Source organism: Bradyrhizobium sp. AZCC 1721, from assembly GCF_036924715.1.
In the GTDB taxonomy this organism is placed as follows: Bacteria; Pseudomonadota; Alphaproteobacteria; order Rhizobiales; family Xanthobacteraceae; genus Bradyrhizobium.
On sequence record NZ_JAZHSB010000001.1, the window covers coordinates 1,045,001 to 1,101,721 of the forward strand.

The following is a 56,721-nucleotide window of genomic DNA, read 5'->3' on the forward strand; positions in this document are numbered from 1 at the left end:
CTTCCGCCCGAGTTCACAAGCCATTCAGCCGGGTTCCCATACCTCTTGGACGAGGTCCGAACACTGTCTAATTTCTCAAAGGAGCGTCCCATGCGTGAGATCTTTCGCCCCGCCGCCGTTGCCTTGAGCACTGCCTGTCTCGCGCTCGCCTTATCGGCCGTTTCCAGCGGCGAGGTGCTGGCGCAGGCCAAGCAGGCGCCGCCGAAGCAGGCTCCTGCCCAGGCCGCGCCGCCGCCTGCCCAGCAGGAGGTCCCCGCCATCAAGCAGATCGCGCTGACCGACAAGCAGATCGAGAGCGTGCTAGCGGCGCAAAAGGATGTCGACGCGATCACCGATAAGATCCCCGACAACGCCAAGCCCGACCCGAAGATCGATGCGCAACTCGACGCCGTCGCGAAAAAGCACGGCTTTGCCAGCTACGACGAATACAACACCGTCGTCGACAACATCAGCCTGGTGCTCGGCGGCTTCGATCCGGCGACGAAGAAGTTCGTCGGCGCCGAAGCCGTGCTCAAAGCACAGATCTCCCAGGTCCAGGCCGACAAGAAGATGCCGGCCAAGGACAAGAAGGCAGTGCTGGCCGATCTCAATGAGGCGCTGAAGTCGCCGCCGCCGGCAATCGAGAACAAGGGCAACATCGATCTCGTCGCGAAATACTACGACAAGCTCGCCGAGGCGCTCGGCGAGGGCGACGAGTAAGCCGCAAGCGTTTTCAAGCGAGGCATGCCCTCGGACGTGATCCGAGGGTGGACCGGTTCGCGTGAAGAAAACGCGTAAAGATTAGAGAGCCACCCGTTCAACGAAGAGGCCCCGGAGAAATCTCCGGGGCTTCCTTTTTGTCAGCGGTAGTGCGCCTCAGGTGCGGGTGCGCATTCGCATCATGAAGCTGTCGTAGCTCAGCTCAGCCACCTGATTCCATGCCAGCGACTCGTTGCGGAACGCCGACAGGCTCGTATACATCTTGTTGAAGTGCGGGTTGTTCTTGGCGAGATCTGCGTAGATGCCGTTGGCGGCATTGTAGCAAGCCTCGAGCACTTCCTGCGGGAACGGTCTGAGGATCGCGCCCGCAGCCAACAGCCGCTTCAATGCCGGCGGATTGACGTAGTCGTATTTGCCGGTGACCCAGGTGAACGTATCGTAGGACGCGGTCTCGATCGCGGCCTGGTAATGCTTCGGCAGCGCGTTGAATTTTTCGAGGTTCATGATGTTGTGGCCCTGGCCGGTGCCTTCCCACCAACCCGGATAGTAGTAGTACTTCGCGACCTTCACGAAGCCGAGTTTCTCGTCGTCGTAAGGGCCGACCCACTCGGCCGCATCGATGGTGCCCTTTTCCAGCGCCGGATAGATGTCGCCGCCCGCGATCTGCTGCGGCACGCCGCCGACCTTGGCGATGATGGTGCCGGCGAAACCGCCGACGCGGAATTTGAGGCCCCGGAAGTCATCCATCGACTTGATCTCTTTCCGGAACCAGCCGCCCATCTGCGCGCCGGTAGAGCCGGTCGGCTGGCCGATGCAGCCATACTCCTTCAAGAGGTCGTTGAGCATGTCCATGCCGCCGCCGAAGCGCAGCCAGGAAATATGCGAGCGCGTGTTGAGGCCGAACGGCAGCGACGTGCCGAAGGTGAACGCCGGGTTCTTGCCCCAATAGTAATAAAGCGCGGTGTTGCCCATCTCGACGGTGCCGTTCGAGACGGCGTCGAGCACCTGCAGACCGGGCACGATTTCGCCGGCCGCGAACGCCTGAATCTGGAATTTGTTGTCGGTGATTTCGGCAACCCGCTTGGCGAAATATTCACAGCCGCCATACAGCGTATCGAGTGCCTTCGGCCAGCTTGCCGTGTAGCGCCACTTTATCTCCGGGTTGGACTGCGCAATCGCTGGCGCGGCAACCGCACTCGCGGCAAGACCGACGCCGCCCACCTTCAAGAAATCACGACGTTTCATTTGTCTCCCCTCTGTTATCGTCGAGACCGACCAAGGGACAACGATCTCACGTCGTCTTCTCTGGTTTTCCGATGGGCGGTGCCGGACTGTTGTTTAGGAATGTGGGCCCTGAAACCTAGGCTCTTGGTGCTGCAATCAATTTTCCCGGCTTTGTGGACCTGAAGGCAGGATGACGAATTGGTGATTGATAATCAAGCGCTCTGGTTAGCCGCAAGTGCGAAGAGCTGCCTGAATATCGAGCGGCCCAGATGCAGTACTGGTTAATCGGATTGCCGCATTGCGGTAATTCCGCCGCGCAGGCGCGGAGGACAGCGCCCATCATTCGACCTGAAGTGCATGCGCAGCGCAGTGGAGTTTTCGGCTGCAACTTGTTTCCGACGCGCGCCGCGTGATCATCGTCTGGTGGAGAATGCCGCTTCCATCGCCCTGCGCGTCTTGATGGTGTCGCTGTTTTCATCGACCTCGACATCGCTCCAGCACACCACCTCGCCGTGGGCGAGGTCGTTCTTCAGCTTGACGCGATGAGCAAGCCCGATCGGTAACGCGCCGGCGGCGAGGCTTTTCGATGCCGGCATCAACTTGCCCCACACGGTGTAGCCGCCTTCGCCGTCCAGCATTTCGCCGGCGCGCAGATCGCGTTTTGCAATCGCCGCGACGTCGCCGCGAAAATCATGCGGCTGACCGGTCGGCTCGTTGCGTAGCGCGGCCGAGAGGATCGAGATATTCAGCTCAAGTCCGATCAGATGATACGGCTTGTACATCGCCGCATATCGGCCTGATGCGTCGGTCTTCAGCCCATATTGCCTGAAGCAATCGGCAGTGTAATCGTTCGGCGCTTCCAGCACGACATAGACGCCCCAGCGCAGATCCCGGAATACGGGACGGCCGTCGCGCTCCAGCGAAGACACGACTTCCGCAAGGCCGGCCTTCTCCAGCACGCCGCCCGCCTCACGTGGCCGCATCACATGCGGCAGATCGTCGACGCCGCAAGGTGGAAACAGCAACCCGTCCGACGGCACGTCCAGTCCGGTCGCATTCGCGATCGCCGCCATTTCGATCGCGGACTTGGTGCCGTCCAAAAACGAGTTGAACATCTGCGGATTCATGCCGGCCGATTGCGCTTCGCCCGCCGTCAGCCCGTAATGCTGCCAGACGCCGTCCGGCGTCACGTCGTGATAGGCGGGCAGGTATTTGGTGCCCTTGCCGGCGGCGACGACGCGAAAGCCCGTCGCGCGCGCCCAGTCCACCATTTCGGCGGTCAGCGCCGGCTGGTCGCCATAGGCCAGCGAATAGACCACGCCAGCCTTGCGCGCTTCCTGCGCCAGTAGCGGCCCGGCCAGCACGTCGGCCTCGACATTGACCATCACGACATGCTTGCCCGCCGCAATGGCCGCGCGGGCATGCCTAATGCCGACGGCCGGGTTACCGGTAGCTTCCACCACGACGTCCACTGCGCTGTCGGCGATCGCGCGCGCGCCGTCGTCGGTGAAGACCGTCCGCGCGATGCGCGCCTGATCCCAGCCGACGGTGCGGCAGGCTTCGCGGGCGCGATCGCGATCGATGTCGATGATGACGGGCACTTCGAGTCCCGGCGTATGCGGCACCTGCGACAAGAACATCGAGCCGAATTTTCCGGCGCCGATCAGCGCGACGCGAACCGGCTTGCCGGCCGCCAGTCGGGCATTGAGAAGGTGGTGGAGGTTCATGAGAGTTTCCAGTTATCGTGTCCCGGACGCGGTGCAGCACGAAGTGCTGCTCCGCAGAGCCGGGACCCATGGATACGATGGGAGTGGGCCCCGGCTCAGCAGCGCAACGTTGCATGTTGCGCTGCGTCCGGGGCACGAGAGAGCCTCACTCCGCGGCTTGCCGATGCGCACGCGCGAGCCGCAGCAACGCGTCGTCGTCCACCGTCTGGATCGGCGTGAAGTCGCGATGCGCGATGTAGTCGGGCCGCGTGGGGGTGCGGATGTAGTTCGAGACCGCATTCAGCGTCAGGTAGACGATCTTGCGCGGGTAGGGCGTGATGTTGCCGCTTGATCCGTGCACCAGGTTGCCGTGGAACATCAGCATGCCGCCGGCCTTGCCGGTGGGCGCGACGATGCCGCCTTCCTTCACCAGCCGGGTGACAGTCTCCTCATCCAGGGTCCACAGCGGATAGGACGTCGTTTCCAGATCATGCGAGGCCTTGAGGTCGCCGGCGTGCTGGCTCTTCGGCACCAGCATCAACGGGCCGTTGATCGGCATTACCTCGTCCAGGAAGATCGCGATGTTCATCGCGCGCGGCTCCGGCATGCCGTCGTCGCGCTTCCAGGTGCCGTAATCCTGATGCCACTGCCAGACATCGCCGGTGAAGGCGGCTTTGGCGTTGATCTTGAATTGATGCATGTAGACCTTCTCGCCGAAGATCTGCTCGATCGGCTCGATCATGCGTGGATGCGCGCCGAGAGCGCCGAACGCCTCGTTATAGAGATGCGCGGCAAAGGCGGTGCGCGGCGCGCCGCTCTTCTCGCGCCACACCTCCGGGCGGTTGGCGTCGTAGATGCTGACGGCCTCGCGGGCGAGATAATCCACTTCCTCCGGGCTGAACAACTCCGGCAGGAACAGCCAGCCTTCGCGGTTGAAGAATTCGATCTGCTGTGGCGTCAGTTTCATGGTGTTTCCTCCTTTGGTTCTTGTTGTTGTCATTCCGGGTTCGATGCTTCGCATGCCCCGGAACGACCGCGCGTTGTTACGCCGCTCTATCCGTCGCCCTCAGTCTCTCTTCAGTCATCCGCCCGGCCGTCTGCGCATGCGCCAGCGCTGTGGCCTCCGCCGCCCTGGCGTTGCCGGTGAGAATCTGCGCGGCGATCGCCTCATGCTCTTCCCAGGCGCGTTCGCGGTAATCGAGCTCTGCCAGCACCGTCGCCATCGAGCGGCGCATATGCGGCCATTGCGGCGCGATCATTTCCTCGATCGCCGGATTGCCCGCGAGGCGATAGACGGCGCTGTGAAAATCGACGTCGAGGGCGATCAGCCGCGAAAGCGGCGTGTCTTTGCCGATGCTCCGCCCGGCCTGCAGCGCCGCCTCGAGCTGCGCGCGCCCGGAAGCATCGGCTCTCGCCCGCCCAGCCGCGAGCTTTGCCGCCAGCGCGTCGATCGCGCCTCGCACTTCGTAGAGCTGGCGGATGCGTTCGGGATCGAGCCGGATGACTTCAAAGCCGCGGCGGCCGCTTTCGGCGACGAGCCCCTGCCGATGCAGCAGATGCAGCGCATGGGACACCGGCTGGCGCGATACGCCGAGCTTTTCTGCAAGCTCGTTCTGCCGGATGCGATGCCCGGGCGGCAACGAACGATCGGTGATCGCCTCGAGGATCCGGGCATAGACCTGGTCGATCAGGTTGGGGAGTGGATCCACGGGGATCATGCCGGTCGTCCCATTTTGGAATACGGAATTCCGAATTCAGAAATTAGCGACCGGCCCTGGCTGCGTCAAGGGGCTGTGGGGAGACTCACAATTGCCGCGCGCCCGGCAGGCTATATTTCGACGGGGCGCGTGATCGGAGGATTGATCATGGACAATGCCGCGAGTTTCACGGGCAGCATCCCGCATTATTACGATCAGGGCCTCGGACCGGTCATTTTCGTCGAATATGCCGCTGACATTGCGCAACGCGTCGCGGCTGGCCGCCCGGCGCGCGTCCTGGAGACGGCGGCCGGCACCGGCATCGTTACGCGCAAGTTACGCGATGCGTTGCCGGCCGATACCCAACTGACGGCGACCGATTTCAATCCGCCGATGCTCGATATTGCCCGCGCCAAGTTTCAGACCGGCGAGCAGGTCGCCTTCCAGCCCGCCGATGCGGTCGCGCTTCCATTCGCCGATGCAAGCTTCGATGCGATCGTTTGTCAGTTCGGCCTAATGTTCTTTCCGGACCAGGCAAAATCCTTTTCTGAGGCCAATCGTGTGCTCGCGCCCGGCGGCCGCTACGTGCTCAGCGTTTGGGACTCTCACCGCTACAATCCGTTCGGCCGGATCGCGCATGAAGTGGCGGGCCGTTTCTTCGCGACCGACCCGCCGCAGTTTTACAACGTGCCGTTCTCCTGCCACCAGATCGATCCGATCAAGGAGATGCTGATCACGGCTGGCTTCGGCGACATCGGCATTGCCGTGATCAGGCAGGTAAGAGAACTCTCTGACGTCGCGACCTTCGCGCGGGCAGCCGTCCATGGTAATCCGCTGATCGATCAGGTCCGGGCGCGCGGCGGCGTCGATCCGGACCAGATCGTCGACACGATGGCGCAGGCGTTTCGCCGCGAATTCGGCGATCCCGGCCGGATGCCGGTTCAGTCAATCGTGTTCTCCGCAGCAAAGGTGACGCCGCTCACGTGAGCAGGTTTACGTCGAACTGTTCGATCCGCTCGGCATCGGCCACCGCTTCCACCGCCGAGATCCTGTCGCCACTGATCGTCAGCCGCACCACGATGCGCAGTTGCCCTCCGAGAATGACAGCGAGCGCGATTGCACCGTCGACCAGCGCCGGCTTGGCGGCTTGTGCGCGTCCCTTGAAGACTTCGGCAACTGCAGCAGAGCCACGGATTTCCGCGAACGAGCCCAGTCGCTGCGCGGCGGAATCGGCGCGGAACACCACCTCGGGATCGAGCACCGCGAGCAGCCCTTCGAAGTCGCCCTCGCGGGAAGCCTTGATGAAGGCCTCGACGATGGTTTTCTGCCGGCCAAAGTCGGGATCCGGCGGCGGCGTGCCCTGCACCCGGCGACGGGCGCGGCTGGCCAGTTGCCGTGCCGCGGCCGGCGTGCGGCCGACGATGGGCGCGATCTCCTCGAACGGCACCGCGAACATGTCGTGCAGCACGAAAGCAAGCCGCTCCGCAGGCGCGAGCGTTTCCAGCACCACCAGCAGCGCTGCGCCGACGGAGTCGGCCATCTCTGCGTCCCGCCCATGCTCGTCATCGGCGACAGGTTCCGGCACGTGCGGACCCATTGGTTCCTCGCGCCGCGATTTGCGCGAGCGCAGCATGTCGAGGCAGACGCGGGCGACGACCGTGGTCAGCCAACCCCCGAGGTTTTCGACCGCGCTGGTATCGGAACGGCTCAGCCGCAGCCAGGTTTCCTGCACGGCATCATCGACCTCGCTGGTCGAACCCAGCATGCGGTAGGCCACCGCCCGCAGATGGGGCCGGTTGGCCTCGAATCTCTCAGCCAGAAACTTTTTCTCGTCCATCGGTCACATTCCCATGTCGCGTTCCGTCATGGTGATGACGAACGAAAGCGCGCCGATGTGACAGCAAATCGGCGCCGCCGCGTCAAAAACAGAACCAACCATATGGAGCGCAAAATGATGCAAGCCCGAATGAATCATCCCGTCATGGTCGTTCCCGACGCCATGAAGGCGCTGCAGGCGCTGGGCGACCTGACCAAGAACAGCCTGCCGGAAAAGCTGCTCGAACTGGTGCACCTGCGGGCCAGCCAGATCAACGGCTGCAGCGTCTGCGTCGACATGCACCCGAAACTCGCCAGGAAGGCCGGCGAAACCGACGACCGCCTGTTCGCGGTGGCCGCCTGGCGCGACACGCCTTATTTCACCGAAGCCGAGCGCGCGGCCCTGGCGTTGACGGAAGCGCTGACACGGATCAGCGACCGTGCCGATCCGGTGCCGGACGAGGTCTGGAGCGAGGCCGACAAGCATTTCGACGAGGCGGAGCTCTCGGCGTTGATACTGGCGATCGCCAACATCAATGTCTGGAACAGGCTCAATGTAGCCGTGCGTCAGCCTGTGGGCGTCTGGAAGGTGTAGCGGGGACGGCATCCCCAAAACTATCGTCAATTTTAACGCGCCGGAACGTGCTTAATTCACCGGCGCGCGCTAAACATCAAGCCCGGCCGGATCGGCCGGGCTTTCGCTTTTTGTTGCCTTTATCCGTTTCCCAACATGTCCCTGGTTTTAGAATATACCTCGATGCTGCGACCGACCATCCGCAAGCGAATCCTCGGCATCGCTATCGGGCTGATCTTTCTGATGGTGATCATCTCGGCGCTGTCGACGGTGATGACGCGAAAAATTGCTCATCAGCTCGATGAGCTGACGACCAAATATGTCGAAGCATATGGGCATCTGGCGCGAATGAACGTCCGCTCCCTGGAGCAGGCGGTGGTGGTTCGCCGGATGGTGTTCATCAAGATACAAACGCCGCCGGACGAGACCGCCTTTGCAGATCAGCAAACCATCTATGAGGCGAAAGGGCGGGAGATCGACCAGGAGGCGCAGGCCGCACGCGCCCTGATCATTGCAATCATTGATGATCCGACCACCGTCTCCGACGACGCCAAGCTCGGACGGATCGAAAATCGGATCGAGACCATAACGAGCGACCTTCGCCGTTATCTGGACGAAGAGCATAAGCGGATCTGGCCGCAGCTCGATTCCGGCAACATGCCCGAGGTGCGGGCTAGCCTTGTTCGGACCGATGCGCTCCGCGACGAATTCAATCGCAAGATTGAGGAAATCCGGCACGACATGCTGGAGCAGGTCCGCAGCGATGCGGCCGTGACGATGCGGGATCAGCAGCGCGCGATTGTCATCTCCGCGATCGTGACGATGCTTGCGGCCATCCTCGGACTGACGTTCGCGTTTTTTGTCAGCATCGGTATTACTCGCCCGGTGCGGCGGCTGCTGGACGGCACCCGCGCCGTCGAGGCCGGCCGGCTCGACGGATCGATCGACGTCACCACGCGCGACGAAATCGGCCAGCTCACGACCGCCTTCAACAACATGGTCGAGCAACTGCGCCACAAGGAGCACCTGCGCGAGACTTTCGGCCGCTACGTCGATCCGCGCGTGGTGGAAGGGTTGATCGACCAGCGATCGCTGACTGCCGGCGCCGGCGAGCGGCGGGTGATGACCGTGCTGTTCTGCGACATGCAGGGCTTTACCAGCCTCAGCGAGGGTATGACGCCCCAGGGCCTCGTCAAGGTGATGAACCACTACCTGTCGACGATGTCGGAGCCGATCCGCAGCCATCGTGGCATCATTGACAAGTATATCGGCGACGCGATCATGGCCTATTGGGGGCCTCCCTTTACCGAGCACAGCGAGCAGGCGCGCCTGGCCTGCCTCGCCGCCGTCGAGATGGCCGACCGCGGTACGGCGCTGCGCAGGGAGTTGCCCGAATTGCTCGGCATACGCACCGTGCCGAGCGACTGCGACGTTCGCATCGGGGTTGCCACCGGCGAAGTGCTGGTCGGCAGCATCGGCTCGGAATTCATGATGAGCTACACGGTGATGGGGGACGCGGTTAATCTCGCTTCGCGACTGGAGAACGCCAACAAGGTCTATGGTAGCCATTCGCTGGTTTCGGAGGTTGCGATCACGGCGGCCGGCGATGCGGTCGAATCCCGCGAGATCGATCGGCTGGTGGTTGCTGGTCAGACCGTTCCCCAGGCAGTGTTCGATATCCTGGGGCGCAAGGGCGAGCTCACCGACAAGCAATTGGCGTTGCGGGAGCGATATGCCGAAGGTCTCGCCGCCTATCGGGAGCGCCGCTGGGACGATGCGCGCCTGGCCTTTCATGCGGCGCTCGAGGCGGTCCCCAGCGACGGACCGGCCACGGCGCTGGCCAAGCGTGTCGAGAATTTTCAGCTCAACCCGCCGGCCGCGGATTGGGATGGTGCGTGGCGGCTCGACCAAAAGTAAGAAGTCGGCGGCGCATCTACGCCGCCAGGAAATCTACCGTGATGTTCGTCAAGAGGTCGATCATGGGCGAGAGTGCGGCATCGTGCTCGCCGGTCAAGGCGACCGCTGCGCGGCGGCGATGCCGGCCTTGACCGGCTGCGCTCGCTGCCGCGTTGGCTTGCCATGATCGAAGGCTCATGCCGCAGGCCTGGCTGCGTGTCTCCAATCTGATCGGTCACGGATCATGGCGTTGAGCGTCACCAGCATTTTGCGCATGACGGCGGTGAGCGCGACCTTGCCCAGGCGATGATTGTCATCGACCAGATGTCGGTAGAAGGCCTTCATGACCGGATTGTGCTGGATCGCGCTGCGGGCGCCGTTGAAGAGCACTTTGCGCACGCTGGAGCGGCCATGACCAATGGACGCATGCCCGTGCTGCTTGCCGCTGTCGCGCGTGTGCGGGGCAAGGCCGCAAAGGGCCGCGATTTTCTTGCCTGACAGATGTCCGAGTTCCGGCAGGTCCGCGATCAATGTTTCCGCGATGGCGGGGCCGACACCGCAGAAGGTTTGCAGCCGCCGGCTGGTCTCGGCATGCGCGGAGCTTGCGATGCGTTCGGCGATGGCCTTGTCGACCGTAGCGAGTGAACGCTCAAGGGCGGCAATGACCGCCCGCAGGCTCTTGCGCACAATGGCGCTGTCTGCCACGTCGCAGCGGCAGGTCTCGGCATGCAGCAGAGCCTGTAACTGCCGGCGCCGCGATGCGAGTTCACGTAAGACCTCATCGGCCTCTGGAACCGACTCGATGTCGCGGCGAGCGAGCTCCTCGGCGGCAAAGTCGGCCAACAATTTGGCGTCGATGCGGTCCGTCTTGGCCTTGATGCCACGCCGCCTGCGATAGGCGACGACTTCGTTCGGGTGCACCTGCTTGAAGGCGACCTTCGCGCGGCGGAGACACCGTCGCAGAAGCCGCTCATAGCCGCCCGTCGGCTCGAACGCGACCAGGCCGATCGAGCCGGCCCCGATCTGCATAAACCAAGCGTCAATCGCTCGCTCACTGTTCGCGATCCGCTTGACCCGACTGTCACCCGCGATCGCAATGTCGATCCACTCCTTGGCAACGTCCACCCCGATCACCATCTTGTCCATGTGGCTGTTCTCCGACAGAATATGCATCTGGTCGGCACGCCGGATTGCAATGCGGGCTCAGGCCCTCTCTACCGTGCGCGTGTCAGACCGTAACGCCGGCGGTCCTAAGATTCCCACGGTCTTGCAGGACCTGACCAGTACTCGAGGGGCCGCCGGCGCCCCATCCAACAGGATGGCGACGCCATCATGCAATCCAGTACGACGTTGCAAAATTCCTGCGGTGCGTGTTCGAACATCCAGTGGCGCGTGCCGGGGATCACCGCCGTCCGCGCGCCCGGAATATGTTCGGCCAGCACGCGCCAGATTACCGCCAGCGCGCCCCTGGTGTCGCCGCCGCCGATCAGCAGCATCGGTGTCCTGATCGCCTCCGCTTCGCTCTTCAGGAATGGTTTGCGGTTTTCGCCGACTTGACCGAGCAGCGTATGGATATTGTCGCGCAATTGCTGCCGCGCCACCGCCGGCCATCGCGCCCATGCGCCTTCGCCGTCGATGCCATCGACGAACAGCGCCAGCGCGCCGTCGATGTCACCGTTTCGCACCATCTCGGCCGCGACCGGAATGCGCGGGCCCAGCGGCACGGGGCCAGGAGGTGGACTGCTCGGCTGCAGCGACGGCTCGAGATCGCCGCCCGGTTCGGCAAGGACGGCTTTGCGCAATAAATCAGCCCGCGCCTGCGCCACCCGGAATCCGATATGGCCGCCGCGCGAATGGCCGATCAGATCGACCGGCCCGGCATTCAGTTTTTCGATGAAGCCGATGACGTCGGCGACGTGCTGCGCCATCAGATAGTCGTTGCCGATGCCGTCCCAATGCTCCGGAAAGAATCGCCGCAGGCTCAGCGAAATCACGCGGTGGCGTTTGGACAGCGGCCCCAGCACTGCGTTCCAGGTGCGGAAATCGCCGAGCGTACCGTGCACGAGAACCAGCGGCGGGCTGTTGGTAGCGCCTTGGCCTACATCGAGATAGGCCATGTCGTAGCCGTTGATGTTCAAGGTCTGCATCGCGATCAATCCTCCCCGAGATACGACAGCACGATTTCGCAATATTTCTGCGGCGCCTGTTCGAACATCGGATGCGTGGCCCCGGGATAATCTCGACGCGCGATCCCCTGACGTTGGCGGCCAAGGCATTGAGCACCTTTGGCAGCGTACCCTTGGTGTTGGCGCCGCCGATGAACAGCGTCGGCGTCGTGATCGCTTCTGCATCCGCCTTGGAGAAGGGCGGCCGGTGGTCGCGCATCTGCCCGATCAGCGTCGTCGCGTTGTCGCGCAGCAATTGCTTCGGCGTCGCCGGCAGGCGCTTCCAGGCGCCGCGACCTTCCAGCGCATCCATGAAAATCTGCAGGCCGCCGTCGATGTCGCCCTTGGCGATCACGCTGGCGGAAGCCGCGATCATTCCGGCCAGCGGCGAGGGACCGGGCATGTAAGCCGGATCGAGCGTGGCATCGAGTTCGCCGCCGGGCTCGGCCAGGATCAGCTTGCGCAGCAGATCAGGCCGGCGCTGCGCGACTCGGAAGCAGATGTGCCCGCCGCGGGAATGGCCCATCAGGTCGACTGGCCTTGTGTCCAGCTTTTCGATGAAGCCGATCACGTCCTCGACATGCTGGGCGATCGAATAGGTATCGCCGACGCCGTCCCAATGCTCCGGGAAGAAATGCCGCAGCGACGGCGCGATCACCCGATGCTTGCGCGTAAGCAGTCCCAGCACCGACGACCAGATCCGAAAATCGCACAGCGAGCCATGCACGCACACCAGCGGCGGGCCATTGCCGGCGCCGTAGCCGACGTCGAGATAGGCCATGTCATAGCCGTTGACGTGAAAGGTTTGCATACGAAGCTCGCGGAATTGGAAGCAGGCGAGGGCCCATTGAACGGCGTCGGTGGGAGCCCCAGATCAGCGGAAGTTGTTCATGCCGTCAAGTTCCCCCGGGATTCGGGTGGATAGCAATAATCTCCAAGCCTAGATTTGAACCTGAGAGGAAAGCTGGGTGGCACTGAACAGGAGAATATGGAGCCAGTCATGACCGGGCACCATTTTACGATATTCGACACCGCGATCGGCCGCTGCGGCATCGTCTGGGGCGAGCGCGGCATTACCTCGGTGCAATTGCCGATGGGCGACGAGAAGAAGACCCGCACCCGCCTGCAGCAGCGCCATGGCGACCTGATCGAGACGCCGCCGCCGGCAAAGGTGCAGGCCGCGATCGACGGCATCGTCGAACTGCTCGAAGGCAAGCCGAACGATCTCGCCGACGTCGTGCTCGATCTCGATGGCGTCCCCGAATTCAACCGCGGTGTCTATGACATCGCGCGTACGATACCGCCGGGCAAGACCATGACCTATGGCGATATCGCCAAGAAGCTGGGCGGCGTGGAGCTGTCGCGCGACGTCGGTCAGGCGCTCGGGCGCAACCCCTGTCCGATCGTGGTGCCGTGTCATCGCGTGCTGGCGGCGGGCAACAAGCCCGGCGGCTTCTCCGCCAATGGCGGGGTGGTGACGAAGCTGAAGATGCTGGCGATCGAAGGCGCGGCGGTGAACCACACGCCGAGCCTGTTCGATTAGATCTTCGGTTCTGACTGAATCAGAACCGAAGCTCCAGGCTCTTGTTTTGACGCGTTTTCTTCGCGCGAACCGGTACCCACCCCGGATCACGTCCGGGGCGGGCTTCGCTCGAAAACGCTATGCGTTCACCGGCCCTTGAAATTGGGCGGCCGCTTCTCGTTGAAGGCCAGCACGCCCTCGCGGCGATCTTCCGTCGGCACCATGCGGTTATAGGCCTCGATCTCGAGCGCGAGGCCGTCCCGCAGGGATAGTTGCAGGCCGCGATGGATCGAGAGCTTTGCCTGCCGGACGGACATCGGTGCGTTGCGGGCTATCCGCGAGGCGGTCGCCAGCGCCGCCGGCAATAGTTCGGACAGCGGAAAGACTTCGTTCACAAAACCCCAGTCACGTGCTTCCGCTGAAGTAAACGGCTTGCCGGTCAGGATCAGCTCCTTGGCGCGGCGCTCGCCGACGGCGCGCGGCAAGGTTTGCGTGCCGCCGCCACCCGGCATGATGCCGAGTGTCACCTCGGTCAGCGCGAAGCGCGCGCTCTCGGCGGCGTAGAGGAAATCGCAACAGCCTGCGATCTCGCAGCCGCCGCCATAGGCCGCGCCGTTGACGGCGCCGATGATCGGGACGGGGCAGTCGATCAGCGCCCGCACCATGCGCTCGAAAATGACGTGCTGGCGCGTCCACGCCTCATCCGTCATGCCATGCCGCTCCTTCAAATCGCCGCCGGCGCAGAACGCCTTGTCACCGGCGCCGGTCAGCACGATGCAGCGCAGGCTCATGGAATCGAGCGCGACGTCTTCGAAATAGCGCACGAGATCGCGGCCCATCTGGGTATTGAGCGCGTTCGAAGCGTTCGGCCGATTGAGCCGGACGATGGTCACGTGCTCGTCGACAGTTTCGACCCAAAGCGTCTCGAAATCGGACGGGTTCGAGCTCATATCGCCTCGCAGATAAATCCGTTGCCCGCGCGCCGGATCTTCCCAACCGAAGGCGACGGGAAATGCGCGGTGCAGCACAGCGTATCGGTGTCGCAGTAGCGTTCCAGGAAACCGCGCCGCGTCGCCGCCGCCTGCGCCGGATCGACGTCAAACTTCACGGATAGTTCCGGATAGCGCGTCTGCAGCGGCGAGTGCATCAGGTCGCCCGAAAATACGGCGTCATCCTTGGCCCGACCGAAGGTGAAGGCGACATGGCCGGGCGTATGGCCCGGCGTCGGCAGGATGCGGGTGTGATCGCCGATGGCGTAGTCGCTGCGGACGATTTCGGCCTGTTTGGCCTCGACGACCGGTAGCACGCTGTCGCCAAATGGCGGCACCGGCGTCTTCGCGTGCGTCTCGGTCCAGTAGTCGAATTCGGTCTTGTCGAACACGTAACGCGCTTTCGGGAAGGTCGGCACCCAGCGGCCATTATCGAGCCGCGTGTTCCAGCCGACATGATCGGCATGCAGATGCGTGCACATGACGTAGTCGATGTCTTCGATGGAAATCCCGGCGGCGGCCAATGCGCGCGCATAGGTGTCGTCCGTCTTCATGTTCCATTTCGGCCGCTGCGGCCGCGGCTTGTCGTTGCCGATGCAGCTATCGATCAGGATGGTGTGGTGCGGCGTCTTCACGACGTAAGACTGGAAGCAGAGGATCAGCACGTCGTCATGGTCGAGCGCGCCGGACTTTTGCATCCACGGTCGGTTCTCGGCCAAGACCTCCGGGGTCAGCCCCGGCAGCATCTCCAAAGCCGGCAGGAAGGTGGTTTCCTGCTCGATGATGCGGTGGATGGTGAGGTCGCCGACGGCAAATTTCAGGCTCATGGTTTTCCTGCTGAATTGTCGCGCGTTGTTGTCCCGGACGTAAGGAATAATGAAGTTGGCAGGTCGCCGAAAAAACCGATCGCCCGAAAACGCGGCGTGACTGATTGCTCGATCCATTCGACCGAAACGATCTGCCGGCCGCCAGCAGTCAGCCAACCGTCGCCAATCGCGTCTGGGCTGCCGCCGGCGAGATTGCGCTGGCCGGTGGAGAATTCCTGTAGCTGGGCGGATGCGCCAGATGCGGCGAGCGCGAAAACGGCAGCGAAGCCGAGGTGCCGCAATTTTTTGCCAACCTCGCGCATGCTACCGTCTCCGTTGTTTGGGTTACGCCGGCGGCGGCGCCGAGATTTTCACCGACGGCCGCTCCATCATCTTCTGATGGAAGGCATCGAGCTTTGGATAGGCCTTGCGCCAGCCGCAATCGGCAAAGCGGAAGTCGGCATAGCCGAGCACGCAAACCAGGCCGATCTGCGCAATGTTGAACGGACCGGACAGCACGTCGGGCTTGTTCTCGAACCGCGCCATGCCGGCCCACGCGCGATTCCAATGGTCGTCATGCCAGGCGTCCCAGCGCAGCCCTTCCGGCCGCACCATTTTTTCGTACCGGCACAGCAGCATGGAATCGAGCATGCCCTGCAGCAGGGAATGGTCGCTCTTCACCTTCCATCGCTCAGGCCCGGATGCGGGGATCAACTTTCCGCCGCCGGCGAGCTCGTCGAGATATTCGACGATGACGTAGGAATCGAGAATGACGTCGCCATTGTCGAGGATCAGCACCGGCAGCTTTTTCAGCGGCGTGATCTTCGAATATTCTTCATTGGGTTGACCCGGAGCAACCGTCGCCGGAGTGAATTCGATTCGGTCGATCAGACCGGTTTCGATCGCGACGATGCGGACTTTTCGGGCGAACGGCGAGGCGGGAGAGAAGGTGAGTTTCATGCTGTCCTCGAGGGCTTCTTCTTGTTTTGTCCGGCGATGACGACCACTCGATGTCATCATCCGCGAAGGCGGATGATCCAGTACCCCGCGGCGGTTCGGTTTTCTCACCCACGCCGCGGCGTACTGGATACCCCGCATTCGCGGGGTATGACATCTAGGCCGCGACGATTTCCTGGCGCTGCTCGCCGAGCCCTTCGATGCCGAGCGTAACGACGTCGCCGACGTTGAGGAAGGTCGGCGGCTTCATGCCGAGGCCGACGCCGGGCGGGGTGCCGGTGGTGACGATATCGCCCGGCAACAGCGTCATGAACTGCGAGACATACGAAATGCACTTCGCCATCGAGAAGATCATGGTCGAGGTCGATCCGGTCTGGCAGCGCTTGCCGTTGACGTCGAGCCACATCGACAGGTTCTGCACGTCGGGGATTTCGTCCTTGGTGACTAGCCACGGGCCGAGCGGGCCGAACGTGTCGTGCGATTTGCCTTTGGTCCACTGACCGAGCCGCTCGATCTGAAAGTTGCGCTCGGAGACGTCGTTGCAGACGCAGTAGCCGGCGATGTGGTTGAGCGCGTCGGCCTCCGAGACATACTTGGCGCGGGTGCCGATGATGGCGGCGATCTCGACTTCCCAGTCGAGCTTGGTGGAGCCGCGCGGCTTCTCGACCGCGTCGTTCGGGCCCGACAGCGAGGTGTTGGCCTTGATGAAGAAGATCGGCTCGGTCGGGATCGGCGATCCCGTCTCCTTGGCGTGGTCGCTGTAGTTCAGGCCAATCGCGACGAATTTCGAGATGCCGGTGACCGGCGCGCCCAGGCGCTGCTTGCCGTCGACGGCGGGAAGCTCGGAGGTATCCAGCGCCGCCAGCTTGGCCAGCGAGGCCGGCGCATAGGCATCCCCGTCGAGATCCCTGACGTGGGCGGAAAGATCGCGCAACTGGCCGGATTTATCGATCAGGCCGGGCTTTTCCGCACCCTTGGCGCCGTAACGAACAAGCTTCATTTTATCGCTCCCTGCGGGTTATCAGACCCTATTGGTGGTATACCTCGGCACGCTTCATGGAACAGCGGGGCAGGAAATTCAACTGCCGACCGACCCCAGCGCTACATACCAGACCCTCATCCTGAGGAGGCCGCAGCGCGGCCATCTCGAAGGATGTGGCCCGAGTGGGGCCTACATGGTTCGAGACGGCGCTTTGCGCGTCCTCACCATGAGGGGGCAGGCAGTCCGGAGTCACCCCACCGCCACGAACCGGAAAGCGTCGCCATCGCGCTTGATGTGACCGGCACTGAAGTGCCCGCCAATCACCAGCGTCGGCGTGTCGGCGAAGCGCGAAAACAGTTCGCGTCGGGTTTCGGCCGACTGCCGGGGATCGGAATCGGCGGTCGAGGACCAGTTGAGATGCGCCATCTGGCACGGATGATGGGCGACGTCCCCCGTCAGCAGGGCTTCCTCGCCGTCCGACTTGATGTGGACGCTCATGTGGCCGGGACTGTGGCCGGGGGTCGGGATCAGCGTGATTTCATCCGTCAATCTGGCATCGCTGGCGACGAGCTCGGATTTGCCGGCGTCGGCGATCGGCTTCACGGAATCGTCGAACACGGCGAGCTTGTCCGGCGCATCGCTGTGGTCGCGCCAGTGCTCGTATTCGCCTCTGCCGAACACATATCGGGCATTGGCGAAGGTCGGCACCCATTTGCCGTCGATGAGTTTCGTGTTCCAGCCGACATGGTCGACATGCAGGTGCGTGCACAGCACGGTATCGATACTGTCGGGCGGGAAGCCCGCCGCTGTCAGCATGTCGAGGAACGGGTGCTTTCGGTTGTTCCAGGTCGGCACATTGCGGCCCTGTTTGTCGTTGCCAAGACCGGTATCGACGATGATCCGGCGCGACGGAGTCTCGACCAGGAACGAATGGATCGACATTTTCAGCCGGCCTTCCTCGGTCGCAAATTGCGGGATCAGCCAAGGCAGTTTCCGGATTTCCTCGTTGGTCGCGAGCGGAAGAATGAAACGGGTGCTGCCGACAGTCTCCATTTCGACAACTCTCGTGATCCTGACCCTGCCCACGTTCCACTGCATCCGGCGCATCCTCTCGTTTCTGATTGTTCGGGCGAGGATGCGGGTTTCCATCAGCCGGTGCAATGGATCATCCGACAGCGTTCGGCGTTATCGCATAGCCCGTATGAGGAACATGCGATGCCAGAACTCATGATTTCGCCCGAGAAAATCGGCTTTCTGATCGAGAAAGCCCGGCAGTTCGACGTCAAGGAAGGGGCATCCGATCCGGACTCAGGGTCGAACGCGGGCGATGACGACATGATCGACGTGCTGCAGGACAACGGAAAAGATCCGGTCGTCAGCGAGATCACCGGCTTCATCAACTCGCTTTCCGAGGACGAGAGGGTCGCTCTCGTTGCCCTGATGCGACTGGGGCGCGGCGACGCCACCATCGAGGAATGGGAGGATCTGCGTACGGAGGCGGCAGGCCAGCGGGACCTCGACACCGCGCGCTATCTTCTTGGCGAGCCGATGCTTGGAGATTTGCTGGCGCAGGGGCTCGACGAGTTCGGCCTTACCTGGAACGAGGAGCGAACGACGGCGGATTCCTCCGGTGTCAGCCAGCGGGAAGAAGACGAGCGCAATCCACGATAACCGTGCCCAGCTTGTCGCCTTTCTCCACCGCAAGGTGCGCCAGCGCGGTGTCCGAGAGTGCAAACTGCGCGGCGACGTTGTGGATGCGCCGGCCTGCCGACAGCCATTTCGTGATGTCGGCCTGCGCCGCCGCCAGTAGCGGCGGCGGCAGCGCAAACAGCACGAGCGCGCGGACCGCGATGCATTTCTCCATCAATTCGCGCATTGGTACGACCGGCGTGCGGTTGCCGTTGGTGGCGTAGACCGCAATCGTCGAATTGGTGCCCATCAGTTTCAGCGTGGTCGCGATATTGCCGCCGAAATCGACATCGACAACACGGTCGACGCCGCGCTGCCCGGTGAAGGCCATCGCCTTCGCAACAACGTCATCCGTCCTGTAGTTGACGACGAGATCGGCGCCGGCGAGACGTGCCTGCTCGGCCTTGGCCGCCGAACTGACGGTCGCGATCACCTTGGCGCCACCCCATTTGGCGAGCTGCACGGCGTAGTGCCCGACCGCGCCGGCGCCGCCGGTGACGAGCACCGTCTGCCCCACGATCGGCCCGTCGCAATAGAGACAGCACCATGCCGTCATGCCGGGAATGCCCAGCGTGGCGCCTTCGGCAAACGACAGACTGTCCGGCAGCGGCGTCACCAGATGTTCGGCGAGCGCAATATATTCAGCCGCGGTGCCGAACGCGCGGCCATTGCGCTGGCCGTTGAACAGCCAGACCCGCTGGCCGATCTTGAGCCGCGTGACGCCGTCGCCGACCTGATCGATGATGCCGGCGCCGTCGCTGTTGGGAATGACGCGCGGATATTCCATCGGCCGGTAGCCGCCGCCGCGGCGGCCGACATCGGCGGGATTGACGCCGGACGCCTCCAGCCGCACCCGGACTTCGCCCGGGCCGGCCACCGGCGTCGGCGTCTCGCCATAGGCCAGCACTTCCTGTGCTGGCCCGGTTCGCTCGTACCAGACTGCCTTCACAGCGTGCCGGGGAAAGCGCCGCCGTCCAGCAGGATGTTCTGGCCGGTGATAAAGCCGGCCTTGGCGCCGCACAGGAAGGCGCAGGCGTAGCCGAACTCGTCCGGATCGCCGAACCGCCCCGCTGGATTTTGCTTGGCGCGCTCGGCAAACACTTGGTCCGGCGGGATGCCGCGCTTCTCGGCTTCTGCTTTCCCCACACCGCGCAGGCGGTCGGTGTCGAACGGTCCCGGCAGCAGCGCATTGATGGTGACGTTGCTGATCACGGTCTTGCGCGACAGTCCCGCGATGAAGCCGGTGAGTCCGGCGCGCGCGCCGTTGGAAAGCCCCAATATGTCGATCGGCGCCTTCACCGCGGCCGAGGTGATATTGACGATGCGGCCAAATTTCCGCGCCATCATGCCGTCCACCGTCGCCTTGATCAGTTCGATCGGCGTCAGCATGTTGGCGTCGATCGCCTTGATCCAGTCGTCGCGGGTCCAGTTGCGGAAATCGCCGGGCGGCGGGCCGCCGGCATTGTTGATCAGGATGTCTGGTTCGGGACAGGCCTTCAGCACGGCTTCGCGGCCGGCGGGCGTCGTGATGTCGCCGACAATATCGGTTACCGTGACGCCGGGACTGGCCTTGCGGATATCGTCGGCCGCCTTTTTCAGCGCCTCCGCGCCGCGCGCGGTCAACGTGACATGCACGCCCTCATTGGCCAGCGCCATAGCGCAGGCGCGGCCCAAGCCCTTGCTCGATGCGCAGACGATGGCACGGCGGCCTTTGATCCCAAGATCCACTTTTTCTCTCCCGTTGCGTCAGGTGATGTTCTTGTAGTCCGATGCGGCCACTCTAGCCAAGTCGCGCGCCGCTGATAAGCCGCCGAGCCTGCTGATATTGCATATTGCGATCCCGGAAACGGGTCTCTCCACGTCATTGCGAGCGTAGCGAAGCAATCCATGCCACGGCATAACGGATAGATGGATTGCTTCGTCGCTTCGCTCCTCGCAATGACAGAGGAGCGCTACAACGAAAATCAACCCGCCCGCATCTCCGCTCTTATCATGTCGGCGGCCTTTTCCCCGATCATGATCGTCGGCGCATTGGTGTTGCCGCCGATCAGGGTCGGCATGATCGACGCATCGACCACGCGCATTCCTTCGACGCCGTACACTTTCAGCTTCGGATCGACCACGGCCATGGGATCGTTGACGCCCATCTTGGCCGTGCCGACCGGGTGATAGACGGTGTCGACCGGGGCGCGCAACACGTCGCGGATATCGTCATCGCTATGCACGCCTTCCGTGAACATCTCCTTCTTCTGCAACGCGCGCAGCGCCGGCGTCTCCATCAGCCGGCGCGTGGTCTTGAAGCCGGCGACCATGGCTTCCAGGTCGTCCGCGTCACCGAAGAAATTCGGGTCGATCAGCGGCGGCGCAAATGGATCGGCACCGAACAGCGAAATTCTACCGCGGCTCTTCGGCCGCAGCAGGCAGACGTGGCAGGAGAAGCCGGTGCCGCGATGGCGCTTGCGGCCGTGATCGTCGGCCATCGCCATGCCGAAATGAAGCTGAATATCGGGGATGTCGAGATCGGGTCGGGTTTTCAGGAAGCCGCCGCATTCGGCGAAATTCGATGTCATCGGCCCGGTGCGTTGGCGGCGATACTGTCGGATGGCCCGCAGCAGCCGCGGCAGCGCTTTAAGTGAAATGCCGTTGAAGTGGGGATTGTCGGACATGTAGCCGAACACGAAATCCGGGTGATCCTGCAGGTTTTGTCCGACGCCAGGCAGGTGATGCACGGTGGCGACACCGTGCCTTGCAAGCTCGATACTGTCGCCAATACCCGACAGCATCAGGAGATGCGGGGTCTGGAACGCGCCGGCGGAGAGGATCACCTCGCGCCGGGCGCGGATCTGCTTCAGCTCCTTGCCCTGCCGATATTCGACGCCGACCGCGCGCTTGCCTTCGAACATGAGGCGTGTGGCGTGGGCTTGAGTCTCGACGCGCAGATTGGCACGGTTGCTCATATGCGGGTGGATATAGGCGCGCGCGGCGCTGCAGCGCTCGCCGTTCCGCTGCGTCAGTTGATAGATGCCGAGGCCTTCGTGTTCGTCGGCGTTGAAATCCTCGCGCAGGCGAAACTGCGCTTCCTGCGCCGCCTGTAGAAAAATCTGCTGCACCGGATTGCCGGTGCGCGACTTGTTGACCGCGAGGGGACCGCCCTTGCCGTGGTATTCGCCGTCAAAATCGGCATTGTCTTCGGCGCGCTTGAAGTAGGGCAGCACGTCGGCGAACGACCAGCCGGTATTGCCGAGCGAGGCCCATTGATCATAGTCGGCGCGGTGGCCACGGATATAGACCATCGCGTTGATCGCCGAGGAGCCGCCGAGCCCCTTGCCGCGCGGCTGATAGCCGATGCGACCGTTGAGGCCCTTCTGCGGCACGGTGCTGAAGGCCCAGTTGTTGACGGGGCCTGCGACCATCAGCACGAGCGCGAACGGCGTCGTGACCACCCAATTGTCATTCCGGCCGCCGGCATCGAGTAGCGCCACCGACGTCTTCGAATCCTCCGATAGCCGGCCCGCCACCGTGCAGCCACCGGAGCCGCCACCCACCACCACGAAATCGAAGATATCGGTCACGCCCATGCCCCCTCCCGGACTTTTGTTCTGGCGACCTGATGGGCCGCGGCTTTGGGCGCAAAACTCCGCTTTTGCGGCGTTTATGGCAAGAGCGGTTCCAAACGCCGGTTTTGGCGCTCCAACTCCTCGTTTTTGCTGTCATAAAATCTGCAAAAGCCCCTTCTTGCCCCTTTCCAAAGCGAGGTGACGTTGATACATACCCCTCGCACCCGATGGCCTTGCCCGGGTCGCCTTCTCAGGAAGCCTCCGGACGGGATCGATCGGCGCAACCACGCGTTGGCCGGCTTCACGTCGGGTCCGGTTTTTTTCGAAGGCAGTGCAACGGTTTAACGCGGGGTGGAGCAGCCCGGTAGCTCGTCAGGCTCATAACCTGAAGGTCGCAAGTTCAAATCTTGCCCCCGCAACCAACGATACCGACACTCCCGTAGCTGACGCTGCGGGAGTTTTTCGTTTTGGTGGACTTGCCATCGTCCTGGCGGGCCATCCAGCCCAAGATCGCGTCCAAGCCGCCGTACAGAGCGTCGCGTGCATCGTACGAGATCGGCCGAAATTCTCGGTGACAAGCAGTGAGCCGGCGCTCGTGGGTATCTGGCCTAAGCGTCCGGGACCATTTCCCGCGGTCGGACGTTAGTGTCTTGAGAGAACGGCCACTGGCAAAGCCTTTTCGCGGGGCGATGCACCAGCAACTGGAGACGATCATGCCAGAGCGGAGGAGAGTGCAGAAAGCCAAGCGGGACAAGCGCGCGGGCAAGTCGCCAACCACCCAGGCGGGCGAGTTTGTGCACGAGGAGATTCGCAAAATCCGCCGCGGCCAACATGGAGCGAGATCGCCACAGCAGGCGATTGCAATCGGCCTATCCAAGGCACGGCGCGCGGGCGTCCCGCTTCGTCCGCCGGCAAAAGGCAAGGCCAAGGCAAGGACCCGCAAAAGCGCCGAATACGCCTATGAGGCAGGCCAAGGCAAGCGAAAGACCCGACGCCGGCCGCGCGTTTCACGTGCTGTATCGCAGACCCTCAAGCGCGAACCACGCGGCACGGCGTCACGCGCGGCACTGTCGAAACAGGCACGAAGCGCCGCCTCGCGTCGCTCCGCCTCGGCCCGCTCAGCGGCGGCTCGGAAGGCCGTAAAGACCAAAGGCCCGGCGCAGCGCTCTGCGGCAGCCAAAAAGGCAGCCCGGACCAGAACGCGTCGTCGGCGATAGCCTTGCGCAGAAGATCAATTTTACAGCTACCACAATGGCGATAAGAACACAGTCACGGAAAAGCAAAGTCGTCAGGACCCGCCCCCCGAGGCAGTCTCGGAGCGCACAAAGGAATTACGAGCGCTACGTAGATTTGGCTCGCGCTGAAGCGCTGAAGGGAGATCTGATCGCAGCGGAAAATTATCTTCAGCACGCCGAGCACTATTTGCGGTCGATGCACGAAGAGGCGCACGGCGGGCGGCTCTCGCCGCAGCCGGCAATTGTGCCCAAGCAGCGGCTGGGACACAGCGGATGATGGAGCAATCCTTCTACGATCGCGAAACCTGAGGACGGACGTGTTCTGCTCTCGGCGGGACCGCGCCACTGGCCTTTGCGCCCGGAACTAATGCGGACCGCCCGGAGTTCTTCATTTTGAGCGGCCGCTTTACACGAACGAACTCGCAAGCCCTTTGCCCCACAAGGGCAGCTCATCATGAGGAGGCTGGCCGTGATTCGAGACATTGTCGTCAACTTGGCGACCGGTAACTCTCGCGATCCAACAGCAGCGTACGCGATATCCGTTGCCAGGATGTTCGACGCCCAGATTGCAGGGATCGCAATGTGTCACTCCCCAGCGATTGTGGCTGGTGGCATGGAGGCTGTTCCGGCCGACCTAATCGAGTCCCTGCGCGAAGAGAGCGCCAGGGCGGCAAACGGGGCCATCGAAAGATTCAAACAGGCAGCGGCGCAGGCTCATCTTCCTGCCGAGGCGCAGATGGTCGAGACCAGCATTGAAGGAATCCCAAGGACGTTTGGCCGTATTGCTCGGACGTTCGATCTTGCAATCGTTGCGCGGGCCGAGCCCGAAGTGACGACCTCCACGGGTCTTGCCGCTGAAGCAGCGATGTTTGAATCCGGTCGGCCTATCGTCGTCGTACCCGGTATCCAAACGGACGGCATCAAGCTCGGCTGCATTCTCGTCTGCTGGGACGGAAGCCGCACTGCCGCGCGGGCGCTCGCGGACTCAATGCCGTTATTGGAGCGCGCGAAGTCGATCGAGGTGATCAACGTAGGCAATAGGGGTCGGGAAGCCGAAGAATCCCTGGCGGCCGTTGGCAGACACTTGGCGCGCCACGACTTGAATGCCAGCACCAAAGCGCTCACCGCCGATGGGGCTGATGTCACAAACGTGATCCTGTCGCACGCGGCAGATCTATCAGCCGACCTTATCGTAATGGGCGGCTTCGGCCATTCGCGGCTGCGCGAGTTCTTCCTCGGGGGCGTGACGCGTGGCATTCTCGACACGATGACCGTTCCGGTACTGATGTCGCATTAAAGACCGATGTTAGAGCTCGTCGAACGGCACTGATGCCCTTGATCATGTTGGCAAGGCTCTGTTGGGGGGCGCGTACGTCATCACCCGCAAAAGCAAGATGAGATGGCCGAACGACATTCGCGTTACCAGGCTTTTTGGCGAGTGTAGACACCGATGGCCGAGACAAGCATTGCCAACAAGCGACTCGATCAGCGCCGGGTCGCGCCTGAGGGTCTCTTCCGGCGACCGCGGCTATACTTGGTTGGCGAGGCACCCGGCGCCGAAGAAGCTGAGCAGGGAAGGCCCTTTGTCGGACCGGCTGGCTGCGCGTTGCGCAAACTGCTCGAGCAGGCTGGGATCGATCTCAGACAACTGCGTTTGGCCAACGCGATTCCATTTCGGCCGATAGAATGCACGGAAAAATCCACGCTGCGCAATCGCGCTCCGACTATCGAGGAAATCAATCAATACGGCGCCGCGGTACTGACGGACATCCGGCGCTCGAAGCCGCGCGTAGTCGTTGCGCTTGGCAGCACGGCGGCTCACCTATTCAGGGCGTCGCGTTCGATCCGAGCGTCGCGGAAGGCAAAGCTCCAATTTGATGGCCGTCCCCTGCAAATCACTTTTCACCCGGCCTACGTCCGCCGCTTCGGCGGGTCGAGCGGCGACGCTTGGCGTAAGATGGTCGCTGATCTGCGCCGGGCCTGGAAAGTATCGGCAATGTGCTCAAATGGCGCTCGAAGCAGGAAGCATTCTCCCGAGGGTTAAAGGCTGTTCAGCGGGGTTGCGTCATGCTTGCCGCGGGTCCTCAGCGCTCGTAGCTTGTCGGGTCTGGGCTGTCCGACGGATGCGCGAATGCCTTGCGCAAGACCGCCGACATCGGAGTCTTGAAATTGAGGCTGTTGGGCGGCACCGGCGATTCGAACCACTTCCTGTAGATCGATTCGATCTCCGGGCTTCTGTATAGATCCGCGGTCGCCCGGTCGGCCACGGTCTTGAACGGTGCGTCGTCCTTGCGCAGCATGATCCCGTAAGGCTCGGCCCTGGACAGGGCTTCCTCGCTGATCATGTAGGCGGACGGATCCTTTGATCGCGCGATCGCGACGGCGAGTTGCACGTCATCGAGGACGTAAGCGGCCGCGCGTCCCGTCTCCAGCATGAGAAAGGCCTCCGCCTGATCTTTGGCGGCCAGCACTGCAATGCCGAGATTTCGCGTATTATTGACCTGATTAAGCTGCACCATGTTGGTCGAGCCCGATATCGCAACAACGGGCTTGCCTTTCAGATGGTCGATTGTCGCGATGTTGTCGGACTTTCTCGCGGCAAAACGGGTCGCCGACAGGAAATGCGAATTTGTGAACGTCACCTGGCGCTGCCGCTCCGCATTGTTGGTGGTGGAAGAGCAGACAAGGTCGACTGTCCCATTCATCATGAGCGGAATGCGATTGGATGACGTGACGGCAAGCGTTTCGACGGCAACAGTCGAGACTTTGAGTTCGCGTTTGACCGCGTCGACGATCCTCATGCAGATGTCGACCGCATATCCAATCGCCTTTTGATCGCTGTCCAGATAGCTGAATGGCACCGAAGCTTCCTGAATGCCGAGGATGATCCTGTTCGTTTCCTTGATCTTCTGGAGCGTTCCGGTCAGTTCGCTTGCATTTGCAGGCACGGCCATCAGGGCAGCCGCAATCATCGCCGCAGACAGGCGCATCGTCTTCACTCCATGGACATCGGCAGTTCTTGTCAGGACCCGGTCTTAGCCGACATTGTTCTCTTGAGGTATCAAAGGTTGCTTCTAGCAGCTATCAACCAATTTTATCGGCGAGCCGCATTGGGCGGCTCTACGAGCAGCCGCGCAGTGCCTGGACGTTCGAAACGGAAATGGTGAACCACAGCGCTTGACGGCAAGCCTAAGTGAAGTTCCCGCGCCGGAACTTGGCGTGCGATCATTCAGCGCGCGAAACACGCGCCGAAAAAAGGAGCGCTGCTCCGTACAAGTCCGAGGTCATCTTAAGCTGAATGTTAATCCCTCGCGCTATCCGTCGCACAGGGCGGGGTGCGCGGGTGGCAAGTATTTTCGAGGTTCAGGGTTTTGGCGCATTGTCCGAATGGAACGGACAGTTCTCAAGCGCCTCGGCCAGGCAGGCATTTCAAAGGATCGCCTCGCTCGGATCGAATTCGATCGAGCTCATCGGCGCGGATATGGACACAGACCGGAACGTCCAACTCGGTCTTTGCCGAACCAGCCAAGACCGAAAGCGACGCCAGCCTCTTGTCAGGCTTTCAGGCCGCGCACGATGCCGGCCTGTCGGTGCTGTTCAAGGCCGCGCTCTCGACGTTGAACGGAACCAGGGTATCCAGCCTGGCACCGGCGGATGTCGCCGGCTTTTTCGCGTCCTACAAGGCCGAGATCGTGCATCTAGCTGCCGTCGCGCAGGCCGGTGGCGTGGAGATGTTCGCGATCGGCAACGAGATGAGCAGCCTGTCCGGCGAGCCGTATCGCGGCTACTGGATCGATCTCATTGCGGCAATCCGCGAGGTCTATCATGGCGAACTGACCTATGCGGCGGCGACCGATGAGGCCTCGCATGTCAGCTTCTGGGATCAGCTCGACACCATCGGCGTCAACACCTATCCGCCATTGACGGCCAGCAATGCGCCAACCGTACAGGATCTGGTCGACGCGTGGACTGCCGTTCCGGTCAATCCCTATTACGCGGCAGCATTCGACTACAAATCACCGGTCGATTTTCTCCACTCGCTCGCGACCAAATACGACAAGCCGCTGCTGATGACCGAGCTCGGCTATCGCAGCATCAATGGCACCGCGATCTCTCCGGGATCGTGGACGAGCAATGGTACGGTTGATTTGCTGGAGCAGGCGGACGCCTTCAGTGCCTTCTTCCAGGTCTGGACCGCCCATGGCGGCAGTTGGTTCAAGGGCGTCGAGCTCTGGCAATGGGATCTCAATAATCAATTTTCGGGCACGGGCTATTCCGTCATGGGAAAGCCGGCCGAGGCGATCGTCTCGCAGTATTTTCATGGCGACGGGGCGGTGCCCGATCTTGCGATGAGGGGATCGGCCATCGCCGACCTGATCGACCTCGGCCGGGGGGATGACACGATCAATGCCGGGCTTGGCGATGACATCATTCATGGCGGTGCCGGTGCGGATGTCATTGTCGGCGGGCCCGCAAGCAGCGGCAAACTGGCGGTAACAACGATTACCCTCGTGGGCTATGGCTCCGCGGTTGGCGGCGTTGGCGCGCAGGCCCAAATCAAGTTGAACGGCGAGCCGGTATCCGGATTAATGGAGTTCAACCCGGCCGCGGATCCATCTGAATACCAGACCTTCACGATAAGCTTCGTCGATTTCGGCCCGATCGCCTCCATCGACATCAACCTGGCGAACGCCACACCGGGGCGGGCACTGCATATCAAGGATTTCCTGATCAACGGCGTCGCGCTGACGCCGGCCGACGCCGCCAATGCAAGCTCGCCCGGCACGTTCGATCTCTACGTTCACAATATCCATGTCGACATGACCGACCACCAGGATTGGCTTTCCGGCGCGGCGACGGACAACGACATGATCGATGGCGGCGCGGGCAACGATCTCATCACAGCGGGCGTCGGCGACGACATCATCGATGGCGGAGAGGGCGTCGATACGGCGAATTTTTCCGGCAACGAGCGCGACTACGACATCTCGATTGTCGATGGTCAACTGGTGGTGAACGACCGAGTCGCGGGCCGCGACGGCACCGATCATCTCACACGTCTCGAATTCCTGCAGTTCGCCGATGGCGTCGTCGACGCCAACGGGCTGTTCGCCAGTCCGGCGCAGAGCTCCGGCAGCACGCCGAAAATGCCGGCGACCGATGGCAACTCCGTCTCACCGCCACTGCTCGGTGGCGATGATAGGATTGAAAGTGTCAGCCCTGATGTGGAGGGACGTCTCCTTGGGTTCTTGAGGCCGTTTGTCGGTGGCACCCGCGAGCGGCTTACCTTCGACAATCATGACGGCTTACCTATCGGGAACACCGATGAGGCTGGAGTCACATTGACCCGGACGGTTGTCAGCGCCGTCCTGAACAGCGCAAGCCGCGATCCGTTCATTTTCAGCGAGATGGTCAGGCATGATGTGGCAAGGGATTTCAAGGCAGGGGAGTCAATCGGGGACTGCGTGGTGCAGATCGATCCCGGTCATGATGTATCCATCGCGTTCAGCGGCGGTACGCACCTGATATGGGACCATCTGCTCTTCACCTGATCGGGCAGATGCCGGGTTTCGTCGGCTGAGGCCGATCTCGCCAACCAGGCGACGCGAAACGAGCCGGCTGCAAGGCTTTCGACAAATCCTAAAGTTTGTTCGAAACAGCAGGGCGGGTTTGTGCGTTGCGTTCTCGCAAGCCCTCACGGTGGCATCTGGCTGCAGCTTCCTGCGACATCCAATTGCAACCATCCGAATTGTTCCCGGTCCCGCATTGTTGCGCTGTCATTGCATTCGAAATAGCATCGATTGCGAGTCATGAGCGGGGCAGGGCAGAAGAAATGACATATGAGGTCCTTCTTTGCAGCTTTCTGCCGTCGATCATTCGGTAGCGAATACGGAACCCGCGCACTGGAAAAAGCGTCTTCGCTGTCCTCGCTGCTCGTCGCCGCTGCGGAACGTGTGGTCACAGCCAACGTGCTCAAACCGTGCCTGCGATTATAGCAGAGCCGGGTTTCCGATGATCGGCGCGCAGCCGGTGCTGATCGATTTCGCAGCCAGCATTTTTGAACGCAGGATGTACGAGGCCGAGAATGGCTCGGCGCTGCGGCGGGACGTCAGTCGCAGTTCCCTTGGATCGCGGCTGCATCGCCTTACCTTCGGAGGCAATCCGGTTGCAGTCGCCAACAGCGCAACGTTCATCGAGCTGTTGAAGCGGGGGTCGAGGCGGCCGGTTGTACTCGTTGTCGGAGGCGGGACGATCGGTTTGGGCGCAGACGCACTCTACCGGGACGATTCCATCGAGCTTGTCGGCACCGATGTCTACGCTTCGCCGCACACCGTGCTGGTGGCTGACGCCCACAGTCTACCCTTCGAAGACGGCGTGTTCGACGGCGTCTGGGTGCAGGCGGTGCTGGAACATGTGCTGGAGCCCGCAACGGTCGTTGCCGAGCTGCATCGGGTGCTGCGGCTGGAAGGCCTGGTCTATGCGGAGACGCCGTTCATGCAGCAGGTGCACGAGCGGGCCTATGACTTCTCGCGTTTCACGCAGAGCGGTCATCGCTGGCTGTTCAGGCGATTTTCCGAGATCAACGCCGGACCGGTCGGCGGCGCCGGTGTGGCGCTTGAATGGTCAATTCGCTATTTCGCACGCGCTCTCGGCGCGGGCAACAAGCTGTCACGCCTGATCGTGCTGCCGTTCTTCTGGATCAGATATCTCGATGCGTTCGGTCGCGGACGGGCCGCAGCAGACGCCGCCAGCGGCTTCTTCTTTCTGGGGCGCAGAGCCGAGCAGGCGATGGATCCGCATGACATGCCGGATTACTACAACCGGCAGAAGTGAGACGGATGGCGCGCGCTCTAAGAGACGCCCTTAATCTTCTTGCATGGCGTGGACGAGGTTGACGACATCCGTGCGACGTCCGTTACGGACCGGATGGAAAGCTTTTCCTTGCTGGTGATGAAGCGGAGCACGCCGCGAGGATAGGCGTCGCAGAACTGAGCCAGCGTGGCTGCCGTCGCTGAAACGCTGTCCTGCTTGGGGACCACGGCGATGCCGCCATCGCGCAGGATATACGCGTCCTTAACGTTGGGCATGGCCGATGCCGCGACGCAGATCTTGAACAGGTCGTTATAGGTCTGCGGCGTCAGGGACAGGTCCCCGCCGGGCGTTCCCAGGAGATACTCGCGGCTCTTGCGGCAGTTCTCGTTGTCCGCCCGCGCTGCACCGTTCGCGAGCGTCAGCAGTATCGCAGTCGCGACCAGCAGCTTCATGCCGTTATTCCGATGGCGCGGTCTGCAGATGCCGGCTTGCCGGTGTAGGGCAGGCCATAGGTTATCGCCGCGCATCGTTCCCATGAAAGGGCGCGGGCATGGGAGGATGCGCCTGCCGCGAGAATGGCGCGCAGATTCCGATCGGCGGCCAGCTCTGCAATCGCCTGCGATATGCTCTCGGCCGACGGCGGCACGAGAATTCCAGTCTCGTCGGCGAGCACGGCGTCAGGCACGCCGCCGACGTCGGTCGCGACGCTTGGCAGGCCGGCGGCCCCGGCCTCGAGATAGACCAACCCAAATCCCTCCACCCGGCCGGTCGTATCGGGGAGACCCGTCAGGCAAAAGAAATCCGAGGCCGCGTAGAGATCGCGGATGTCTTCGTTCGATTGCGGGCCGAGGAAACGAATGTCGCAGGCCGCCGCCTCGGCGTTGCGCCGCAGAGCATCGACATAATCGGCTTCGCCGTCCGGGCCGATCACGAGCCACGTGATGCGATTGCGCAGATCGTCCGGAAGCTGCAATAGCGCGGCAAGCGTCAGATGATGTCCCTTGCGGCGCGTGATGCGCGCGACCGTGATCATCACCAGCCGGTCTTCCGGCAGGCGATGGGCCAGGCGAATCTCCCGGCGCGTCCGTCGTCCGCCGAACCAGAACTCCGATACGCCGAGACTGATCGCGCTGATCTGGCGCGGGTCGACAGCAAACCGCTCGCGGAACAGCGTCTCGGTAAAACCGCTGTTGGCGATGATCTCCGTCCGCGGTCCGAACACGCCGGCGCCGCGGATCGCCATGCGCTTTAGCGGCGTCTGCGTTTCGTTGATCTCGGTGCCGTGCACCGTCATCAGTACCCGCGCCTGCGTGCGCCATCTCGAAAGCGCAACCGGAATGAAGAACGGCCAATCGGCGGCATGGACCACGTCATATCGGTCGCCGCGGACGCCGCGGCGTGCCAGCATGATCTTGCGCGGCATGTCGCGCATGGAGTGGAGGCCGCCGCTGTAGCGCACGACCTCGAAAGGAAGAATGCGATCGTCGTCGGCCGTCTGCTGTGCGTAGTCCGGCGCCACCACGGTGACCTTGGCGCCGAGCCGGCTCGCCGCCGCCGCAATTTCGCGCGCGTAAGTCCCAATTCCTCCCATCGCGGGGGCGAACTCGCTGGTCAACAGAAGGATGTTCAACCCGGCGCCCTCAGTAAGTCGGCGCCGCGGCGGCAAGTCCGCGGGCATCCTGAATTTCCTGATGATAGCGGAAGACTCGCGCAAGCTGGGTGCCCGGCGTGAACGCCCGGATCGAGTCGGCGATTTGTACCGGATTCATCGTGCCCGCGTCGATGGCATTCCGGACGTCGACGAACCGCTGTGCGAGCGCATCGGCCATGTCGTCGCGGCTGCCGCTTCGCGCCACCAGATAGCCGCTGACACCAGAGTGGATCACGGGCTCGAGCTGGGGCAGGTGCATGGCGACGACGGGCCGGCCGACCGCAAGGGTTTCGAGCACGCAGCGCGGCATGCCTTCGAATTCGGATGTCAGGATGCCGGCATGCGCGCTCGCCAGCGTCTCCGCCATGCCGGCGGCGTCTTTGAAGCCGTGGCGGACGGTGATGTCTTCGATCGCGGCGAACTCTTCGAACCGGTGCGGGTCGCTGGTGCCGATATAGTGAAACCGTACGTCGCCGTTCAATCGCCGCAGGCGGTCGATCGTGCGAAACATCAGCGGTGGATCCTTGAATTCATCGAGCCGGCCGGCGAACACGATCTGAAATGGCGACGAGTTCAGCGGCCAGAGTTGCGGCTTGAAGATATCCGTGTTGACCCATGTCCAGAGCGTATCAATCTTGTCCTTGCGGCGCGGATAGGTCCGCTGCAACCGCTCGGTGATGAACGGATTGACGCAGAGAAATTTCTCGCTCATGGCGACGGCAAACCGCTCGCCGGTATTGTGGACGAAGGCGTATTTCCGCAGCAGCGAATCCATCTGCAGTTTCGGCGCGCCCTCGCCGTGAAGCATCTGCACGAACGGCAGCCGCAGGATCGCCGGCAACCAGGAGAATTCCACCCGCCGCAGATCGACCGAGCACCGCCTGGCGCGGATCAGCCTTGCGATCGGACCGAAGTGGCGGAGCAGTGCCATGAAGAATTGCCCGGTCAGCGAGGTGCGGATGCTGCGGGCCGCTTCGCGCGCCTGCTGGTCCGAATAGTGCAGGATCGGCAGGAAGTCGAAGCCGCGGCCTCGGAATGTCATCCGGTGAAGCTTGCCGAGCTCCAGCTCGCCCGTCGAGTCGACACCGATGAAGAGGATGTCGGTGTCGGTCGGATGGAATGTAATGAAGTCGCGAATGTATGTTTCGAGGCCGCCCACCTTTTGGCCGCGCGGGTCGAACGGGTGGATCAGGCAGATCTGGTAACGTGGCTTGATCCGGTTGGCGTTTCGCGCCCGTAGCGCCAGGGTCAATGTTGAAGTCATGCCGCTTTCCTCATGCGTGCCTGGACAATTTGCGGAATGGTTCGCGCAACGAGGCGCGGAACGACTGTCATGCATTTGATATAGCGGGGGCCGAGCCGGCGCGGCTCGCGCAGCATGCGCCATGCCCATTCCAGCCCGGTTTTGCGCGCGATGGACGGCGCGCGGTCTTGCGTGCCGGCGATGAAATCGAGTGCGGCTCCGATGCACAACACTCCGGTTCCATTCAGCTCGTCGAGGCATCGCGCCGCGAACAGCTCCTGCCGTGGCGCACCCAGCGCGACGAAGCAAATTCTGGCGCCCGAGGCTCGGATGCGTTCGATCGCAGCATCGGCTTCGCTGGAATAGGGATCAAAACCCGGTCCCGGCGCAAAGCATCCCGCGATTTGCAATCCCTTGAATCGTTCCGACAAACGCCGTGCCGTTGTCTTGAGCGTGAGATCGTTCGCCCCCAGCAGAAAGACCGGGAGTCCTTTCTTGCGGGCTTCCGCGCAAACAGGCTCGACGAGATCGGCGCCGGTCGTGCGTTCGATTGGCACGCCCATGAGGCGGCTCAGCACGACAATGGGGAACCCGTCGGCGGTGACAAATCGGGCACGACGATAGGCCGCGCGAAAATTGGCGTGGTGTTGAAGCTGGACGACGTGGTCGAGATTGAGCGTGCAGACGCTGAAGTTGTCGCCATGTTGCGCGGCCGACACGATCGAAGACACGGCTTCCGGAAGCGAGGGAACATTGATCGTTATCCCATCGACAGTGAGGCCCGGCTGCAACTGCGCTGGTGGTTCCAACATATCGACTCCTGCTGATGATGTAATCGAGAGACGCACTGGGAACGATCGACAGACGCGTTCGGCAGACGCGTTGCTTCGCGAGGGGAACTGCGTGCCGAAAATTTTCTTGACGGACATTCGTCACGAAATCGGACTAATGCGACGCAACGATGGCGATGCCGCGTTGCGAAGGACGAGACGTCGCGACGAATCATTCACATGATGGAGATCAGCTATGCAGCAGTGGTCGAGGCGAGATGCGCTCGCTCTCATCGCAGGAGCAAGCGTTGCTTCGTGCGGGAAGGAAGTATTCGCCGCGCAGCCTGCGCAAAGCCTCGGCGTCATCGCGGCTCGTAACGGAATCGTGTTCGGCGCGGCTGCTGGTCCGGTGATCGACAAGGATCTTGCGTATCGCGAGCTGTATCAGACGCAGACGCGCATCGTCACAACGGACGTTGCAATGAAAATGGGAACCATCGCGCCGCAACCGGGGCCGAAGCGATTCGAGAGTGCAGATCGTCTGCTGCAATTTTGTGCGAGTCACAACATTCCGATGCGCGGTCACTGCCTGATCTGGAACGAATGGGTTCCGCAATGGATCAAGAACATGAGCGGTGCCGAGCGTGAGAGGTTCTTCGATTCGTATATCGACGAAGTGGCTGCCCGCTATGTAGGCAAATTGCATTCATGGGATGTCGTCAACGAGCCGTTCTGGCCTGGGCACAAGGCGCCCGGCGGCTACCGGCTCGGTCCGTGGTACGACACATTCGGTACCGGCTATGTGCGCCGTGCCTTCGAACGCGTGGCGAGGATCGACCGAAAGACAAAGCTGGTTCTCAACGAGGCGCAGAGCGAACGCGACGACGACGTCGGCCTCGCGGTTCGCCGCGGCCTGCTGCAGCTTGTCGACGAATTGAAGCATGCCGGCGTGCCGCTGCATGCCGTTGGATTGCAGAGTCACCTGCAGCCTCGCTACCCGCACGATCCCGGACGGTTTACCGAATTCCTTCACGCGCTCGCCGAACGTGGTGTCGATATCTATCTGACCGAGTTCGACGTGCGCGACGATACGTTTCCGGACGACATAGCAACTCGCGATGCCATGATCGCCGAGACGGCGGAGAAGTTCCTGACCAACGCGCTTCGGGTGCCGGCCGTCAAAATGGTGATCGCGTGGGAACTTGCCGATAACTACTCGTTCTATACCGACGCGGCGAAGAAGAAGGATCCACTCGCGCAACGGCTGCCTCGGCCGCTTCCGTTCGATTCGTCGATGCAGAAGAAGCCGCTTTGGTTCGCGATGGCGCGCGCGTTCGAGAATGCCAGAAAGTCGTAGGCGCCGATCGTGTCGAATGCCTCACGCCCCTGAATGCTGGGGGCGCGGCCGAAGCATCCGCACCAGCGACGGTGCATAGAACAGGGCAAGCGCTGCGAAATAGGTGGCAGCGCCCGCCGCAATGTGGGCCGCCAGAATCGGGGTCGTTCGGGCCTCCGGAAACATTCGCAGCACGGCCGCCATGGCGATGGTAGCCAATGCGATGCGCACGAGATGGCCGACCGGAAGGCGCAGGCCAAATCGTGTAAACCCGATTGAAAAACTCACGGTGGCGGCGGCCAGTGCCGCCAGCACGGTGGCGCCGGCGACGCCGGGCAGTCCCCATCGCGGCAGGAACAAGGCGCTCAACACCACGGTCATCGACGCGTCGATTGCGGCAATGGCCATCATCCAGCGCGTGCGGTTTTGCAGGAGAAAGACCTGGTCGCCGAAATGGGCGCGCAGGTTGCGGATTGCGCCGGCGAGCGTGGAAAGCGGGAGGATGGCGAGCGTCACCGCTTGGAACGGCGCTGCGATCAGGAGATGCACGATCTCGTTTCTCAGTATGATGATGCCGGCGAGGCTTGGCGCGAGGATTGCGACGAGGAGGGCGCTGTTGTTGGCGAGCTGGCGCATCCCGGCCTGGTCGCCGTGTTGCTCCATGCTTTTCACCGCCAGCGGGAATGCTGCTGCCGTCACTAGCATGGCCGCGACCGCCGCGGCCCGCTGGCCGAGGCCATAGCCGACGGCGAACAGACCGGCGGCGGCCACTCCGGACATTTCGTTGACGATGAAGCGCGATGCATTGAGGCCGACCCAGCCGAGCGCGCCGCCGATGATCAGCGGAATGCCGTAGCGCAGGGCGTGGACCACGATCTCCCGGTCGATCGGCCACAAGCGGTGACCCCAGCCGATCCAGGGCAGGACGATGAGCGCGGCCGTCAGTTGCGCGGCCGCGTAACCCGCAAGTGGCCAATCCGGGGATTGGCCAAGCAGTTTGATCAACACCAGGCCCACGACAAATCCGACGGATGGCCCGAACACCTGCTGGATCGTGTAGACGCGGATCTGCTGCCGCGCGCGGGCGCGTTCACCGATGTAAAGGTTGAGCGACCTGGTTATCACATAGGCGATGGCGGCGAGCAGAAGGCCCGTTCCGGCGCCGGGCGCGATGATCAGATGCAGAATTCCGACGACGGCCGCGCTTTGCAACGCGAGGGATGCCAGCAAGACCGCATTTTCGGTGCGATAGAAGCGCGGCGCGTCGTTGACGTCCTGGTATCGTCCGAGGAAACGCAACGCAAATTGCGACCACCAGGCGAGAAAGCCGATTTGCAGCAATTCGTGCGTGGCCGTAATCAGCGTGATGACGCCGAGCGTGTGCTCGTCGACGACATGCGTCCATACGATCATCGCCAGAAGCTGGAACAGCGGTCCGACGAATTGCGCGGGCAGATAGAGCAAAGTGTGCTTCAGGAGCATCGCTCAAGCCCCCAGCCAGCGGCAGATTCGGGGCGAGGCGAATTGCCGTACGGCGAGCAGCGCCGCGGTAGAGATGAGGGCCGTCAAGACACAGGAGACGGCAAAGCTGGCGACGCCGCCGAGTTGGCGCAGCACGGTATGATCGCGCAGCGCCATCACGATGAAGATGTGCCAGAGATAGATGAAGTAGCTGCCCGAGCCGATCCACCCGAATAGCGGGGATTTCGGCTGGATGGCGAACAGCGCAACGCAGAACAGGGCCGCATAGAGGAAGAAGGCGGTCGAATCGTAAGTGGCGGCGTCGCCGAGGTTGAGAATGCGCGCGGCGGCATAGAACAAATAGGCAGCCAGCGCGGCGCCAAGGAGCGCGCGGCGCATATCCTGTTCGAGCAGGTCTCTGAACATCGCGGTCAGCGCGCCAAGCGCGGCAAACGAGAACCAGAACGGAATGTCGCGCATGCGGATTTCGTCGAGCAGCGCCTCCGACGCTCCGAGCCTCGACATGGCGGGATCCAAATAGCTGCCGGCAAGCAAACCGCTGCCGATCGAGAGCAGCAGCAGCGTGGTGATCCGTTGCCTTGAAGCGGGTTGTCCGTCCCCGCCGGCCGCAAAAATGAGCCACAGACCGAGCGTGCAGCAGACATAGACGAAGACGTAATAGTAGACGAACACATATCCCAGCCCGAACCGGGCGAGCGTCGTGCCGATGCGATGATCCATCGCCGGATTATGCAGGGCCATGTAGATGTAGGCGGCGGCGAACGCGATCGCGTAAGGGACCAGGGCTGCCCTTAACCGCCTTGCCAGGGGGACGCGGCCGGAAAGCGCCGTGAGATATCCGGAAGCGAACAGGAACACCGGCACGCAGGGCCGTAGCGCTGCATCAAGTGATTTTGCCCAGATGGCGTCGAGCGGCTGCGGCAGCGAATGGATTCCGATCACCATCAAAATGGCGATGCCGCGCATCGTGTCGACGACGCTATCGCGGCTTTGGGCCGTTGCGCGCGAGACGCTCAGAGATGGCGGGCTTGCTGATACGCGTTCGACGACCGCCATCATGTGCTCTCCTGCCGCGAGATCGCTGGAGACGGCACATGTTTGAGGGCGCGGCGGTCGTAAACTTCGGTCAGATATCGCCGCAGCGGCGTTTCGAACGTGCGCAGCGAGACGACGCTCGCAAATGCAAGAACGATGATCGCCACCGGCGCCAGAATCAGTCGTTCATGCTCCGATAAGGAAAGCAGGCGTGATCCAAGGGTGATGACGACGGTCGCAACCGGGATGTGCAGCATGTAACAGGAATAGGTCAGCGCCGACCAGCGATCGAAGCCGAGCCGCGACAGCAGCGTCTCACGTCCGGCGCAGTCGGCCTGAATCGCAAGCATCGCGATGGCGTAGATCGCAAGCAGCGCGGTCGTCGTCGGCAGCAGGGAACCGAGCACGATAAAAGCCGCTAGCGACGCTGCCAGCGCGCCGGGCATCGCGGGCCAATGCGCGATCCGGTCGCGAAACAGATAGCAGGCCATGCCGAGGTTGAAGGCAGGCAGCGCCCTGAAGGCGCCACCTTGGTTGATCCAGTCGGCCCACGGTGCCGTTCCGGCAGCCGATGCCCAAAGGGAATTGGCGAGCGCGGCCAGGACCACGAGCGCAATAACCGCCTCCTTGCGGCGTTGCGCGACCAGCGCGACCAGCGGAAAAAGCAGATAGCAAAACATCTCCGCCGAGAGCGACCAACTCGGGAAGTTGAACGTCAAGCGCTCGCCAATGAACGCGTGAAGCAGCAGGAACTGCGCGGGCAGATCGGAAAGCGGATATCGGGCCGGGTTGTCCGTCCGGGCAGCGCCGAAATGGAGTGCGCCGGCAAGCGCAACATAGAAGGCGAGCGTGGCGAGATGCAGCGGATAGATGCGGGCGAGGCGACGCCACAGGAAGCGGCCGATCGATGCGGCATCGTCGACGCGGCCAAAGTATTGACGCGCAATGACAAAGCCGGAGATCACAAAGAACAGGTCCACGAACAGATTGAAATGCCAGGTGTGCGCGACCATGAAACGGCCGATTGGCAAGTCCTTGAAGTAGTCGGAATAGTGAAGGATCACCACGGCGCCGGCCGCGATGATCCGCAATCCATCCTGGTGCCTTGTGGCGCTGGTGTCATGCAAGGCGGCGATACTCCGCAGTAGCGCTTCCCTGGAGGTGAGCAAGGCGGGCAATCAGGCTGATGACGTTTTCGCGGTCGCCGCGGGCCAGATCGTTCCAGCGCGCCAGATTCCGTAGTGCCTGCGCCACGTATCGGGCGCGCCAGTCCTCGTTCGAGAGCGCAGCCGCGATCCGCGCGGCCGCCGAAGCAGGATCTGCGGTATCGATGTAGATGCCGGACTCGCCGAGCACCTCGCGAAAGATGGAAGCATCGGGGGCGATGATCGGCAGGCCGGCGTATTGCGCCTCCAGCAGCGGCAATCCCAGGCCTTCGTCATGGGAGGTGCAGATGAACAGATCGGCGGCTTCAAGCAATTGATTGACGCGGTCGGCCGACTGATATCCGTGCAGCGTAACGCCCGGCTGCTTCTCGAGGGCTTGCCAGTCGTCGCCCCATCCCGGCCTTCCGACGATATCCAGCGTAGCGTCGGGAAATCCCTGCATGCGCAACGCGTCGAGGATTTTCGCCGCCGCTCCAAAATTCTTGCGCGGCTCGACCGTGCCCAGCGCGATCAGCCGAAGCGGTTGGGGCCGCGCGCTCCGTTCGCCGCGCTGTCCGGGGTCGAGGCCAAACACATTGCGCACCGCGGGACGATAGAGCGTCACTTCGGCATCGGACCGGCAATGCGCGGCAAGTTTGCGCCTGGTATCGCCGGAGTTGGCCAGAAAGCGCGGATAGTGGCGCAGCGCGAGCCTGAAGGGGCCGGCCATGTAAAGCCGCGCCCGCATGTTGAGCTCCGCGCGCCGCGTGATCAGGAAATCGTCGTGTATATAGGGTAGCACCCGCGATGCGAACGGCCGCAGCAGCGGGCTGGGCGGAAAGCCGGGACAGAGCAGGATCGAGGACGAAGCGGCGAGCCGCATCGGCAGGCCCAGGGTCTGCGTCGTCAGCATCTGGCGAAGACCCTTCGCCGTCACCGGCACGACATCGAGCGGCGCAAGCGCTGCGGCGGAGAACAGCTCCAGCGTAATGCGTTCGAGACCGGTGACGTGGCGTCCGAGGTGGGTGTTGTCGACGTAGATGGCCATACGAAAGGGAATCCTGAAGTTATGCCGGAACGGACCGGTAGGTGACAGGCGCGCGGACTTGCAGGGACGCGGCGATGCGCCGCTGCTCGCGCGGCAGCAGGATCGAAATGAGGATCACGAACTGCGCGAGCTGAATGTTCTTCGACGAGAAGCTTACTGAACTCGCGGCGATGACGATGATCAGCAGCACGATCGCCCATACCGCGGCGCTCGAACGGCGCAGCAATTCGATGAAGAAGCAGATCAGTCCGATCGTCAGAACGACGGTATGGATGAGGCCGAACTGGACGATGGCGGCAATCCAGAAGTTCTCGATGCCGTAGTTGAGGCCGAGCTGCGACTGCAATGCATTCACCCGGACCGGATTGGGGCCGAGGATCAGCTCGTGCCAATCGAAATGCGAGAGTAGGCTGAACGTGGCGAAGCGCGCGAGCGCGCTGCCCTTGTCGGAAGAGAAGCGCAGCAGCATCTTGTCGAAAATGCCGAGGTCGAGCGCGGCGAAGACGATGGCGCCGGCGGCAAACAGCACGCAGATGGCGAGAATGGCCGCGGGAAGCTGCGTTCGCTTTCCCTGTATCAGGCGGATCGCTTCAAAGCCTCCGACCAGCCCGATCATCGCCAGCACCGTGACCAGCGACGTCCGGCCGCCAAAGGCCATCAGTGACGCCAGGCAGAATGCGATCAGCGTCAGCCGTACCAGGAGCGGCGGGCAGATCGCCGGACGGAGCACCAGCGCGAGCACGTAGGCGCCGACGATGCCGGATGCCGTGAGCGGGTGACCCAGCAGCGCCGCTGAGCGCCATTCTCCCACCACTACGACGTCGCCGAGCGTCAGCGGGATCAGCCGATGCCCGGAGAAATATTCGTAATATCCGAGTACGACGTTCAGCAGGATCGTGAGGTGAATGGCCCAGGCCAGCGGGCGCCTTTGCGCGGGCGACAACTGCCACATCACCATCACGATCAGGATCGGCAGCAGAAACGTGTCGATGATGACCGTGAACGGGCGTTCGAGCACGATCACCTGGACCAGCAGAAACAGCCAGCAGAGCAGATAGGCCAGCAGCAGCTTCGACTCGGAAAACATCCGGTTGATCTCGCCGACCGGCCCGCGGCTGCGCATCAGTAGCAGGGAGAGTGCCAGCAACGTGAAATAGGTTGCCGGATGCAGCTTTTCGTAAAAATTTCCGCCCGCCGTCAGATAGTGGATTTTCCAGTTGGTCAGCACAGAGGACGAGAGCGTGAATGTCGCCATGACGGCCAGCAGCATCAAGCCGGTCGCGATCCGTTCGATGAACGCGTCGGCATTCGCGACGCGCCCACCGCCAGAGGAAGCTGCCCGCACTGCCGGTGAAGCAAGGTGACGAGGACGCACCCGTGCGACACCGGCCGATCCATTTAGCGGTCCGCGCGCTCTCACCTGGCCGCTCCGGCATGCAGGCCCGCGGTGCCGTATGGCTTCAGGTAAGCCGAGCTGCGGTAATAGTCATAGAATTGCAGGCGGCTGAGATCGACGCGGGTCAGTACCGTTCCCATGATCCGGTCACTGACGGGGGACAGCAGGTCCATGGCATGGGACAGCACTTCGCGGGGGGTCTGGTCCCACGCGAGCGCCAGGATGATGCGATCGGCCAGTTCGGCGAGCGCGCGGCCATCGACCAGGGGCACCAGCGGCGGCGAGTCGATCACGATCAATTCGTAGCGGTGGCGGAAATAATCGAGCACGTCGACGATCCGGTCGGAGAACATCAGTTCGGTGATGAACTCGACGTGCTTGATCCTGGTCGACGGCAACACAGAGAGCCCGGTGCTTTGATCCACGAGGACGGCGCGTTCCGGGGCGACGTGTCCGATCGCGACTTCCAGCAGTCCGGCCTCGGCGCGCGGACACAGGGAACGGGTCACTTGTGGATTGCGGAGGTCCCCATCGATGAGCAGCGTTCGGATGCCAAGGGTCGCCAGCGACTGCGCCAGGTTGATGGCAAGCGTGGTTTTGCCCTCGCTGTCGAGTGCCGAGGTGACCTGCACGACCTTCACCGGCTGCGACCGCATCGTCCGTTGCAGCGACAGGCGGACCGCGCGGATGGCCTCCGCGAAGAACGTGCCAGGCTCGTCGATCGCGTAACGCGTCAAAGGCGGCTGCAACGCCGGCGGCAGCAGTTTGGTGGTCTTCGGATCGTAGCTGTCCAGTTCGCTGCGTCCGCGCCGCGCGAGACGGGCCAGCTCTCGCGTGCCGATCAACGGCACCGCGGCAAGGGCCGGGACACCCGCAATGGATTCGGCCTGTTCGAGTGTCTTGACGCGGCCGTCAAGATAGTCGGTGAGGAAGGCCAGCACGCTGCCCGCCCCGAGCCCGAGCATCAGGGCAAGCCCCAGGATCAGCATCGTCTTGGGTGACGACGGCCTGATCGGGATGCTGGCCTTGGTCACGATCCGGGAATCCGGCATCTCCAGGCTCTCTTGCGCGGTGGTTTCCTTGGAGCGCGCCAGATAGGATTCGTAGAGCGTGCGGCTGGCCTCGGCCTCGCGCTGCAGTTCGCGTAAGCGTACCTGCGCCTGGCCGGAGGAAGTGGACACGCCCTGGAGCTGGTCCAGGTTCTGCTGCAGGGACACCTCGCGCGAACGCGCGACGTCATAGTCGTGCTTCGTGCTCTCCAGTATTCGCCGGATTTCGTCGTTGATCAGCTTCTGGGTGTCGCGCCGCTGCGCCCGCACATTGGCGACGAGGGGATGACGCGTGCCGTATTTGCTGGATAGATCCGCCTCGTTCTTGGCGATGTCGGCATATTGCGTGCGCAGCTTGGTGATCATTTCCGAGGAAATGGCTGCGTTGATGCCGCCGGGATCGCCGCCTGATTTCGCGATGTCCTGGACCTGCTCGTACTTTGCCCGCGCCTCCGCCGTCTGCACGCGCGCGGCGATCAGCTTGTTATTGAGGTCGGTGAGCTGCTGGTCGTTGAGGGTTACGCCCTGCGAGACCATCAGGTTGTTGGCCGAACGATAATCCTCGACCGCTTTCTCGGACGCAACGACTCGCGACTTCAACTCGTCGATCTGGCCGTTGAGCCAATTCGCGGCAATACGCGTGGCGTCGTGTTTGGCGCGGACCTGCTCGTCGAAATAGGCGTCCGCAACCGCGTTGGCGATGGTTGCGGCCTTCTGCGGCGATTCCGAACTGACGGCGATATCGACGAGGAAGGTGGTGCCCTGCCTTGTTACCTTCATCCGTCTCTGAAGGATCTCGACCGATCGCGCCTTGGCGGCGTCTTCGGCGCTTGCACCGTCGCTTGGCCCGCTGCTGCTGAACATGCTGAGCAGCGGCTTGATCGGATCGAGGAGGCCGGGTTTGGGTTTGAATTCCGCATCCTCCGTCAGCTTAAGCTTGCCGACGACGCGCACCAGGATCGCAACCGACTGAATCAGCAGCGTCTGGCTTTCGATGGTTGCATCGTCCGTGCCGAAATTCGACAGCACGGACTGGTTGGTTTCGACGACATTGGCGCGGCGCGGATCGACCAGCACGGTCGACGTCGCCGTATATAAAGTAGTCGCGAGCATCAGATAGGTCAGCGCCAACCCGAGCAGGACGGCTACCGGCAATACCACCAGCTTGTAGCGACGGCGCAGGATGCGGCCCATTTCGCGCAGATCGACGGTCGGATACTGCCAGCTTTCCGCAGGTCGGGCGGCAGGCTCGTCGGGGATCACATAGGGCAGGTCAGAATTGCGCTGTAACATTCATTCCTACCAGGTGTTTGTCGAAGCTGAAGACGGGAACGTCGCTGTCGCGCTTGGTGTAGCGGTAGTAGGCGGAAACGGCGCCGAAGCGGTTGATGAGATATTTGACCCGCGTGTCTGATGTCAGCACGTTGTCCTTGCGGACCTGGCCGAAGAACCGGTCGTTCTCGTAACCGCCCGCGAGCGATACGATCACGTTGCGCCGCAGCTCGTAGTCGACGCCGAGTTGAACCGCATTCGCAAGCACGCCGGTGGCGCTGGTGTCGGTGGTCTGCGTGACGAGCTGTTCGGCATTGAAATGCACATCGAGCAGACGGGTGGGCCGCCACGTCAGCCGCGCGCGGTAGGAGGGGCCTTCGATGTTGCCGATCGACGGATCGTCGAAACGCTGCTGGACATAGCCGGCGCCGAACTCGCCGGTCACCAGATTGCTCAAGCCGACCGTGACGCCGGTCAGCGCGCGATAGCCTTGCGAGTCCAGCGTGTGGCCTGGCGTCCCCCTGATGTCGCGCTGATTGCCTTCCACGCCGCCGAACCAGCCGAGGGTGGAAGAAATCGCATAGTCGATCCGGCTGTGCAGCGCGTAGATCTGTCCGTCGCGGGCGTCCTGGTTGATGACGGTGCCGTCCTGCGCGCGCGTTGATCCGTAGTCGTAGGAATCGGTACGGAAGCCGACCGAGGTCGTGAGCCGGTTGAATTCCTTGCGCAGCGTGACGTCGCCGGACATCAGATTGTATGGCGTCGGCGATATGGCGTTGGCGGGGGAAGTGAGCGTGCCGACGCCTTCGTTCAGATGTGCGATCTGAAAGCTGCCCAGCAGCATCGTGTCTTTCGTAATGTCCAGCCAGCCATTGCCCTTCAGGCTGGCATTGGTCTGGTTCAGGCTCGAAAACTGGCTATAGGTCGTCGACTGCGCATCCAGCTTCAGATCGACGCCATGCCGCCCCCATAGCGAGCGCGCGCGCAGCGTCGGCTCGATCACCGCCGCGATGTCGGAACGCGGCGCGGTGTTCGACGCAAAGACGTTGCTGTCGTAAAAAGTGCCGGCGGTCAGCGACGGGTTGAACATCCAGGAGCCGGAGCGAATGCCGACGGGTTCATAGCCAGGCTGTTGTCGCTTTTTCACCGGCATGTCCTCGGGCGGTATCTCTTCGCGATTGTCCGGATCGGTCCTGTCCGGCAGCGATGACGGTTCAAAGATTTTCTGCGCGTTCCAGGGTGAAGCGAACTCTCCGCTGGTCCACGGAATGGCTTGTGCATTTGCGGACGATCCGAGACCGAGCAGGATGGCAGCCGCCGGAGCGGGCAACAGGTTGAAGCTGAAGCGGCCGGGCACGCTTATGGAATGCGATCGCTCTCCGCGTCGCTCAGACGTATTCTGCGATGCAGACTCGAATCCCATCACCCATCCCTTGCGGGAACGCGAAGGCGGCGAACACTTATCGGGCGAGGCCCATCGCTCAAATAATGATCGTCGACTGCGCATAAGAACGGCAGGCCTCATACTCGGTACGCGGGCGCAAGGTTTTTGAGTTGTGAGATTGAAGTGATGCGCTCGCTTGCAACGCGCCTTGCCGGAAAAAGTTTTCCTCGCGTCGCAAAATATTTCGCATGTGCAAAATGCGAACTGTGACAACAGCGCAACATGCGCACCATCATCCGCTCAGGTGCGCATGCACTCCATCCGAATTCCGAGACGCTAGAAGTAGCGTTCCGGAACCCTAATGTTATCGCCGGGATAGACCGGGACGGGAGCATCGAGAGGGTGGGTCTCTTCCGCGCCGGCACCTGCACGGCGGAGATAGACCTTGCTTTCGTTGGCGCGGTACGTGAATCCGCCGGCGCTTGCGATCGCGTCCATGACCGTCAACCCATTGCGGTATGGATACTCGCCGCTCTTCTTCACTTCGCCGAGGATGTAGTACGGGCGATACTGCGCGATCTCGACGTTGACGCGCGGATCGCGCACGATTCCCTTTGCAAGCGCGGATGCTATCGCCTTTTCAAGCTGCCGCGTCGTGGCGCCTGCAGCCTTGATGTGACCGGCGAGCGGAATCGAAACTTGACCGCCATTGTCGATTTCATACTCGCCGGTGATGTCAGGTTCGCCGTAGACCTTCAGCCTGATTCGATCGTTCGGACCGAGTACGTAACGCTCCGCAGACGATGCGGGTGGCGGCGTTTGTGCTGAAGCACGAATCGAAAATCCGGCAGTGATGCCGGCGATTACAAGGACGAAGAGAAGAGAGGGAAGCGTCGGGCCGGCGCTGGACGACCGTTGCTGCATGGCTGCATCTCCATGAATGCACGTAACAGCCGCGGATGATAGGGAAGCAAAAACGGCGAAAGAATGTGATGACGAAGTTCCATGTGCCCAATATGCGCGCATGCGTTAACGAAACGTTGCATGCGAGTCACAGGAAGAGAATCGCCGATCCTTCGATCGCAATGCATGTCAATGTTCCTGTCCGCCACGCAGCAGTATCGATGTTGATTCGGTTATGCCTGATATCCGGATGCGGCACCGGCGTATGGCCGTGCACGATGAATTGTTCGTGATCCCGCGTAGAGTTCAGGAACTCATCGCGAATCCAAATCAGATCGTTGGGATCCTGATGCTCGATCGGGACATCCGGACGAATGCCGGCGTGCACGAAAAGGAAATCGCCGCAACTGAATTGATTGCGCAAGCACTGCATGAACAGTTGGTGTGCACGCGGAAACGCGTCGAGAAAGCGGCGATGCAGCTCGCTCGCCGTCGCGGTTTCGTCATGTAGTTCAACGCCATACGATGCAAGCGTCTGCATGCCGCCTAGTTGCAGCCAATACTGCAGGATGGCCGGATCCTGAAGGAACCCTTCCATCACGGCCTCGTGGTTGCCGCGTAGACACACAGCGTGATTGGCAACGAGTCGGACCGTGAGCAGATCGATCACGGTCTTGGAGTGCGGTCCGCGGTCAACGTAATCGCCGAGATAGATCTCGACCGTATGCGCGATCGGTCTACGCCTTATGTCATCGTCGATGCGTGCAATGATCTCGCTCAGCAGGTCGGCACGCCCATGAATGTCGCCGACCGCATAGATGCGTGTACCGGCAGGCGCTGAAGCGTTAACGGAGCGCGAAGGTGCCGCGGGCGATCGGTGCATAATGTGAGATGTCGATCATGGAACCGTGCGGCGGTCAATCCATGACGCAAGATCCTTGAGATGCAGCCACCGGCATAATGGCTGATAAGCTAGTAAAAGAGCAGGCAGATCAGGATCACGATCGCAATCCACGCCGCCGCGTTTGCGATGATGATGCGGTTCCTCAGCCTGCGATCGGGCGACAATGTGCTGTGCGGCACCGGCACCAGCGCACGGCTGTGCAGACGTTGGGCCATCATGGGCGCCTCCCTGGAAGCGTTCCGCTAGGTGGACGGCTCGCGAATCGCTGCCATCTCTGTTTTCTTTTCCAACCTTGCGATCACCGCAGCAGCCGTGCGCCTTAATCACCACCAGTCGTCACGCTGCAGAGGATCGCTTGGCCTTCGACTAACAAAACAACGACGAGACAGGCATTTGTTGCCCGTGCAGCGACGCTACATTCATCGAGAAACGAACAATGGATTTTGTTCCGCGCTTTTCGATTATGCATGGCAGCCTCGAGTCACGCGCAGCTCATTAACCTGGCAAATCGACACTAAGCATCTCCGAACAAATCGGAATATCGCGTCGCACAAATCTCGTTAACGATTCAGTTCCGCGGTGGTGCGGCACCGCTTTCGCATTTGCGCCAAACTTCGCTCAAAATTCTGGAAAGTCTTAGCGACCGCGAAGTGCGGACGTTCGCTGCTGCGAAATCGTCGCGCTCGCGGTCGAGTAACTCCACGCGCTTAATTCATAGTCCGGTTCCCGCAGAGAGAGGAGAGTCATGGCCTCCATCGTGACAGCCAACTTCGATCGGAGCAACGTTGCGCCGATTCGAAGAGAGCGAACTGAGATATCAGTCCGTCCTGTCGAGTTTGCCGGCGGCGGTACGCATGGCGCGTATCGAGCCCGCCGGCGGTCGCGCCGAAGGGCACGAAACGAGCCATCCTCGTCGATTGCAAAGCGTGTGTTCGATATTGCTGCGGCAAGCGGCGCATTGTTGTTCTTCGCGCCGCTCCTGATCGTCATCGCAGTTGCGATCAAGCTGACGTCGCCGGGCCCGGTGCTGTTCTTCCAGTATCGATACGGCTATCGCAACCGCCGCTTCAAGATCTACAAGTTCCGTACCATGCGCGCGGATGCGGGCGATGTGCGCGGCGTAAGGCAGACGGTTCAGGGCGACGCGCGCGTGACGTCGGTGGGGCGAATTCTGCGCAAGACCAGCCTCGACGAAATTCCGCAACTGATCAACGTGATCAAAGGCGATATGTCGCTGGTCGGGCCGCGACCGCATGTGCCGGGAATGCTGGCGGCAGATCTGCCCTACGAACACCTCGTGCCTTACTATTTTCAGCGGCATACGGCGCGGCCGGGCATTACCGGGCTCGCGCAGGTCAGCGGATGCAGGGGAAGCACGGCCGAGTTCGGTCCTGCGGTTTCGCGGATCGACTACGATCTCGTTTATATCGAGAGGTGGTCGCTGCGCATGGACATCATGATCATCATCCGCACCATCCGCAAAGAATTCCTGTCCGGAAGCGGATTCTGACCGACCTCACCGTCGCAACATCGAAGGACCATGCAATGCCGATGATCGAGCCGCGCGGCCGTATCGTACCCGTTCTCCTGTCCGGTGGCGCCGGCTCGCGGCTGTGGCCGCTTTCGCGCGAAACCTATCCCAAGCAACTGCTCTCGCTACTCGGCGAGAACACCCTGCTGCAGCAAACGGCGCTACGGGTCGACGACCGCTCGCTGTTTACCGACCCGATGGTGATTGCAAATGCCGAGCATCGTTTTGCGATCGGCGAGCAGTTGCGCGCGGTCGGCGTCGACCGTCCGACCATCGTGCTCGAGCCGTTCGGAAGAAACACTGCTCCCGCGGTTGCGGTTGCAGCCCTGCTCGCCAGCGAAGCCGATCCCGACGCCGTGATACTGGCGATGCCGGTCGACCACTGGGTGCGGGATCACGCCGCGTTTCGGACCGCCATATCGACGGGCATCACGGCCGCGCGCTACGGCCGATTCGTCCTGTTCGGCGTGCGGCCTTCGTCGGCAGCAACCGGATTCGGCTATATCCGGATGGGCGATGAGCTGGAAGCCGCTTCTCCGATTCGTAATGTCGCCAGCTTCGTCGAGAAGCCGGATCTGGTGACGGTCGAGCGCCTGCTGGCCTGCGACGAGCATGTCTGGAACAGCGGGATATTTCTGCTGCCCGCGCGTCAGTTCATCGACGAATTGGCGCACCGGGCGCCCGAGGTCCTGGCCGCCTGTCGCAAGGCGCTGACGGGCGCAACCCGCGACCTTGATTTTCTCCGGCTCGATGAGCGCGCTTTCGAGGCCTGTCCGAGCATCTCGATGGACTACGCGATCATGGAGAAGACCGACAATGCGGTGGTGGTTCCCGCCACGTTCGACTGGAGCGATGTCGGAAGCTGGTCGGCGCTGTGGTCGATGGCGGAGAAGGATACGTCTGGCAATGTCGTGATTGGCGATGCGGTGGTGGAAGATGCTTCGGGTTGCTACGTGCGCGGCGACGGGCAACTGGTCGCGGCGCTCGGTGTCGAGGATCTCGTCATCGCCACGTCGCCGGACGTGGTGCTGGTGACCAGCCGGAAACGCGACCAAGACGTCGGAAAACTGGTCGAGCGGCTGAAGGCAAACGGCCATCGCTCGGCGACCCAGACCCACAGCGTCCATCGCCCCTGGGGATACTATCAATCGATCCATGCCGGCGAGCGGTTTCAGGTCAAGCGCATCACCGTCAATCCCGGCGCCAAGCTGTCGCTGCAGAAACATTATCATCGCGCCGAACATTGGGTCGTGGTGAACGGCACCGCGATCGTTACGCGCGACGACGAGGAAATCCTGCTGCGCGAGAACGAGTCGATCTTCGTCCCCTTGGGATGCATGCACCGTCTGGAGAATCCCGGAAAGGTTCCGCTCAACCTGATCGAGGTCCAGTCGGGCGCCTATCTCGGGGAGGACGACATCGTCCGCGTGCAGGATATCTATGACCGCGTTTGAGGTGTGGTGGGGTGGGAGGCAGCATCCGCATCGAGGGCGAGGCACGCCGCAACCAGGCGTGCGCGCGCTACGTCAAGGGAGGCAGCAATGAACACAAAACAACACGTCAAGGAGCTGGTGAAGGATGCGTTTCCCTCGATATGGCTGCAATGGCACTTCATGAAGCGCCCCAAATCGGCGGAGCGGGAACTGTCCTATCTCGACAAGGTCATTCCCGACGACGCGGTGACGGTCGACGTCGGCGCAAACTGCGGCCTCTACACGCGGCGGCTGGCGCGGCTTTCCCGCCAGGTCCACGCCTTCGAGCCTTCGCAGCAGATGGCGAGGTTGCTGCGCCGAACCTCGGCGCGCAATGTGAGCGTTCACGAGATCGCGCTGTCGGATCATGACGGCGATGCCGAGCTGTTCATCCCGCAAGGCGAAGATGGTTTGGTGTACGGCCTTGCCTCGCTGGAGGCGCGAGCCGACTCATCGGCGAAGGTCGTTTCCGCTCATGTGCCGATCGCGCGGCTCGACGCTGTGATCGACCAGGACGTGGCGTTCGTGAAGATCGACGTCGAAGGCCACGAGTTGAATGTGCTGAACGGCGCCGTCGAGCTTCTGGAGCGCTGCCAGCCGGTATTCCTGGTCGAGGCGGAGGACCGGCATCGCACCGAGGCGACCCGCTTGGTGTTCGAATTCTTTCGGAACAAATCCTATCGGGGGTTCTTCCTGAAGGACAACGACGTGATTGGAGTGGAACAGTTCGATTCCCGAAGGCTTCAGGATGCAGATGCGCTGCGGCCAGACGGCGGCCGCAAGAACGGACAGTTCTACGTCAACAACTTCTTCTTCTTTCCCCGGCATCTCGACGGCGAATCGATATTGAGCAGCTAGCTCGTCGTTTCACCGCCTCTCCGCCGGCGCGGCCTTGGGCCGCGCGGCTTTTCAGACAGGAACCGTAATGCATATAGCGATGATTGGCGCCGGCTATGTCGGGCTGGTGTCAGGGGCGTGCTTTTCCGATTTCGGCCATCAGGTCGTCTGTATCGACAGCAATGCGGAGAAGGTTGCGAGCCTCAAAGACGGGGAGATGCCGATCCACGAACCCGGACTGGCCGAACTGGTGGCGCGAAACGTTGGCCAAGGCCGGCTTTCATTTTCGAGCGATCTGAAATCGGCCGTCAGCGGTGCCGAAGTGGTGTTCATCGCGGTAGGCACGCCGTCACGCCGCGGCGATGGCCATGCCGATCTTTCCTATGTCTATGCGGCGGCGCGCGAGATCGCGGCCGTGCTTCCCGACCAGGCGGTGGTGGTCACCAAGTCGACGGTCCCGGTCGGGACCGGCGACGAGGTCGAGCGCATCATCCGCGAGGAAAATCCCGACGCCAAAGTTGCTGTCGTTTCCAATCCCGAATTCCTGCGCGAAGGGGCGGCGATCCGCGACTTCAAGCATCCCGACCGGATCGTGATCGGAACGGACGACGCGCGCGCCCGCAGCGTGATGGCCGAGGTGTACCGGCCGCTTCACCTCAACGCGTCCCCAATCCTCTATACCGATCGCCGCACCGCCGAATTGACGAAATACGCCGCCAACTCCTTTCTCGCCACCAAGATCGCCTTCATCAACGAGATCGCCGATCTCGCCGAAAAGGTCGGCGCCAATGTGCAGGAAGTCGCGCGCGGGATCGGGCTCGACAACCGGATCGGCCAGAAATTCCTGCATGCGGGGCCGGGCTTCGGCGGCTCCTGTTTTCCAAAGGACGCGATGGCGCTGATCAAGACCGGTCAGGACAACGAGGCGCCGGTGCGCATCGTCGAAACGGTGGTCGCCGTCAACGACCAGCGCAAGCGGGCGATGGCACGCAAGGTCGCGAATGCGTTCGGCGGCAACATCCGGGGCAAATCCATTGCGGTGCTCGGCGTAACGTTCAAGCCGGATACCGACGACATGCGCGACGCGCCATCCATTCCGCTGATCACCGCGCTGCAGGACATGGGGGCCGAGGTGCGCGTTTTCGATCCTGTCGGCATGGAGCAGGCGAAGAAGGTGTTTGAGAACGTCACCTTTTGCGACAACGCCTATCGTTGCGCGAAAGGATGCCACGCGCTCGTCATCGTCACGGAGTGGGAGCAGTTCCGGGCGCTGGATCTCAAGGAATTGTCCACCATCATGGCCTGTCCCGTCATTGTCGATCTGCGCAACATCTACGCTCCGGAGGAGGTGAGGCGGAACGGCTTTCTGTACTGCGGCGTGGGGCGGCCGAAATCGGTGGCGTACTGACAAGCATGGGCCGTCATGACATCGGCTAGTGGAGGATGCACGCATGATGCCGGATCAGGCAATTCTGGTAACGGGAGCCGCGGGCTTCATCGGATTTCACGTGGCGCAACGGTTGCTGCAGTCGGGCCATCGCGTGGTCGGGCTCGACAACCTCAATTCATACTACGATCCGCAACTGAAGGCGGCCCGGCTCGCGATCCTGCGCAACGATCCGCGTTTTCAGTTTGAAGAGCTGGACGTGGCGGATCGCGTCGCGATACCGGCGCTGTTCGCGCGCCATCGGTTTCCCGTCGTCATTCATCTGGCCGCGCAAGCAGGTGTGCGCTACTCGCTGCAGGATCCGCACGCTTATGTCGACGCCAATCTGGTCGGCTTCACCAATGTCCTGGAGGGATGCCGGCACCATGGCTGCCGCCATTTGTTGTTCGCATCTTCGTCGTCTGTGTACGGGGCAAACAGGAAGTTGCCCTTCTCGGTGCATGACAATGTCGATCATCCGATCAGCCTTTATGCCGCGAGCAAGAAGGCCAATGAATTGATGGCTCATTCGTACAGCCATCTTTACGGAATCCCGTGCACCGGATTGCGCTTCTTCACGGTGTACGGCCCGTGGTATCGGCCCGATATGGCGCTGTTCGTGTTTGCGGACGCGATTGTCCGCGGCGATCCGGTCAAGCTGTTCAATGGCGGCCGGATGCTTCGCGACTTCACCTATATTGACGACGTGACAGAGGCTCTGGTCCGCCTGATCGATCGCGCGCCGCAGGTCGGGCAGCCCGGGCCCGGGCTGGACGGAATTCAGGACCCGGGATCGAGCATCGCCCCTTGGCGCATCTACAATGTCGGCAACAACAAGCCGCAGGAATTGATGCTCGTACTCGACATCCTCGAGCGTGAGCTGGGACGCAAGGCCAACAAGGAACTGCTGCCGATGCAGCCGGGCGACGTGCCGACCACCTATGCCGATGTTGATGACCTCGTGCGCGACGTGGGCTTTCGCCCGGCAACCCCGATCGAGGACGGCATCCAGAGGTTCGCAGCCTGGTATCGCAGCTATTACGAAGCAAACCAGGCGGTGGCCGCATCCTAGAACCGGTACGCCTGCCTAGAACCGAACCGGCACGCTTGCGCGAAAATCCCGCGGCGTGGTGCCATGTTTGTTTTTGAACGCGCGTGCAGCGTGAGCGGCATCGGCAAACCCGCACTGATGCGCCAATCTCGCGATCGAAATGTTGGCCAGCGAAGCCTGCCGCAGCAGGTTGCGCAGCATTTCGACCCGCAGATGAAGGACATGCCGTTCGAACGTGGTCTCGCGGTCGGCGAAGATGCGATGGAAGGTCCGCTCCGAGATGCCGAACTCGGCGGCGAGCGCCGGCACTGGCCGGACGGCGACGATATTGGCCCTCAGATAGGTGTCGATCAGGCGGAACAGGTTGGGACGGGTGAGTTGATGGCCAGCGCCTGCGGCAAGACGCAGCAGAGCCGACAGGAAGGCAACGATATCTGGCTCATCTTGTCGTCCTGGCGGATCGGGCAAGGAAATCGCGTTGCGAACCATCGCTGCGATCGAACGCGCAACAGTCCCGGATAGCGGTACAGGCTTGGCGCACAATCGCTCCGCGCCGGGAATGCACCGCAACAGCGGCGCGGCGGGGACCGTTGCGATCAGCAGTTCCGCGCGCTGTTCGGGGCCGAACAGCCGATCCTCGAACGGACGCCGCGCGTCATAGAGCACGCCATACCCCGGATCGATCGTGCCCTCGTTGCCGGCTTGCACCATCGCGCTGCGCCCGCGCCGCTGGAAGTCGAACATGAATTCGTCCGAGCCGGCCCGGCTCACCAGCCTGGCATCGCGGGTGTAGCATTGCGGGCTGCTGTCGAAGCGCACGAGCTTGGCATCGCCGATCTCGACGAACTCGAAGTGGCCGCTGACGACGGTGGAGCCGAGCGGCTTGGTCTCGATATTGGCAAAAGACCGGCAGATCGCCTCGGTCCAGAAGGCCTGACGCTCCGTCGGACGGATCGGGTCGGTGGAGACGCTGATCGGCATCGCGTGACGACATCCGGTTGATGAACCCCCAGCGTCGCGCAGGATTGGTGGCTCTGGCAAGGGCCGAACCAGCGCCGGACGTGGCAGGTTCATTCAAGACACGCCGTCTCGGACCGCTGTAACCTGCGACCGGTCCATGGGAATTCGGTCCGATATGATACCTACAAAGCCATCTGTCGGCACAGATGCCGATCACCCGCTCGACCCGCTCAGCGAGGCCGAAGTCGCACTGGCGTCCGAAATCTTGAAGAAAGAAAAGCGACTCGGCCCGCACGCGCGATTTACCCATGTTCAGCTCGAAGAGCCGGCCAAGTCCGACGTCCTCGGCTGGGAGCCGGGCGTTGTGCTGCCACGGCGGGCCGCCGCCACCCTGTTCGACAGCAAGACCGGCGCGACGCACGTCGCCACGGTGGACCTCGCATCGAAGTCGGTAACCGCTTGGCGGGAGTATTCGACCAAGGCCCATCCTTACGGCCAGCCGCCGATCACCATCGAGGAAGTGTTCAAGGTCGGCGACATCGTCAAGGCCGACGCGGACTGGCGGCGCGCGATGAAGCGGCGCGGCCTCGATGACAAGGACATCGAGCTGGTTCAGGTCGATCCGTTCTCGGCCGGCTATTTCGACCGCGAGGTGGAGAAGGGCCGCAGGCTGGTCAGCGCCGTGTCCTATTGGCGCAGGGATCTCAAGGACAACGGCTATGCGCATCCGATCGAGGGCGTGGTCGCGCTGGTCGACCTGATCGAGAACAGGATCGTCCATCTGGTCGACGAGCCCGACATCATCCCGATCCCGAAAACGTCGCGCAACTACGACCGGGCGTCGATCCCGCAAACGCGCAAGGACGTCAAGCCGCTCGACATCGTGCAGAAGGACGGCCCGAGCTTTACAGTCGAGGGCTGGAAGGTCGGTTGGCAGAACTGGTCGTTCCGCGTCGGCTGGACCGCGCGCGAGGGCCTGGTGTTGCACCAGATATCGTTCCGCGATGGTGCGCGCGAACGGCCGATCATTTATCGAGCCAGCGTCACCGACATGATCGTGCCCTATGCCGATCCGACCGCGAACCATTTCTGGAAATGCGCCTTCGATGCCGGCGAGTATGGGCTGGGCAAGCTCGCCAACGCGCTCGAGCTCGGCTGCGATTGCCTCGGCCATATCAATTATTTCGACGTGCCGGTCGCCGACGACTACGGCAAGCCCGGCATCATGAAGAACGCGATCTGCCTGCATGAGGAGGATTACGGGATCCTCTGGAAGCATTACGAGTTCCGCAACGAGACGTTCGAGGTGCGGCGGTCGCGCCGCCTCGTCATCTCTTTCTTCACCACAGTCGGAAACTACGACTACGGCTTCTTCTGGTATTTTTATCAGGACGGCACGATCCAGCTCGAAGTCAAACTGACCGGCATCATCCAGACCGCAGCGATTGCCGCAGGCAAGGACTACCCGTGGGGCGGCATGGTCGCCGAGTATCTCGGCGGCCCGACCCATCAGCACTTCTTCAATGCCCGCCTGCACATGATGCTCGATGGCGAAGGCAACACCGTCACCGAGCACGAGTTCCGCCCGCGGCCGTGGGGTACGGACAACCCATACGGCAACGTGTTCGATGTCACGGCCCGAACGCTCTCGCGCGAGCGCGACGCGGCCCGAGAAGCCGATGGGCGGACCGGGCGGTACTGGAAGATCAGCAACCCCAACAAAACGAATAGCGTCGGCGGTCCGACATCGTACAAGCTGATAGCGCACAGTGCGCCCGCGATGCTGGCGCAAGAGGGCTGTTACATGACCTCGCGCGGCGGATTTGCAACCAAGCACGTCTGGGTGACGCGCTATGCGCCCGACGAGCGATACGCGAGCGGCGAATTTCCGAACCAGCATGCCGGCGGCGACGGTCTGCCGAAATATATCGCCCAGAACCGCACCATCGAAAACCAGGATATCGTGGTCTGGCACAGTTTTGGGGCGACGCATGTCTGCAGGCCCGAGGATTTTCCGGTGATGCCGGTCGAATATGTCGGCTTCACGCTAAAGCCGAACGGCTTCTTTGCCGAGAATCCGGCGATGGACCTGCCGCCCGACCGGAACGCTGCGAGCCGGGACAACCGCGACAAGGGTTCATGCTGCGGCTGACGTGCGCAGGTTTGCTGTTTCTTTTCATCAAGCAAGGAGACCTGACCATGAATCGCAGGTACATGATCAGGCGAATTCGCGTCTGACGGCTCGGCATATTCCAGGGGCCTGAATTGGACATTCGTACCGGCCGGCCGGTGACGCTTGCGTCGAACGGCATGGTGACGTCGCCGCATTCGCTGGCTTCTGCTGCCGGCATCGACGCGCTCCGCGCCGGCGGCTCCGCCATCGATGCCGCGATTGCGACGAGCGCCGTGCTCGCCGTCGTCTATCCGCACATGACCGGTCTCGGCGGGGACGCGTTCTGGCTCATTCACGATGGTGCCAGCGGCGAGATCCGCTACCTCA

The 56,721-nt window shown here is 62.4% G+C and carries 52 protein-coding genes, 1 tRNA gene and 1 pseudogene (1 of these 54 running past the window's edge); 20 read left to right on the plus strand and 34 right to left on the minus strand.

Annotated elements, in window-relative coordinates; genetic code table 11:
* Window positions 1–90 precede the first annotated feature (90 nt).
* The gene (locus tag V1273_RS05055; protein ID WP_334408909.1) at window positions 91–699 is read left to right on the plus strand and encodes a hypothetical protein; all 609 of its coding nucleotides are present in this window, start codon (window positions 91–93) and stop codon (window positions 697–699) included.
* 156 nt (window positions 700–855) lie between these two features.
* On the opposite strand, the gene V1273_RS05060 is transcribed toward V1273_RS05055, so the two are convergent.
* The 4 genes from V1273_RS05060 to V1273_RS05075 all read right to left on the minus strand — a co-directional run bounded on the left by V1273_RS05060 (window position 856) and on the right by V1273_RS05075 (window position 5,347).
* Window positions 856–1,944 (minus strand): TRAP transporter substrate-binding protein, encoded by a 1,089-nt coding sequence (locus V1273_RS05060; protein ID WP_057841585.1) that lies wholly within the window; start codon window positions 1,942–1,944, stop codon window positions 856–858.
* Between the two features lie 392 nt (window positions 1,945–2,336).
* Window positions 2,337–3,650: an NAD(P)H-dependent oxidoreductase gene (locus V1273_RS05065; protein WP_334408910.1), complete on the minus strand. Its 1,314-nt coding sequence runs from the start codon at window positions 3,648–3,650 to the stop codon at window positions 2,337–2,339.
* 145 nt (window positions 3,651–3,795) lie between these two features.
* Window positions 3,796–4,596 carry a phytanoyl-CoA dioxygenase family protein gene (locus tag V1273_RS05070; RefSeq protein ID WP_334366546.1) on the minus strand — a complete coding sequence of 267 codons (801 nt, stop codon included), beginning with the start codon at window positions 4,594–4,596 and terminating at the stop codon, window positions 3,796–3,798.
* 76 nt (window positions 4,597–4,672) lie between these two features.
* Window positions 4,673–5,347 (minus strand): GntR family transcriptional regulator, encoded by a 675-nt coding sequence (locus V1273_RS05075; RefSeq protein ID WP_334366547.1) that lies wholly within the window; start codon window positions 5,345–5,347, stop codon window positions 4,673–4,675.
* 147 nt (window positions 5,348–5,494) lie between these two features.
* Between V1273_RS05075 and V1273_RS05080 the strand changes: the two genes are divergently transcribed.
* The gene (locus V1273_RS05080; RefSeq protein ID WP_334408911.1) at window positions 5,495–6,313 is read left to right on the plus strand and encodes a class I SAM-dependent methyltransferase; all 819 of its coding nucleotides are present in this window, start codon (window positions 5,495–5,497) and stop codon (window positions 6,311–6,313) included.
* Here V1273_RS05080 and V1273_RS05085 read toward each other — a convergent pair.
* On the minus strand, window positions 6,306–7,163 hold the full coding sequence (locus V1273_RS05085) for a sigma-70 family RNA polymerase sigma factor (protein WP_334408912.1): 858 nt from the start codon (window positions 7,161–7,163) through the stop codon (window positions 6,306–6,308). The genes V1273_RS05080 and V1273_RS05085 overlap by 8 nt on opposite strands.
* 117 nt (window positions 7,164–7,280) lie before the next feature.
* Here V1273_RS05085 and V1273_RS05090 point away from each other — a divergent pair, with 117 nt between their 5' ends.
* Both V1273_RS05090 and V1273_RS05095 read left to right on the plus strand, forming a co-directional pair.
* Entirely contained in the window at window positions 7,281–7,736 is a 456-nt protein-coding gene (locus V1273_RS05090; protein WP_334366549.1) for a carboxymuconolactone decarboxylase family protein, read from the plus strand.
* 162 nt (window positions 7,737–7,898) lie between these two features.
* On the plus strand, window positions 7,899–9,632 hold the full coding sequence (locus V1273_RS05095) for an adenylate/guanylate cyclase domain-containing protein (protein WP_334408914.1): 1,734 nt from the start codon (window positions 7,899–7,901) through the stop codon (window positions 9,630–9,632).
* Window positions 9,633–9,648: 16 nt separating this feature from the next.
* Here the strand turns inward: V1273_RS05095 and V1273_RS05100 are convergent, their stop codons facing one another.
* The 4 genes and pseudogenes from V1273_RS05100 to V1273_RS05115 form a co-directional block, all read right to left on the minus strand.
* Window positions 9,649–9,810: a hypothetical protein gene (locus V1273_RS05100; protein WP_334408915.1), complete on the minus strand. Its 162-nt coding sequence runs from the start codon at window positions 9,808–9,810 to the stop codon at window positions 9,649–9,651.
* Window positions 9,807–10,784: an IS110 family transposase gene (locus V1273_RS05105; protein ID WP_334408422.1), complete on the minus strand. Its 978-nt coding sequence runs from the start codon at window positions 10,782–10,784 to the stop codon at window positions 9,807–9,809. Before V1273_RS05105 ends, V1273_RS05100 begins: the two co-directional genes overlap by 4 nt.
* A 77-nt stretch (window positions 10,785–10,861) precedes the next feature.
* Window positions 10,862–11,758 (minus strand): alpha/beta fold hydrolase, encoded by an 897-nt coding sequence (locus V1273_RS05110; protein WP_334408916.1) that lies wholly within the window; start codon window positions 11,756–11,758, stop codon window positions 10,862–10,864.
* Between the two features lie 5 nt (window positions 11,759–11,763).
* Window positions 11,764–12,587 (minus strand): annotated as a pseudogene (locus V1273_RS05115) (alpha/beta fold hydrolase).
* 189 nt (window positions 12,588–12,776) lie between these two features.
* On the opposite strand from V1273_RS05115, the gene V1273_RS05120 reads away from it, so the two are divergent.
* Window positions 12,777–13,319 carry a methylated-DNA--[protein]-cysteine S-methyltransferase gene (locus V1273_RS05120; protein WP_334366553.1) on the plus strand — a complete coding sequence of 181 codons (543 nt, stop codon included), beginning with the start codon at window positions 12,777–12,779 and terminating at the stop codon, window positions 13,317–13,319.
* Window positions 13,320–13,444: 125 nt separating this feature from the next.
* On the opposite strand, the gene V1273_RS05125 is transcribed toward V1273_RS05120, so the two are convergent.
* The 6 genes from V1273_RS05125 to V1273_RS05150 form a co-directional block, all read right to left on the minus strand.
* Window positions 13,445–14,248, minus strand: a complete 804-nt coding sequence (locus tag V1273_RS05125; RefSeq protein WP_334366554.1) for an enoyl-CoA hydratase/isomerase family protein — start codon at window positions 14,246–14,248, stop codon at window positions 13,445–13,447.
* A complete protein-coding gene (locus V1273_RS05130) occupies window positions 14,245–15,114 on the minus strand; it encodes an MBL fold metallo-hydrolase (protein WP_334408917.1) in 870 nt (289 codons plus the stop codon). Before V1273_RS05130 ends, V1273_RS05125 begins: the two co-directional genes overlap by 4 nt.
* A complete protein-coding gene (locus V1273_RS05135; protein WP_334366556.1) occupies window positions 15,111–15,416 on the minus strand; it encodes a hypothetical protein in 306 nt (101 codons plus the stop codon). Before V1273_RS05135 ends, V1273_RS05130 begins: the two co-directional genes overlap by 4 nt.
* A 22-nt stretch (window positions 15,417–15,438) precedes the next feature.
* The gene (locus V1273_RS05140; protein WP_334408918.1) at window positions 15,439–16,053 is read right to left on the minus strand and encodes a glutathione S-transferase family protein; all 615 of its coding nucleotides are present in this window, start codon (window positions 16,051–16,053) and stop codon (window positions 15,439–15,441) included.
* Window positions 16,054–16,207: 154 nt separating this feature from the next.
* Window positions 16,208–17,050: a fumarylacetoacetate hydrolase family protein gene (locus tag V1273_RS05145; protein ID WP_334408919.1), complete on the minus strand. Its 843-nt coding sequence runs from the start codon at window positions 17,048–17,050 to the stop codon at window positions 16,208–16,210.
* A 231-nt stretch (window positions 17,051–17,281) separates the two neighbouring features.
* The gene (locus tag V1273_RS05150) at window positions 17,282–18,130 is read right to left on the minus strand and encodes an MBL fold metallo-hydrolase (protein ID WP_334408920.1); all 849 of its coding nucleotides are present in this window, start codon (window positions 18,128–18,130) and stop codon (window positions 17,282–17,284) included.
* A 117-nt stretch (window positions 18,131–18,247) separates the two neighbouring features.
* Here V1273_RS05150 and V1273_RS05155 point away from each other — a divergent pair, with 117 nt between their 5' ends.
* Window positions 18,248–18,703 (plus strand): DUF3775 domain-containing protein, encoded by a 456-nt coding sequence (locus tag V1273_RS05155; RefSeq protein WP_334383751.1) that lies wholly within the window; start codon window positions 18,248–18,250, stop codon window positions 18,701–18,703.
* Here V1273_RS05155 and V1273_RS05160 read toward each other — a convergent pair.
* The 3 genes from V1273_RS05160 to V1273_RS05170 form a co-directional block, all read right to left on the minus strand.
* The gene (locus V1273_RS05160; protein ID WP_334408921.1) at window positions 18,666–19,670 is read right to left on the minus strand and encodes an NADPH:quinone reductase; all 1,005 of its coding nucleotides are present in this window, start codon (window positions 19,668–19,670) and stop codon (window positions 18,666–18,668) included. The genes V1273_RS05155 and V1273_RS05160 overlap by 38 nt on opposite strands.
* A complete protein-coding gene (locus tag V1273_RS05165; protein ID WP_334408922.1) occupies window positions 19,667–20,449 on the minus strand; it encodes an SDR family oxidoreductase in 783 nt (260 codons plus the stop codon). Before V1273_RS05165 ends, V1273_RS05160 begins: the two co-directional genes overlap by 4 nt.
* 236 nt (window positions 20,450–20,685) lie before the next feature.
* Window positions 20,686–22,293 carry a GMC family oxidoreductase gene (locus V1273_RS05170; protein ID WP_334412173.1) on the minus strand — a complete coding sequence of 536 codons (1,608 nt, stop codon included), beginning with the start codon at window positions 22,291–22,293 and terminating at the stop codon, window positions 20,686–20,688.
* A gap of 330 nt (window positions 22,294–22,623) precedes the next feature.
* Here V1273_RS05170 and V1273_RS05175 point away from each other — a divergent pair.
* From V1273_RS05175 to V1273_RS05190, 4 genes are all read left to right on the plus strand, one after another.
* A tRNA-Met gene (locus V1273_RS05175) sits at window positions 22,624–22,700 on the plus strand.
* A gap of 829 nt (window positions 22,701–23,529) precedes the next feature.
* Entirely contained in the window at window positions 23,530–23,790 is a 261-nt protein-coding gene (locus tag V1273_RS05180; protein WP_442894064.1) for a DUF4167 domain-containing protein, read from the plus strand.
* Window positions 23,791–23,982: 192 nt separating this feature from the next.
* The gene (locus V1273_RS05185; protein ID WP_334366563.1) at window positions 23,983–24,810 is read left to right on the plus strand and encodes a universal stress protein; all 828 of its coding nucleotides are present in this window, start codon (window positions 23,983–23,985) and stop codon (window positions 24,808–24,810) included.
* Between the two features lie 153 nt (window positions 24,811–24,963).
* Window positions 24,964–25,557, plus strand: coding sequence for a uracil-DNA glycosylase (locus V1273_RS05190; RefSeq protein ID WP_334408923.1), 594 nt, complete (start codon window positions 24,964–24,966; stop codon window positions 25,555–25,557).
* A 40-nt stretch (window positions 25,558–25,597) separates the two neighbouring features.
* On the opposite strand, the gene V1273_RS05195 is transcribed toward V1273_RS05190, so the two are convergent.
* Entirely contained in the window at window positions 25,598–26,503 is a 906-nt protein-coding gene (locus tag V1273_RS05195) for an amino acid ABC transporter substrate-binding protein (RefSeq protein WP_334408924.1), read from the minus strand.
* 345 nt (window positions 26,504–26,848) lie between these two features.
* Here V1273_RS05195 and V1273_RS05200 point away from each other — a divergent pair, with 345 nt between their 5' ends.
* The gene (locus tag V1273_RS05200) at window positions 26,849–29,065 is read left to right on the plus strand and encodes a glycoside hydrolase family 113 (protein WP_442894065.1); all 2,217 of its coding nucleotides are present in this window, start codon (window positions 26,849–26,851) and stop codon (window positions 29,063–29,065) included.
* Between the two features lie 460 nt (window positions 29,066–29,525).
* Window positions 29,526–30,347, plus strand: coding sequence for a class I SAM-dependent methyltransferase (locus tag V1273_RS05205; protein ID WP_334366567.1), 822 nt, complete (start codon window positions 29,526–29,528; stop codon window positions 30,345–30,347).
* Between the two features lie 17 nt (window positions 30,348–30,364).
* Here the strand turns inward: V1273_RS05205 and V1273_RS05210 are convergent, their stop codons facing one another.
* The 4 genes from V1273_RS05210 to V1273_RS05225 are packed head-to-tail and all read right to left on the minus strand — an operon-like array spanning window position 30,365 to window position 34,032.
* Window positions 30,365–30,778: a hypothetical protein gene (locus V1273_RS05210; RefSeq protein WP_334366568.1), complete on the minus strand. Its 414-nt coding sequence runs from the start codon at window positions 30,776–30,778 to the stop codon at window positions 30,365–30,367.
* Window positions 30,775–32,004 (minus strand): glycosyltransferase family 4 protein, encoded by a 1,230-nt coding sequence (locus V1273_RS05215; protein WP_334408926.1) that lies wholly within the window; start codon window positions 32,002–32,004, stop codon window positions 30,775–30,777. The genes V1273_RS05210 and V1273_RS05215 overlap by 4 nt, the downstream gene beginning before the upstream one ends.
* Window positions 31,967–33,241, minus strand: a complete 1,275-nt coding sequence (locus tag V1273_RS05220) for a glycosyltransferase (protein ID WP_334408927.1) — start codon at window positions 33,239–33,241, stop codon at window positions 31,967–31,969. The genes V1273_RS05215 and V1273_RS05220 overlap by 38 nt, the downstream gene beginning before the upstream one ends.
* A complete protein-coding gene (locus tag V1273_RS05225; RefSeq protein WP_334366571.1) occupies window positions 33,238–34,032 on the minus strand; it encodes a WecB/TagA/CpsF family glycosyltransferase in 795 nt (264 codons plus the stop codon). Before V1273_RS05225 ends, V1273_RS05220 begins: the two co-directional genes overlap by 4 nt.
* 214 nt (window positions 34,033–34,246) lie before the next feature.
* Here V1273_RS05225 and V1273_RS05230 point away from each other — a divergent pair, with 214 nt between their 5' ends.
* Window positions 34,247–35,347 (plus strand): endo-1,4-beta-xylanase, encoded by a 1,101-nt coding sequence (locus tag V1273_RS05230; RefSeq protein ID WP_334408928.1) that lies wholly within the window; start codon window positions 34,247–34,249, stop codon window positions 35,345–35,347.
* A gap of 21 nt (window positions 35,348–35,368) precedes the next feature.
* Here V1273_RS05230 and V1273_RS05235 read toward each other — a convergent pair whose 3' ends face one another.
* The 10 genes from V1273_RS05235 to V1273_RS05280 all read right to left on the minus strand — a co-directional run bounded on the left by V1273_RS05235 (window position 35,369) and on the right by V1273_RS05280 (window position 47,162).
* Complete coding sequence (locus V1273_RS05235; RefSeq protein ID WP_334383742.1) at window positions 35,369–36,808, minus strand: lipopolysaccharide biosynthesis protein; 1,440 nt, start codon at window positions 36,806–36,808, stop codon at window positions 35,369–35,371.
* Between the two features lie 3 nt (window positions 36,809–36,811).
* The gene (locus tag V1273_RS05240; RefSeq protein WP_334408929.1) at window positions 36,812–37,867 is read right to left on the minus strand and encodes an acyltransferase family protein; all 1,056 of its coding nucleotides are present in this window, start codon (window positions 37,865–37,867) and stop codon (window positions 36,812–36,814) included.
* Entirely contained in the window at window positions 37,864–38,970 is a 1,107-nt protein-coding gene (locus V1273_RS05245; RefSeq protein WP_334366575.1) for an acyltransferase family protein, read from the minus strand. The genes V1273_RS05240 and V1273_RS05245 overlap by 4 nt, the downstream gene beginning before the upstream one ends.
* Entirely contained in the window at window positions 38,963–40,036 is a 1,074-nt protein-coding gene (locus tag V1273_RS05250) for a glycosyltransferase (protein ID WP_334408930.1), read from the minus strand. Before V1273_RS05250 ends, V1273_RS05245 begins: the two co-directional genes overlap by 8 nt.
* A gap of 19 nt (window positions 40,037–40,055) precedes the next feature.
* Entirely contained in the window at window positions 40,056–41,411 is a 1,356-nt protein-coding gene (locus V1273_RS05255) for a VpsF family polysaccharide biosynthesis protein (protein ID WP_334408931.1), read from the minus strand.
* 41 nt (window positions 41,412–41,452) lie between these two features.
* Window positions 41,453–43,774, minus strand: a complete 2,322-nt coding sequence (locus V1273_RS05260; protein WP_334408932.1) for an AAA family ATPase — start codon at window positions 43,772–43,774, stop codon at window positions 41,453–41,455.
* Window positions 43,755–45,110 carry an outer membrane beta-barrel protein gene (locus tag V1273_RS05265; protein ID WP_334408933.1) on the minus strand — a complete coding sequence of 452 codons (1,356 nt, stop codon included), beginning with the start codon at window positions 45,108–45,110 and terminating at the stop codon, window positions 43,755–43,757. Before V1273_RS05265 ends, V1273_RS05260 begins: the two co-directional genes overlap by 20 nt.
* A gap of 363 nt (window positions 45,111–45,473) precedes the next feature.
* Window positions 45,474–46,061 carry a polysaccharide biosynthesis/export family protein gene (locus V1273_RS05270; RefSeq protein ID WP_334408934.1) on the minus strand — a complete coding sequence of 196 codons (588 nt, stop codon included), beginning with the start codon at window positions 46,059–46,061 and terminating at the stop codon, window positions 45,474–45,476.
* Window positions 46,062–46,188: 127 nt separating this feature from the next.
* Complete coding sequence (locus V1273_RS05275; RefSeq protein WP_334408935.1) at window positions 46,189–46,923, minus strand: metallophosphoesterase family protein; 735 nt, start codon at window positions 46,921–46,923, stop codon at window positions 46,189–46,191.
* 89 nt (window positions 46,924–47,012) lie between these two features.
* Window positions 47,013–47,162 (minus strand): hypothetical protein, encoded by a 150-nt coding sequence (locus tag V1273_RS05280; RefSeq protein WP_334366582.1) that lies wholly within the window; start codon window positions 47,160–47,162, stop codon window positions 47,013–47,015.
* A gap of 710 nt (window positions 47,163–47,872) precedes the next feature.
* On the opposite strand from V1273_RS05280, the gene V1273_RS05285 reads away from it, so the two are divergent.
* The 5 genes from V1273_RS05285 to V1273_RS05305 all read left to right on the plus strand — a co-directional run bounded on the left by V1273_RS05285 (window position 47,873) and on the right by V1273_RS05305 (window position 53,282).
* The gene (locus V1273_RS05285) at window positions 47,873–48,454 is read left to right on the plus strand and encodes a sugar transferase (RefSeq protein ID WP_334408936.1); all 582 of its coding nucleotides are present in this window, start codon (window positions 47,873–47,875) and stop codon (window positions 48,452–48,454) included.
* Between the two features lie 41 nt (window positions 48,455–48,495).
* Complete coding sequence (locus V1273_RS05290; RefSeq protein ID WP_334412174.1) at window positions 48,496–49,929, plus strand: mannose-1-phosphate guanylyltransferase/mannose-6-phosphate isomerase; 1,434 nt, start codon at window positions 48,496–48,498, stop codon at window positions 49,927–49,929.
* Between the two features lie 87 nt (window positions 49,930–50,016).
* The gene (locus tag V1273_RS05295; RefSeq protein ID WP_334366583.1) at window positions 50,017–50,805 is read left to right on the plus strand and encodes an FkbM family methyltransferase; all 789 of its coding nucleotides are present in this window, start codon (window positions 50,017–50,019) and stop codon (window positions 50,803–50,805) included.
* A gap of 67 nt (window positions 50,806–50,872) precedes the next feature.
* Complete coding sequence (locus V1273_RS05300) at window positions 50,873–52,192, plus strand: UDP-glucose dehydrogenase family protein (protein WP_334408937.1); 1,320 nt, start codon at window positions 50,873–50,875, stop codon at window positions 52,190–52,192.
* Window positions 52,193–52,238: 46 nt separating this feature from the next.
* On the plus strand, window positions 52,239–53,282 hold the full coding sequence (locus V1273_RS05305) for an NAD-dependent epimerase (RefSeq protein ID WP_334412175.1): 1,044 nt from the start codon (window positions 52,239–52,241) through the stop codon (window positions 53,280–53,282).
* A 15-nt stretch (window positions 53,283–53,297) separates the two neighbouring features.
* On the opposite strand, the gene V1273_RS05310 is transcribed toward V1273_RS05305, so the two are convergent.
* Entirely contained in the window at window positions 53,298–54,242 is a 945-nt protein-coding gene (locus V1273_RS05310; RefSeq protein ID WP_334408938.1) for a helix-turn-helix domain-containing protein, read from the minus strand.
* A gap of 154 nt (window positions 54,243–54,396) precedes the next feature.
* Between V1273_RS05310 and V1273_RS05315 the strand changes: the two genes are divergently transcribed.
* Both V1273_RS05315 and ggt read left to right on the plus strand, forming a co-directional pair.
* Window positions 54,397–56,373 carry a primary-amine oxidase gene (locus tag V1273_RS05315; protein ID WP_334408940.1) on the plus strand — a complete coding sequence of 659 codons (1,977 nt, stop codon included), beginning with the start codon at window positions 54,397–54,399 and terminating at the stop codon, window positions 56,371–56,373.
* 113 nt (window positions 56,374–56,486) lie between these two features.
* On the plus strand, window positions 56,487–56,721 hold the 5' end (the start) of the coding sequence (gene ggt / locus V1273_RS05320) for a gamma-glutamyltransferase (protein WP_334408941.1). Its footprint extends 1,388 nt past the window's final position; 235 of the gene's 1,623 nt are visible here — the first part of the coding sequence; its start codon is at window positions 56,487–56,489; the stop codon falls past the right edge of the window.

What these genes read in the sequence shown, in the direction of transcription:
- V1273_RS05055 (WP_334408909.1), top strand. Translation starts at nt 91, where the DNA reads ATGCGTGAGATCTTTCGCCCCGCCGCCGTTGCCTTGAGCACTGCCTGT.
- V1273_RS05060 (WP_057841585.1), bottom strand. Translation starts at nt 1,944, where the DNA reads ATGAAACGTCGTGATTTCTTGAAGGTGGGCGGCGTCGGTCTTGCCGCG.
- V1273_RS05065 (WP_334408910.1), bottom strand. Translation starts at nt 3,650, where the DNA reads ATGAACCTCCACCACCTTCTCAATGCCCGACTGGCGGCCGGCAAGCCG.
- V1273_RS05070 (WP_334366546.1), bottom strand. Translation starts at nt 4,596, where the DNA reads ATGAAACTGACGCCACAGCAGATCGAATTCTTCAACCGCGAAGGCTGG.
- V1273_RS05075 (WP_334366547.1), bottom strand. Translation starts at nt 5,347, where the DNA reads ATGATCCCCGTGGATCCACTCCCCAACCTGATCGACCAGGTCTATGCC.
- V1273_RS05080 (WP_334408911.1), top strand. Translation starts at nt 5,495, where the DNA reads ATGGACAATGCCGCGAGTTTCACGGGCAGCATCCCGCATTATTACGAT.
- V1273_RS05085 (WP_334408912.1), bottom strand. Translation starts at nt 7,163, where the DNA reads ATGGACGAGAAAAAGTTTCTGGCTGAGAGATTCGAGGCCAACCGGCCC.
- V1273_RS05090 (WP_334366549.1), top strand. Translation starts at nt 7,281, where the DNA reads ATGCAAGCCCGAATGAATCATCCCGTCATGGTCGTTCCCGACGCCATG.
- V1273_RS05095 (WP_334408914.1), top strand. Translation starts at nt 7,899, where the DNA reads ATGCTGCGACCGACCATCCGCAAGCGAATCCTCGGCATCGCTATCGGG.
- V1273_RS05100 (WP_334408915.1), bottom strand. Translation starts at nt 9,810, where the DNA reads ATGAGCCTTCGATCATGGCAAGCCAACGCGGCAGCGAGCGCAGCCGGT.
- V1273_RS05105 (WP_334408422.1), bottom strand. Translation starts at nt 10,784, where the DNA reads ATGCATATTCTGTCGGAGAACAGCCACATGGACAAGATGGTGATCGGG.
- V1273_RS05110 (WP_334408916.1), bottom strand. Translation starts at nt 11,758, where the DNA reads ATGCAGACCTTGAACATCAACGGCTACGACATGGCCTATCTCGATGTA.
- V1273_RS05120 (WP_334366553.1), top strand. Translation starts at nt 12,777, where the DNA reads ATGACCGGGCACCATTTTACGATATTCGACACCGCGATCGGCCGCTGC.
- V1273_RS05125 (WP_334366554.1), bottom strand. Translation starts at nt 14,248, where the DNA reads ATGAGCTCGAACCCGTCCGATTTCGAGACGCTTTGGGTCGAAACTGTC.
- V1273_RS05130 (WP_334408917.1), bottom strand. Translation starts at nt 15,114, where the DNA reads ATGAGCCTGAAATTTGCCGTCGGCGACCTCACCATCCACCGCATCATC.
- V1273_RS05135 (WP_334366556.1), bottom strand. Translation starts at nt 15,416, where the DNA reads ATGCGCGAGGTTGGCAAAAAATTGCGGCACCTCGGCTTCGCTGCCGTT.
- V1273_RS05140 (WP_334408918.1), bottom strand. Translation starts at nt 16,053, where the DNA reads ATGAAACTCACCTTCTCTCCCGCCTCGCCGTTCGCCCGAAAAGTCCGC.
- V1273_RS05145 (WP_334408919.1), bottom strand. Translation starts at nt 17,050, where the DNA reads ATGAAGCTTGTTCGTTACGGCGCCAAGGGTGCGGAAAAGCCCGGCCTG.
- V1273_RS05150 (WP_334408920.1), bottom strand. Translation starts at nt 18,130, where the DNA reads ATGCAGTGGAACGTGGGCAGGGTCAGGATCACGAGAGTTGTCGAAATG.
- V1273_RS05155 (WP_334383751.1), top strand. Translation starts at nt 18,248, where the DNA reads ATGCCAGAACTCATGATTTCGCCCGAGAAAATCGGCTTTCTGATCGAG.
- V1273_RS05180 (WP_442894064.1), top strand. Translation starts at nt 23,530, where the DNA reads ATGGCGATAAGAACACAGTCACGGAAAAGCAAAGTCGTCAGGACCCGC.
- V1273_RS05190 (WP_334408923.1), top strand. Translation starts at nt 24,964, where the DNA reads ATGGCCGAGACAAGCATTGCCAACAAGCGACTCGATCAGCGCCGGGTC.
- V1273_RS05195 (WP_334408924.1), bottom strand. Translation starts at nt 26,503, where the DNA reads ATGCGCCTGTCTGCGGCGATGATTGCGGCTGCCCTGATGGCCGTGCCT.
- V1273_RS05205 (WP_334366567.1), top strand. Translation starts at nt 29,526, where the DNA reads ATGATCGGCGCGCAGCCGGTGCTGATCGATTTCGCAGCCAGCATTTTT.
- V1273_RS05210 (WP_334366568.1), bottom strand. Translation starts at nt 30,778, where the DNA reads ATGAAGCTGCTGGTCGCGACTGCGATACTGCTGACGCTCGCGAACGGT.
- V1273_RS05215 (WP_334408926.1), bottom strand. Translation starts at nt 32,004, where the DNA reads ATGCCCGCGGACTTGCCGCCGCGGCGCCGACTTACTGAGGGCGCCGGG.
- V1273_RS05220 (WP_334408927.1), bottom strand. Translation starts at nt 33,241, where the DNA reads ATGACTTCAACATTGACCCTGGCGCTACGGGCGCGAAACGCCAACCGG.
- V1273_RS05225 (WP_334366571.1), bottom strand. Translation starts at nt 34,032, where the DNA reads ATGTTGGAACCACCAGCGCAGTTGCAGCCGGGCCTCACTGTCGATGGG.
- V1273_RS05230 (WP_334408928.1), top strand. Translation starts at nt 34,247, where the DNA reads ATGCAGCAGTGGTCGAGGCGAGATGCGCTCGCTCTCATCGCAGGAGCA.
- V1273_RS05235 (WP_334383742.1), bottom strand. Translation starts at nt 36,808, where the DNA reads ATGCTCCTGAAGCACACTTTGCTCTATCTGCCCGCGCAATTCGTCGGA.
- V1273_RS05240 (WP_334408929.1), bottom strand. Translation starts at nt 37,867, where the DNA reads ATGATGGCGGTCGTCGAACGCGTATCAGCAAGCCCGCCATCTCTGAGC.
- V1273_RS05250 (WP_334408930.1), bottom strand. Translation starts at nt 40,036, where the DNA reads ATGGCCATCTACGTCGACAACACCCACCTCGGACGCCACGTCACCGGT.
- V1273_RS05260 (WP_334408932.1), bottom strand. Translation starts at nt 43,774, where the DNA reads ATGTTACAGCGCAATTCTGACCTGCCCTATGTGATCCCCGACGAGCCT.
- V1273_RS05270 (WP_334408934.1), bottom strand. Translation starts at nt 46,061, where the DNA reads ATGCAGCAACGGTCGTCCAGCGCCGGCCCGACGCTTCCCTCTCTTCTC.
- V1273_RS05275 (WP_334408935.1), bottom strand. Translation starts at nt 46,923, where the DNA reads ATGCACCGATCGCCCGCGGCACCTTCGCGCTCCGTTAACGCTTCAGCG.
- V1273_RS05280 (WP_334366582.1), bottom strand. Translation starts at nt 47,162, where the DNA reads ATGATGGCCCAACGTCTGCACAGCCGTGCGCTGGTGCCGGTGCCGCAC.
- V1273_RS05290 (WP_334412174.1), top strand. Translation starts at nt 48,496, where the DNA reads ATGATCGAGCCGCGCGGCCGTATCGTACCCGTTCTCCTGTCCGGTGGC.
- V1273_RS05295 (WP_334366583.1), top strand. Translation starts at nt 50,017, where the DNA reads ATGAACACAAAACAACACGTCAAGGAGCTGGTGAAGGATGCGTTTCCC.
- V1273_RS05300 (WP_334408937.1), top strand. Translation starts at nt 50,873, where the DNA reads ATGCATATAGCGATGATTGGCGCCGGCTATGTCGGGCTGGTGTCAGGG.
- V1273_RS05305 (WP_334412175.1), top strand. Translation starts at nt 52,239, where the DNA reads ATGCCGGATCAGGCAATTCTGGTAACGGGAGCCGCGGGCTTCATCGGA.
- V1273_RS05310 (WP_334408938.1), bottom strand. Translation starts at nt 54,242, where the DNA reads ATGCCGATCAGCGTCTCCACCGACCCGATCCGTCCGACGGAGCGTCAG.
- V1273_RS05315 (WP_334408940.1), top strand. Translation starts at nt 54,397, where the DNA reads ATGATACCTACAAAGCCATCTGTCGGCACAGATGCCGATCACCCGCTC.